58 protein-coding genes and 2 pseudogenes (1 of these 60 only partly in view) are annotated in these 54486 nt (G+C 69.9%); 31 read left to right on the forward strand and 29 right to left on the reverse strand.

Annotated features, from left to right (window positions below; translation table 11 throughout):
• Positions 1 to 147 precede the first annotated feature (147 nt).
• The 5 genes from JHY01_RS15925 to JHY01_RS15945 all read left to right on the forward strand — a co-directional run bounded on the left by JHY01_RS15925 (position 148) and on the right by JHY01_RS15945 (position 8046).
• The gene (locus tag JHY01_RS15925) at positions 148 to 993 is read left to right on the forward strand and encodes a hypothetical protein (protein ID WP_205326647.1); all 846 of its coding nucleotides are present in this window, start codon (positions 148 to 150) and stop codon (positions 991 to 993) included.
• A gap of 1339 nt (positions 994 to 2332) precedes the next feature.
• The gene (locus JHY01_RS15930; RefSeq protein WP_205326648.1) at positions 2333 to 2770 is read left to right on the forward strand and encodes a hypothetical protein; all 438 of its coding nucleotides are present in this window, start codon (positions 2333 to 2335) and stop codon (positions 2768 to 2770) included.
• A 33-nt stretch (positions 2771 to 2803) separates the two neighbouring features.
• On the forward strand, positions 2804 to 3394 hold the full coding sequence (locus JHY01_RS15935; RefSeq protein ID WP_205326649.1) for a DUF1707 domain-containing protein: 591 nt from the start codon (positions 2804 to 2806) through the stop codon (positions 3392 to 3394).
• A gap of 323 nt (positions 3395 to 3717) precedes the next feature.
• A complete protein-coding gene (locus tag JHY01_RS15940) occupies positions 3718 to 6669 on the forward strand; it encodes a S8 family serine peptidase (RefSeq protein WP_205326650.1) in 2952 nt (983 codons plus the stop codon).
• A 306-nt stretch (positions 6670 to 6975) separates the two neighbouring features.
• Positions 6976 to 8046: an arabinan endo-1,5-alpha-L-arabinosidase gene (locus JHY01_RS15945; RefSeq protein WP_205326651.1), complete on the forward strand. Its 1071-nt coding sequence runs from the start codon at positions 6976 to 6978 to the stop codon at positions 8044 to 8046.
• A 182-nt stretch (positions 8047 to 8228) separates the two neighbouring features.
• Here JHY01_RS15945 and JHY01_RS15950 read toward each other — a convergent pair whose 3' ends face one another.
• The 4 genes from JHY01_RS15950 to JHY01_RS15965 all read right to left on the reverse strand — a co-directional run bounded on the left by JHY01_RS15950 (position 8229) and on the right by JHY01_RS15965 (position 11834).
• The gene (locus JHY01_RS15950) at positions 8229 to 8570 is read right to left on the reverse strand and encodes a hypothetical protein (RefSeq protein WP_205326652.1); all 342 of its coding nucleotides are present in this window, start codon (positions 8568 to 8570) and stop codon (positions 8229 to 8231) included.
• Between the two features lie 135 nt (positions 8571 to 8705).
• Positions 8706 to 10490 carry a hypothetical protein gene (locus tag JHY01_RS15955; RefSeq protein WP_205326653.1) on the reverse strand — a complete coding sequence of 595 codons (1785 nt, stop codon included), beginning with the start codon at positions 10488 to 10490 and terminating at the stop codon, positions 8706 to 8708.
• 5 nt (positions 10491 to 10495) lie between these two features.
• Positions 10496 to 10813: a hypothetical protein gene (locus JHY01_RS15960; RefSeq protein WP_205326654.1), complete on the reverse strand. Its 318-nt coding sequence runs from the start codon at positions 10811 to 10813 to the stop codon at positions 10496 to 10498.
• Between the two features lie 298 nt (positions 10814 to 11111).
• Positions 11112 to 11834, reverse strand: coding sequence for a response regulator transcription factor (locus tag JHY01_RS15965; protein ID WP_205326655.1), 723 nt, complete (start codon positions 11832 to 11834; stop codon positions 11112 to 11114).
• Positions 11835 to 12293: 459 nt separating this feature from the next.
• Here JHY01_RS15965 and JHY01_RS15970 point away from each other — a divergent pair, with 459 nt between their 5' ends.
• The 4 genes from JHY01_RS15970 (at position 12294) to JHY01_RS15985 (ending at position 15865) form a co-directional block, all read left to right on the forward strand.
• Positions 12294 to 13367, forward strand: coding sequence for a hypothetical protein (locus JHY01_RS15970; protein WP_205326656.1), 1074 nt, complete (start codon positions 12294 to 12296; stop codon positions 13365 to 13367).
• A 67-nt stretch (positions 13368 to 13434) separates the two neighbouring features.
• On the forward strand, positions 13435 to 14157 hold the full coding sequence (locus tag JHY01_RS15975; RefSeq protein WP_205326657.1) for a DUF2993 domain-containing protein: 723 nt from the start codon (positions 13435 to 13437) through the stop codon (positions 14155 to 14157).
• Positions 14158 to 14670: 513 nt separating this feature from the next.
• Complete coding sequence (locus JHY01_RS15980; protein ID WP_205326658.1) at positions 14671 to 15522, forward strand: sulfurtransferase; 852 nt, start codon at positions 14671 to 14673, stop codon at positions 15520 to 15522.
• Positions 15523 to 15553: 31 nt separating this feature from the next.
• Complete coding sequence (locus JHY01_RS15985; RefSeq protein ID WP_205326659.1) at positions 15554 to 15865, forward strand: DUF1416 domain-containing protein; 312 nt, start codon at positions 15554 to 15556, stop codon at positions 15863 to 15865.
• A 153-nt stretch (positions 15866 to 16018) separates the two neighbouring features.
• Here JHY01_RS15985 and JHY01_RS15990 read toward each other — a convergent pair whose 3' ends face one another.
• Together JHY01_RS15990 and JHY01_RS15995 are read right to left on the reverse strand one after the other, a co-directional pair.
• Entirely contained in the window at positions 16019 to 16546 is a 528-nt protein-coding gene (locus JHY01_RS15990; RefSeq protein ID WP_205326660.1) for a hypothetical protein, read from the reverse strand.
• A gap of 109 nt (positions 16547 to 16655) precedes the next feature.
• Positions 16656 to 17195: a hypothetical protein gene (locus tag JHY01_RS15995; protein ID WP_205326661.1), complete on the reverse strand. Its 540-nt coding sequence runs from the start codon at positions 17193 to 17195 to the stop codon at positions 16656 to 16658.
• 133 nt (positions 17196 to 17328) lie between these two features.
• Between JHY01_RS15995 and JHY01_RS16000 the strand changes: the two genes are divergently transcribed.
• A complete protein-coding gene (locus tag JHY01_RS16000) occupies positions 17329 to 18066 on the forward strand; it encodes an AfsR/SARP family transcriptional regulator (RefSeq protein ID WP_205326662.1) in 738 nt (245 codons plus the stop codon).
• A gap of 61 nt (positions 18067 to 18127) precedes the next feature.
• Here JHY01_RS16000 and JHY01_RS16005 read toward each other — a convergent pair whose 3' ends face one another.
• Both JHY01_RS16005 and sigJ read right to left on the reverse strand, forming a co-directional pair.
• Entirely contained in the window at positions 18128 to 18568 is a 441-nt protein-coding gene (locus JHY01_RS16005) for a carboxymuconolactone decarboxylase family protein (protein ID WP_374199539.1), read from the reverse strand.
• A gap of 69 nt (positions 18569 to 18637) precedes the next feature.
• Positions 18638 to 19594 (reverse strand): RNA polymerase sigma factor SigJ, encoded by a 957-nt coding sequence (gene sigJ, locus JHY01_RS16010; protein WP_205326664.1) that lies wholly within the window; start codon positions 19592 to 19594, stop codon positions 18638 to 18640.
• Between the two features lie 91 nt (positions 19595 to 19685).
• Between sigJ and JHY01_RS16015 the strand changes: the two genes are divergently transcribed.
• The gene (locus tag JHY01_RS16015; protein WP_205326665.1) at positions 19686 to 20333 is read left to right on the forward strand and encodes a hypothetical protein; all 648 of its coding nucleotides are present in this window, start codon (positions 19686 to 19688) and stop codon (positions 20331 to 20333) included.
• A 245-nt stretch (positions 20334 to 20578) separates the two neighbouring features.
• On the opposite strand, the gene JHY01_RS16020 is transcribed toward JHY01_RS16015, so the two are convergent.
• On the reverse strand, positions 20579 to 21664 hold the full coding sequence (locus tag JHY01_RS16020) for an NADH-quinone oxidoreductase subunit D (RefSeq protein WP_240192871.1): 1086 nt from the start codon (positions 21662 to 21664) through the stop codon (positions 20579 to 20581).
• Positions 21665 to 21848: 184 nt separating this feature from the next.
• Between JHY01_RS16020 and JHY01_RS16025 the strand changes: the two genes are divergently transcribed.
• Together JHY01_RS16025 and JHY01_RS27795 are read left to right on the forward strand one after the other, a co-directional pair.
• Positions 21849 to 22289: a DUF1707 domain-containing protein gene (locus tag JHY01_RS16025; protein WP_205326667.1), complete on the forward strand. Its 441-nt coding sequence runs from the start codon at positions 21849 to 21851 to the stop codon at positions 22287 to 22289.
• 28 nt (positions 22290 to 22317) lie between these two features.
• Complete coding sequence (locus JHY01_RS27795) at positions 22318 to 22854, forward strand: SUKH-4 family immunity protein (RefSeq protein ID WP_205326668.1); 537 nt, start codon at positions 22318 to 22320, stop codon at positions 22852 to 22854.
• 127 nt (positions 22855 to 22981) lie between these two features.
• Here the strand turns inward: JHY01_RS27795 and JHY01_RS16035 are convergent, their stop codons facing one another.
• Positions 22982 to 23305 (reverse strand): hypothetical protein, encoded by a 324-nt coding sequence (locus JHY01_RS16035; protein WP_205326669.1) that lies wholly within the window; start codon positions 23303 to 23305, stop codon positions 22982 to 22984.
• Positions 23298 to 23501 (reverse strand): hypothetical protein, encoded by a 204-nt coding sequence (locus tag JHY01_RS16040; RefSeq protein WP_205326670.1) that lies wholly within the window; start codon positions 23499 to 23501, stop codon positions 23298 to 23300. Before JHY01_RS16040 ends, JHY01_RS16035 begins: the two co-directional genes overlap by 8 nt.
• A gap of 62 nt (positions 23502 to 23563) precedes the next feature.
• Between JHY01_RS16040 and JHY01_RS26765 the strand changes: the two genes are divergently transcribed.
• The 3 genes from JHY01_RS26765 to JHY01_RS16055 all read left to right on the forward strand — a co-directional run bounded on the left by JHY01_RS26765 (position 23564) and on the right by JHY01_RS16055 (position 25956).
• Positions 23564 to 24280, forward strand: coding sequence for a Scr1 family TA system antitoxin-like transcriptional regulator (locus JHY01_RS26765; protein WP_307814474.1), 717 nt, complete (start codon positions 23564 to 23566; stop codon positions 24278 to 24280).
• A gap of 213 nt (positions 24281 to 24493) precedes the next feature.
• The gene (locus JHY01_RS16050; RefSeq protein WP_205326671.1) at positions 24494 to 24895 is read left to right on the forward strand and encodes a hypothetical protein; all 402 of its coding nucleotides are present in this window, start codon (positions 24494 to 24496) and stop codon (positions 24893 to 24895) included.
• Between the two features lie 200 nt (positions 24896 to 25095).
• The gene (locus JHY01_RS16055) at positions 25096 to 25956 is read left to right on the forward strand and encodes a hypothetical protein (RefSeq protein ID WP_205326672.1); all 861 of its coding nucleotides are present in this window, start codon (positions 25096 to 25098) and stop codon (positions 25954 to 25956) included.
• Between the two features lie 159 nt (positions 25957 to 26115).
• Here JHY01_RS16055 and JHY01_RS16060 read toward each other — a convergent pair whose 3' ends face one another.
• The 7 genes from JHY01_RS16060 to JHY01_RS16090 form a co-directional block, all read right to left on the reverse strand.
• A complete protein-coding gene (locus JHY01_RS16060; RefSeq protein WP_205326673.1) occupies positions 26116 to 26637 on the reverse strand; it encodes an SUKH-4 family immunity protein in 522 nt (173 codons plus the stop codon).
• Positions 26638 to 26685: 48 nt separating this feature from the next.
• The gene (locus tag JHY01_RS16065; RefSeq protein ID WP_205326674.1) at positions 26686 to 27213 is read right to left on the reverse strand and encodes a hypothetical protein; all 528 of its coding nucleotides are present in this window, start codon (positions 27211 to 27213) and stop codon (positions 26686 to 26688) included.
• A 14-nt stretch (positions 27214 to 27227) separates the two neighbouring features.
• A complete protein-coding gene (locus JHY01_RS16070) occupies positions 27228 to 27770 on the reverse strand; it encodes a hypothetical protein (RefSeq protein WP_205326675.1) in 543 nt (180 codons plus the stop codon).
• Positions 27763 to 28257 (reverse strand): hypothetical protein, encoded by a 495-nt coding sequence (locus JHY01_RS16075; protein WP_374199538.1) that lies wholly within the window; start codon positions 28255 to 28257, stop codon positions 27763 to 27765. Before JHY01_RS16075 ends, JHY01_RS16070 begins: the two co-directional genes overlap by 8 nt.
• 80 nt (positions 28258 to 28337) lie before the next feature.
• Positions 28338 to 28661, reverse strand: coding sequence for a WXG100 family type VII secretion target (locus tag JHY01_RS16080; protein WP_205326677.1), 324 nt, complete (start codon positions 28659 to 28661; stop codon positions 28338 to 28340).
• Between the two features lies 1 nt (position 28662).
• Positions 28663 to 29067 carry a YbaB/EbfC family nucleoid-associated protein gene (locus tag JHY01_RS16085; RefSeq protein WP_205326678.1) on the reverse strand — a complete coding sequence of 135 codons (405 nt, stop codon included), beginning with the start codon at positions 29065 to 29067 and terminating at the stop codon, positions 28663 to 28665.
• A gap of 246 nt (positions 29068 to 29313) precedes the next feature.
• Positions 29314 to 30288: a hypothetical protein gene (locus JHY01_RS16090; RefSeq protein ID WP_205326679.1), complete on the reverse strand. Its 975-nt coding sequence runs from the start codon at positions 30286 to 30288 to the stop codon at positions 29314 to 29316.
• 334 nt (positions 30289 to 30622) lie between these two features.
• Here JHY01_RS16090 and JHY01_RS16095 point away from each other — a divergent pair, with 334 nt between their 5' ends.
• The 3 genes from JHY01_RS16095 to JHY01_RS16105 are packed head-to-tail and all read left to right on the forward strand — an operon-like array spanning position 30623 to position 32894.
• The gene (locus JHY01_RS16095; protein ID WP_205326680.1) at positions 30623 to 31366 is read left to right on the forward strand and encodes a LamB/YcsF family protein; all 744 of its coding nucleotides are present in this window, start codon (positions 30623 to 30625) and stop codon (positions 31364 to 31366) included.
• Positions 31363 to 32010, forward strand: coding sequence for an allophanate hydrolase subunit 1 (locus tag JHY01_RS16100; protein ID WP_205326681.1), 648 nt, complete (start codon positions 31363 to 31365; stop codon positions 32008 to 32010). Before JHY01_RS16095 ends, JHY01_RS16100 begins: the two co-directional genes overlap by 4 nt.
• The gene (locus JHY01_RS16105; RefSeq protein ID WP_205326682.1) at positions 32007 to 32894 is read left to right on the forward strand and encodes a biotin-dependent carboxyltransferase family protein; all 888 of its coding nucleotides are present in this window, start codon (positions 32007 to 32009) and stop codon (positions 32892 to 32894) included. Before JHY01_RS16100 ends, JHY01_RS16105 begins: the two co-directional genes overlap by 4 nt.
• A 168-nt stretch (positions 32895 to 33062) precedes the next feature.
• Here the strand turns inward: JHY01_RS16105 and JHY01_RS16110 are convergent, their stop codons facing one another.
• Together JHY01_RS16110 and JHY01_RS16115 are read right to left on the reverse strand one after the other, a co-directional pair.
• Positions 33063 to 34211: a PLP-dependent aspartate aminotransferase family protein gene (locus tag JHY01_RS16110; protein WP_205326683.1), complete on the reverse strand. Its 1149-nt coding sequence runs from the start codon at positions 34209 to 34211 to the stop codon at positions 33063 to 33065.
• A gap of 78 nt (positions 34212 to 34289) precedes the next feature.
• Positions 34290 to 36239, reverse strand: coding sequence for a cytochrome c oxidase assembly protein (locus JHY01_RS16115; RefSeq protein ID WP_205326684.1), 1950 nt, complete (start codon positions 36237 to 36239; stop codon positions 34290 to 34292).
• Between the two features lie 315 nt (positions 36240 to 36554).
• On the opposite strand from JHY01_RS16115, the gene JHY01_RS16120 reads away from it, so the two are divergent.
• Positions 36555 to 37712 (forward strand): DUF5925 domain-containing protein, encoded by a 1158-nt coding sequence (locus JHY01_RS16120; RefSeq protein WP_205326685.1) that lies wholly within the window; start codon positions 36555 to 36557, stop codon positions 37710 to 37712.
• A 193-nt stretch (positions 37713 to 37905) separates the two neighbouring features.
• Here the strand turns inward: JHY01_RS16120 and JHY01_RS16125 are convergent, their stop codons facing one another.
• The gene (locus tag JHY01_RS16125; protein WP_205326686.1) at positions 37906 to 38295 is read right to left on the reverse strand and encodes a carboxymuconolactone decarboxylase family protein; all 390 of its coding nucleotides are present in this window, start codon (positions 38293 to 38295) and stop codon (positions 37906 to 37908) included.
• A gap of 223 nt (positions 38296 to 38518) precedes the next feature.
• On the opposite strand from JHY01_RS16125, the pseudogene JHY01_RS28155 reads away from it, so the two are divergent.
• From JHY01_RS28155 to JHY01_RS16145, 4 genes and pseudogenes are all read left to right on the forward strand, one after another.
• Positions 38519 to 39496 (forward strand): annotated as a pseudogene (locus JHY01_RS28155) (collagen-binding domain-containing protein); the annotation flags it as partial.
• Positions 39489 to 40520, forward strand: coding sequence for an ABC transporter substrate-binding protein (locus tag JHY01_RS16135; RefSeq protein WP_205326687.1), 1032 nt, complete (start codon positions 39489 to 39491; stop codon positions 40518 to 40520). The pseudogene JHY01_RS28155 and the gene JHY01_RS16135, both read left to right, overlap by 8 nt.
• On the forward strand, positions 40517 to 41572 hold the full coding sequence (locus JHY01_RS16140; protein WP_205326786.1) for an iron ABC transporter permease: 1056 nt from the start codon (positions 40517 to 40519) through the stop codon (positions 41570 to 41572). The genes JHY01_RS16135 and JHY01_RS16140 overlap by 4 nt, the downstream gene beginning before the upstream one ends.
• On the forward strand, positions 41569 to 42330 hold the full coding sequence (locus JHY01_RS16145; protein WP_205326688.1) for an ABC transporter ATP-binding protein: 762 nt from the start codon (positions 41569 to 41571) through the stop codon (positions 42328 to 42330). The genes JHY01_RS16140 and JHY01_RS16145 overlap by 4 nt, the downstream gene beginning before the upstream one ends.
• Before the next feature lie 91 nt (positions 42331 to 42421).
• On the opposite strand, the gene JHY01_RS16150 is transcribed toward JHY01_RS16145, so the two are convergent.
• From JHY01_RS16150 to JHY01_RS16170, 5 genes are all read right to left on the reverse strand, one after another.
• Positions 42422 to 43681 carry an ABC transporter ATP-binding protein gene (locus JHY01_RS16150; RefSeq protein ID WP_205326689.1) on the reverse strand — a complete coding sequence of 420 codons (1260 nt, stop codon included), beginning with the start codon at positions 43679 to 43681 and terminating at the stop codon, positions 42422 to 42424.
• Positions 43678 to 44496, reverse strand: coding sequence for an ABC transporter permease (locus JHY01_RS16155; RefSeq protein ID WP_307814469.1), 819 nt, complete (start codon positions 44494 to 44496; stop codon positions 43678 to 43680). Before JHY01_RS16155 ends, JHY01_RS16150 begins: the two co-directional genes overlap by 4 nt.
• Positions 44493 to 45221, reverse strand: coding sequence for a molybdate ABC transporter substrate-binding protein (modA, locus tag JHY01_RS16160; RefSeq protein WP_374199540.1), 729 nt, complete (start codon positions 45219 to 45221; stop codon positions 44493 to 44495). Before modA ends, JHY01_RS16155 begins: the two co-directional genes overlap by 4 nt.
• Before the next feature lie 168 nt (positions 45222 to 45389).
• Positions 45390 to 45791, reverse strand: coding sequence for a molybdopterin-binding protein (locus JHY01_RS16165; protein ID WP_205326691.1), 402 nt, complete (start codon positions 45789 to 45791; stop codon positions 45390 to 45392).
• 95 nt (positions 45792 to 45886) lie between these two features.
• The gene (locus tag JHY01_RS16170) at positions 45887 to 46228 is read right to left on the reverse strand and encodes a metallopeptidase family protein (RefSeq protein WP_205326788.1); all 342 of its coding nucleotides are present in this window, start codon (positions 46226 to 46228) and stop codon (positions 45887 to 45889) included.
• A 65-nt stretch (positions 46229 to 46293) separates the two neighbouring features.
• On the opposite strand from JHY01_RS16170, the gene serS reads away from it, so the two are divergent.
• The gene (gene serS, locus JHY01_RS16175; RefSeq protein WP_205326692.1) at positions 46294 to 47553 is read left to right on the forward strand and encodes a serine--tRNA ligase; all 1260 of its coding nucleotides are present in this window, start codon (positions 46294 to 46296) and stop codon (positions 47551 to 47553) included.
• A gap of 219 nt (positions 47554 to 47772) precedes the next feature.
• On the opposite strand, the gene JHY01_RS16180 is transcribed toward serS, so the two are convergent.
• Positions 47773 to 48138 carry a DUF488 domain-containing protein gene (locus JHY01_RS16180; RefSeq protein ID WP_205326693.1) on the reverse strand — a complete coding sequence of 122 codons (366 nt, stop codon included), beginning with the start codon at positions 48136 to 48138 and terminating at the stop codon, positions 47773 to 47775.
• A gap of 130 nt (positions 48139 to 48268) precedes the next feature.
• Between JHY01_RS16180 and JHY01_RS16185 the strand changes: the two genes are divergently transcribed.
• From JHY01_RS16185 to JHY01_RS16195, 3 genes are all read left to right on the forward strand, one after another.
• The gene (locus tag JHY01_RS16185; protein ID WP_205326694.1) at positions 48269 to 49141 is read left to right on the forward strand and encodes an HAD family hydrolase; all 873 of its coding nucleotides are present in this window, start codon (positions 48269 to 48271) and stop codon (positions 49139 to 49141) included.
• A 130-nt stretch (positions 49142 to 49271) separates the two neighbouring features.
• The gene (locus JHY01_RS16190; RefSeq protein WP_205326695.1) at positions 49272 to 50099 is read left to right on the forward strand and encodes an HAD family hydrolase; all 828 of its coding nucleotides are present in this window, start codon (positions 49272 to 49274) and stop codon (positions 50097 to 50099) included.
• Between the two features lie 202 nt (positions 50100 to 50301).
• The gene (locus JHY01_RS16195) at positions 50302 to 50559 is read left to right on the forward strand and encodes a hypothetical protein (RefSeq protein WP_205326696.1); all 258 of its coding nucleotides are present in this window, start codon (positions 50302 to 50304) and stop codon (positions 50557 to 50559) included.
• 237 nt (positions 50560 to 50796) lie between these two features.
• Here the strand turns inward: JHY01_RS16195 and JHY01_RS16200 are convergent.
• Positions 50797 to 52446 (reverse strand): annotated as a pseudogene (locus JHY01_RS16200) (ATP-binding cassette domain-containing protein).
• 85 nt (positions 52447 to 52531) lie between these two features.
• Between JHY01_RS16200 and JHY01_RS16205 the strand changes: the two are divergent.
• Positions 52532 to 52687: a hypothetical protein gene (locus JHY01_RS16205; protein ID WP_205326697.1), complete on the forward strand. Its 156-nt coding sequence runs from the start codon at positions 52532 to 52534 to the stop codon at positions 52685 to 52687.
• Positions 52688 to 52699: 12 nt separating this feature from the next.
• On the opposite strand, the gene JHY01_RS16210 is transcribed toward JHY01_RS16205, so the two are convergent.
• The gene (locus JHY01_RS16210; protein WP_205326698.1) at positions 52700 to 53614 is read right to left on the reverse strand and encodes an AraC family transcriptional regulator; all 915 of its coding nucleotides are present in this window, start codon (positions 53612 to 53614) and stop codon (positions 52700 to 52702) included.
• Between the two features lie 119 nt (positions 53615 to 53733).
• Here JHY01_RS16210 and JHY01_RS16215 point away from each other — a divergent pair, with 119 nt between their 5' ends.
• Positions 53734 to 54345 carry an NAD(P)H oxidoreductase gene (locus tag JHY01_RS16215; RefSeq protein ID WP_205326699.1) on the forward strand — a complete coding sequence of 204 codons (612 nt, stop codon included), beginning with the start codon at positions 53734 to 53736 and terminating at the stop codon, positions 54343 to 54345.
• An 87-nt stretch (positions 54346 to 54432) separates the two neighbouring features.
• Positions 54433 to 54486 carry the beginning of a cytochrome P450 gene (locus JHY01_RS16220; protein WP_205326700.1) on the forward strand. It continues 1179 nt past the right edge of the window, so 54 of the gene's 1233 nt are visible here — the first part of the coding sequence; its start codon is at positions 54433 to 54435; the stop codon falls past the right edge of the window.

Here is a 54486-nt window from a genome sequence, read left to right on the forward strand (position 1 = left end):
GGCCCCCCGCGCCCGTTGCCTGTGGGACAACACCCCCGAACGTCGCCCACAGGCCACCGACCAGCGGAGTCGCACTCCCCGCCCGAGTTATCCACAGGCGCAGAAGTATTTGTTGACGCTCCGGAGCGAGTCGGCGACAGTTGGTACATGACGCAGATACCGATGTACCGCACAGCAACCACCACGATGAACCGGCCGCTCGACATGACGCCGGGCGCTGCGGGCGACGTCCCCGGCGACCTCCTCATGCGCTTCGAGGCCGCCTTCGAGGCCGACTTCAGCCTGGTGGCCACGGGCCGCACCGCGGCCTGGATCCACGGCTTCGACGTCCTGCCGCCGGGAGTCGACCAGCGCGATTGGCCGGTCGAGAGTTCGCCCGATCCGCCGCTGGCGGACATCACGGTGGTCGACGGTCTGCCGGTGACCCGGCTGGCCCGCACCTTGGTCGATTGCGCGGCCGATCTGCCGCGGCTGGAGGCCGTGGCCGCCGCGGATCAGATCCTGCGGCGCGGCATCGACGCGGGGAGTCTGTCGGCCGCGCTCGAACCGGTGCACGGTGAGCGGCTCAGGCGCGCGAACGCGACGCTGCTGGCGGCCGATCCGCGGTCGGAGTCGCCGATGGAGTCCTGGACCCGCTGCCTCGTCGCTGACGCGGGCCTCCCGGCGCCGGTGCCGCAGCTGCGGGTGCGCACGCCGAACGGGCGCTCCAGGTTCCTCGACCTCGGTTGGGAGGCCTGGCAGGTCGGGGTCGAGTACGACGGTCTGGGCACGGGTCTCGGCCTGCCCGCCGACCGGCGGCGGCACCAGGCGCTGCGGAACCTCGGCTGGGAGATCCTGGTCCTCACCGCCTCCGATGTGATGGAGCATCCGCGCCCCTGGCTGGTCCGGCTCCGTGAAATGCTCCTCGAGCGCGGCTGGGACCCGGACCCGAATCAACTGCGCGACGTCAACGAGCGCATCGAGGCGGTGAACACGGCAGTGGGCCGAAGCTGACCGCACGACCGGTGGGAGGGAAGACGCCTTCCGCCCACCGGTCCAGCAAGCCCAGCCTCACCGGGCCGGCCGGCGACGCGGGCGCAACCAGCGGTCCGCATCGGCCCGGCCAGGCTGGCGCTCGTGTACATGGTCGTGGTCCTCATGCGCCTGCCGCCTCCTTCCCGCTGCTCGACTTGCCTCCCTCACCGGCCCCACTCACCCTGCTCACCGTGCTACGGCTTCTGCTTCCGGCCCTTCGGCTTCCGCCTGCACACACCGTCCCGCGAGGGCGGATGCCGGCGCTCGCCGTCCCTACCGGAATGGTGCGACCGCCCGGCAGCTCCCCGAGCGGATCGCCCGGTGAGTGGTGCGGCCTCCCGGTCCTTGCGGTTCGTGGCTGTTGCCTGGGGTCCGCCCTGGAATGCTGGGGTCCTTACGGGGGCATGCCGGCGCCTGGGCGGAGGTGGTGCTCGCCATGGACGTGCTTGCGGTGTCGCCGTACCGAGTCCTCTATTCGCTCGGTGTGGCCTCACCGCTGACGCTGGCGGGTCGTGCTCGGTTCGCGTATGCCGTCGTGTACGGCATCGCCTGCTGGTTGGGGTGATCCCAACTAGGATCGTCCACCCAGTCACGGCCCATCGGGGGCGCGGACAGCTGCGGGCGATGGCACGGGGGTGAGATCGGACGCCTCCAAGAAGGAGGAGCACCCTGGCTTGCGGGGTCGTCGCCTCGGAATAAGTCGGTTTGTCGGATCGGCCAGAGGCTTGTCGTAGTCTGCTTGCACCTACCCCGACACCTGTACAAATTCCCTGTCCCTGTACGTACCTCAATTGTCCCTCATGCAGCCCCCGACTGTCATCACCCACAGGTGGAGAACCTCCTCACGTTCCCCCACCAAACCGATTGGGCCGCAACCGAACCGCGCCTTCGCACCCCGCGCCCGGGAGTGTCACCCGCCCACCCCGCGCCCCGCGCCCCGCGCCCCGGAGTGTCACCGCCACAACAATGCCCGCCGCAACGGCCCAGCCTCCGCGGCCCTCAGTCCGGGCACGAGCCCCGACCGCCCACACCGTCCTCCGTCGCTGCCCGGTTTGAGCGCAACCCACTCCACACCGGAAGCCGCCCGGACAAAACCCAGGGGAAGCCTCGTCCGCCGCGCGAACGGCACGGTGCAGCCGGACGGGGGGGGAGGCTCCGAAGCGAATCGAAGGCGTCTTCATCTCCGTCGGGCCGGGCGGCTCGGCCCGGATCGAGGCGTCCCTCCCCACCGGTCCCACGAATTGCAGTCGCGAACCGGCTTCGGGGCGGCGCCGGGCTAGGATCGGTGCGAGCATCGTTCGATTCGGCAGGAGCGGCAGTGGCGGAAGGGTCCTTCACCGGGTTCGCGCGCCCCGCCGTACCCACCCCGCAGGAGATCCGCGATTGGGCGCTCGACCCCTACTCGACCGCGCCCGAAGGCCGCCAGTGGGACCTCACCCTCGCCACCGACGAGCTCGTCGACACCTGGCTCGAGCTCGCCGCCGACCCGACCTGCCCGAAGCGCTCCTTCGCGCTCCATGTGCTCTACATCTACGCCGGCGACGCCGTGCGCACCAACTTCCGGGTCCACACGCGTAAACGCGTCGACCGCCTCCTCGAGAAGGCGGCCGCTTCGCGCGACCAGTACGTTGAACTCTGGGCCGCCAACACCAAGGCGCTCATCCGCCAGCCGGACCTGTTCGACTACCACGAATGGTGCAACGGCGGGCTGGTGCGCGGGCCCCGGCGGCTGGGCCCCGGTCCTACGAGAAAGTAAGCGCCCGATGACGATGAGACCTGCGAGCCACCGATGACGCACGACCCGAACATGCGCGTCTCCAATGCCGAGCGCGAGGCGATCATCGCCAAGCTTCACTCCGCCACGGAGGAGGGCCGTCTCGATCTGGACGAGTTCGCCGACCGCTCCCGCCAGGCGTATGAGGCCCGCACCTACGGCGAGATCGAGCGCCTCCTCGCCGACCTCCCCGACACCGGCGGCACCCTCGCCGTCCCCGCCGCCAAGCAGCCGCTCCCCCAGGGCCCCGCCGAACTGCGGCTCAAGCCCACCGGATCCTCCGTGGTCCGCGACGGCGACTGGGTCGTCCCGCCGAAGATCATCGTGAACGCCACCGGCTCCTCGGTGAAGCTCGACTGCCGCCACGCGGTGATCCGCACCGACACGGTCGACCTCGATGTGAAGCTCCTCGGCTCCTCGCTCACCGTCGTCCTGCCCGAAGGCGCGTACGCCGTGGACGACAACACCGAAGTCTTCGGCAGTTCCATGCGAAACCGCGCCACCTACAAGGGAGGCACGGCAATCCGCTTCTCAGTCGCGGGCAAGGCGACGGGCAGTTCCGTGACGCTCCGCCATGAACGCCGATTCCTCTGGTGGCGCTGGTGATCGAGGGTTCCGCCGACCACGGAGTTCATTGAATATTCCGTTGCCGGAACGGTAGAGATCACGGGCTCATAACAGTCATGCCGGATTCCGGCATTCTCCTCATATGAGGGTTTACAGCGAACCAACCTCGCAATAGGCTCGCTTTCGTGCGCCGCGGCGCGGCACGGTTCGCTGTCCGCGCCGGAGCACTCACCCACGGCGCACGTCCCCCCTTGAGAGGAGCTCATCGCATGGGATCTCCGTCCCTCCATAGGCAAGGGAGCGCATCGAAGCGCGCCCGGGCCAGAACCAGAGCCGTACTGGCGGCAGCGGCCGTTCCCCTAGTGGCCGTAGCGCTCACCACCGCCGCCGCACCGGTCTCGGCCGAGCCCCCCACGCTCCCTGAGGTCACACCCGAATACCTCAAAGAGGCTGCGGCGCTGCCGATCGACTACCAGGACGGCAACTACATCGTCCAACTCGCCTCCGACCCCATCGCCACCCACGAGGCCACCGCGCCCGCCGAGGGCGAGACGATCGACTTCGAGGCCGCCGCCGTCGAGGAGTACCGCGAGACCCTCGCCGAGGAGCGCGAGTCGGTCATCGCCGAGTACGACGTGGACGCGATCGCCGAGTACGACACCGTCCTCAACGGCTTCGCCGCGAACCTGACCGCCGCCGAAGCCGAGGAACTGGCCGCCAGCGACGACGTCGCCGCGGTCATCCCCGAGACGATCTACCAGCCGACCGGCGCCGTCGACACCACGAAGTTCCTCGGCCTCTCCGGGGGCAAGGGCTCCTGGAAAGAGGAGTTCGGCGGCCCGAAGGACGCCGGTGAAGGCGTCATCGTCGGTGTCCTCGACACCGGCGTCTGGCCCGAGAACCCGGCCCTCGCCCCGCTCCCCGAGCCGCGCCCCGACCAGGCGGTCATCGACGCGAAGTGGAACGGCGAGTGCGTCACCGGCGTCGACGAGGACCCGGCCAACAACGTCGAGTGCAACAACAAGCTCATCGGCGCCCGCTACTTCGACACCTGGGGCTACGCCGAGGACGGCTTCGCCTCGCCCCGCGACCAGGACGGCCACGGCACCCACACCGCCACCACCGCCGCGGGCAACTACAAGACCAAGGTCGTGATCGACGGCGAGAAGATCGGCACGGTCTCGGGCATGGCCCCGGCCGCCCGCGTCGCCGCCTACAAGGTCTGCTGGGAAGGCTGCCCCGGCGCCGACCTGGTCGCCGGTATCGAAGCGGCCGTGAACGACGGCGTCGACGTCATCAACTTCTCGATCGGCTCGACCGGCACTCCGCAGTTCGTCGACTCGGTGTCGATCGCGTTCTTCAACGCGGCCGCCGCCGGCGTCTTCGTGGCCGCCAGCGCCGGCAACGACGGCCCGACCTCTACTGTGGACCACCAGGAGCCGTGGGTGACCACGGTCGGCGCGTCCACGCACGACCGGACGTTCCGCACCGAGGTCGAGTTCGGCCGCGAGGAGATCGACGCGGCCGCGCTCGTCGGCGAGGCGAAGTGGTACGTGAAGAACGCGGTCGACGCGGCGTACGACGGGACCAACCCGGAGGCCGCCGCGCGTTGCGACGCGGGCACCCTGGACCCGGCGAAGACCGAGGACTTCGCGATCATCTGCGTGCGCGGGAACCTGTTCACCGACAACGCGAACCAGGTGGCCGCCGCGGGCGGCGTCGCGCTGATCGTGCGCGACCAGTCCGACCGCGGGCCGGCCAGTGTGGTCACCTCGCAGGCGGTCCCCGTGGTGCACGTGAGCTACGAGGACGGTCTGGCGCTCTCGGAGTGGGTCGACTCGAAGTCGAACCCGCGCATCGAGGTCGAGACCTCGGAGCTGGACTACGTGAACGCGCCGGGCATGGCGGCGTTCTCGTCGAACGGTCCGGCGCTGGCGGCGGAGCAGAACCTGCTGAAGCCGGACATCACGGCTCCGGGCGTGGAGGTCCTGGCGGGCATCACGCCGTTCAATCACGGGGGCAACGATTTCGCGAACGCGCAGGGTACGTCGATGTCGAGCCCGCACATCGCGGGTCTGGCGGCGCTGCTGAAGTCGGCGAACCCGGATTGGTCGCCGATGGCGGTCAAGTCGGCGATCATGACGACGGCGTACCAGACGGACCAGAACGGCGACCCGATCCAGCGCGGTGGCGCGGATGCGACGCCGTTCGACTACGGCGCCGGGCATGTCGACGCTCGGGGGATGTTCGACCCGGGTCTGGTGTACGAGTCGAACCCGACCGAGTGGATTCAGTACATCTGCGGGACGCCTGAGGCGTCGAAGGTGCAGTCGTACTGCGATTCGCTGGGTGCGATCGATCCGTCGCAGCTGAACTACCCGTCGATCACGGTGGCGGAGCTGACCGGTTCGTACCAGGTGACGCGCACGGTGACGAACGTGTCGGAGAAGAAGGGCACGTACAAGGCCAAGATCACGGCTCCGGCGGGCTTCGAGGTGTCTTCGGACGTCACGAAGTTCACGTTGAAGCCGGGCGAGTCGGCGACGTACACGCTCACGATCACGCGCACGGACGCGGCGTTCGGCGAGTGGTCGTTCGGCGATGTCACGTGGGTGGAGAAGAAGGGCACCAGGACGGTGCACGAGGTGCGTTCGCCGATCGTGGTGAAGCCGGTGCAGTTGGCGGCTTCCGATGAGGTGTCGTACACGGGCGCTTCGGGTTCGGCGACGCTGACGGGCACGGCGGGCTTCGAGGGGACGCTGGGCGCTTCGGTGTCGGGTCTGGTCGCCTCCGAGGTGAAGACAGCGACGCTGACGAACCCGGATTCGTCCTCGTTCCCGGCTGACGCGCCGGTGGAGAACTCGCACGCGGTGTCGTACGAGTTCACGACGCCGGAGGATGCGGCGCTGGTGCGTTTCTCGACGTTCGACGAGGACCACCCGGCCGGCACCGACCTGGACCTGTTCGTGTACATGAAGGACGCTGAAGGCGCGCTGACCCTGGTGGGCAGTTCGGCTTCGGGCGGTACGAACGAGACGGTGTCGCTGCCTGGCGGCTACACGTTCGTGGTGTTCGTGGACGAGTGGGCCGGGCCTTCGCCGCTGGAGGCGAAGCTGCACGCGTGGGTCGTTCCGTCTGCCGACGAGGGCAACCTCGCGGTGGATCCGGCCGAGCAGTCGGTCGCGATGGGCGACGAGTACTCGGTGGGTCTGACGTGGTCGGGTCTGGCCGAGGGGCAGCGGTTCCTCGGTTCGGTGGACTACGCGGCGGACGGTTCGAAGATCGATGCGACGATCGTCGGTATCACGACCTGATCGCTTTGAGCCGCAAGGTTTGATGTAGCAGGAGCGCCCGTCGTGGCGACCGGGGCCGCCAGGCCCGCGGTCCGCCGCGGCGGGCGCTGTCGTTGCGGGGCAGCGGGTGCGGTCGTCAACGGCCGTCCACAGCCGCGGCTCATCCGAGGGGGCCGAGGTCCGGGGTCGAGCGTTTCGTGTTGGCCCGAAAGGAGATCGCGGTGATCGCCGCCTGGCCGGGTCGCTCTCGAACGGTTGACCCGATCGAGTGTTCTCGTTAACATCTACCTGTCTCAATTCATCGATTCACGGACAAGGCGGTCTTCTATGCAACGGAAGCGCACCACCCTCATAGCCGCGACCGGCGCGATCGGCCTCGCCGCCACCGCGCTCGCGATCATCGCGCCGACCGCGCTCGCCGGGCCCGGAAACGGCAACGGCAACGGCAACGCCCACGGCCATGACCGGCAGCACTGCGACGTCGAGACGCCCGGCACGCTCGGCGGCGACCTGGGGGCGCACGACCCGGGCCTGTTCGCGCCCTGCACCGAGGGCGACCCCTGGTACGTCTTCGCCACCGGCTACGGCCCCCTCGGCGACGGCAACGTCACCATCCGCTCCTCCACCGACGACGGCGCCACCTGGAACTACGTGGACACCGTGTGGGACGCGAAGCCCCAGTGGCTCAAGGACGCCGTCCCCGGCGTCGACAACATCTGGGCGCCCGAGATCTACTTCGACGAAGCGCAGGACCGGTACTACCTGTACTACTCGGCCTCGACCTTCGGCAAGCAGCGCTCGGTCATCGGCCTCGCCACCAACGCCACCCTCGACCCGGCCGACGACGACTACGAGTGGGTCGACGAGGGCCAGGTCTGGGAGTCCAACCCCGGCGACCCGTACAACGCGATCGACCCGACCGTCCTCGAGGCCGAAGGCAGGCACTACATGGCCTACGGCTCCTGGTGGCAGGGCATCTACATGCTCGAACTCGACTGGCCCTCAGGCAAGGTGAAGGAGGGTTCGACCCCGGCCCACATCAGCGGCCGCGGCGGCGCCGGCATCGAGGCGCCCGTGCTCACCGAGCACGACGGCTACTACTACCTCTTCACCTCATGGGACGTCTGCTGCGCGGGCGCCGACTCGACCTACAACATCCGCGTCGGCCGCTCGACCTCGCCGACCGGCCCGTTCGTCGACGCGAACGGGACCGCCCTCACCGAAGGCGGCGGCACTCTCGTCCTCGGCGCCCACGGCGACTACGTGGCCACCGGCGGACAGTCGATCTCGAACGGACTCATGGCGTACCACTCGTACCACGAGGACGGGCACTTCGACCTCGGCGTCGAGAAGATCGAATGGAACGCGGACGGCTGGCCGGTCCTGGACGGAGTCTAGGACCGGAGGCACGGTTCGGACGGCGTCCAGGACCAGCAAAGCGGCTGGACGGCAAGCTGACGCGCTGACCGCACCTCGGGCCGCCCGGATCGGGCCGAGGCCGACGCGCACGCACCACTGAAGCACCGGTGGGCCCGCCTTGCGGCGGGCCCACCGGTCGTTCACACCGCCGAGGGGCCGCTTCAGCGCCGCCGGGTGTCGCGCTTGAACCGGTGCGCCTTGCCGAGCGTCGCGGCACCAGCGATGAGCAGGGCCGACAGGACCGGGGCCGTGAACTTCGGGTCGATCGGGGCGTCCACGGCCGACAGGATGATCGCGAGCAGGATCGGAACGACCAGCAGCCCGGTGCCGCCGAGGACCATCTGCCGGTGCTGGGCCTCCTCTGCCGCGGTCAGACCTGACGGGCCGACCGGGTCGGGCGCATGCTGGCTCGTATTCGGTCGCGGCCCTTGGGAGTCCGGCTGTGGGACACCGGGTTGCGCGGCGCCGGGTCCTGGCCGGAGGGAATCGGGCTGGTACGACATCGCTGGTGCTCCATTCGCGTCGGGGTTCGTTCAGCACACACTCGCCACTCCCGTCACGGCTCGGTCATGAGTCCGTCCCCGAACCGGCACGGGCCGCGACCCCGAAGGATCGCGGCCCGCCGCTTCGCCACGCGCTCAGGCGTAAGGGTCGTCGTCGATGGCGCGGATGCCCCAGATCTCCTCGTCCTCTTCCAGCCAGTCGCGGAGCTCGCCCTCCGCCTGCTGGTCGCCGCCCATGCCGCGTCCGGCACCGCCGCCCATGCCGCCCATCATCCCGCCCATGCCGCGGCCCCCGCCCGCGCCGGCACCGGAGCCGCCACCGCTCTCCATCGTGGAGGACGCCGGGCCGACCGGGAACGAGCCGCCGCTGCCGAGCGTCGCACCGCCGCTGGCGAGGCCACCGCTCACTTCGCCCGGAGGCACCAGGCCGCCACCGCCGCCGCCGCTGCCTCCCGCGTCCGGCGAAGGCGGCTCGCCGCCCGGTTGGAAACCGCCCGAGCCCGCGTCGAGACCCCCGTACGAGTCCCCGAGCATGTCGGAGGCCTCCCGGAAATTCGACGGGTTCGACGGCTTCGCCTCGGGCGTGAACGTCCCCGCCGACTCCTCGGCGTTCTCCCACCGGTTGATGACGTCCTCGTTCGCGATCCGCGACCGCGACTCGTAATCCTCCATGCCGTCGACCACGTCGTCGCTGATCGCGTTGTTCGCGTCGGCCTGCGCCCACGTCCGCGCCTGGTCCTCCGTGACCGGCGGGTCCTCGTTCTTGAACTTGTTCATGTAGTACTCGGTTTGCGCCTCGACGAAGTTCCTGGTCTCGCGCAGGTAGTCGCTGTCGAAACCGCCGAGCTCCAGCAGGGAGCCGAGGAGCCCGCCCGAGTGCCCGCACCCGTCCGTGACATCGCAGGACCCGCTGCGGAACGGCGGCCGCACATGCACGAACGGGTCGGTGTACATCACCTCAAGGTCCGAGATCCAGTACAGCGGAGCGGGATACGGCAGCTCGCCTGAGGAGCCGCCCTGGAGACCGTAGAACTCGTCGGCCTTCTGCTCGAGCAGGCCGACGGCACCGGAGGTGAGGTCGCCGATGTCGTCGCAGACCGACGCGCAGTTCGACATCACCACCTCGACCTGCTCGGCGAACGCGTCGAAGTCGTCGCCCTGCCAGTGCTCGGAGAGCGTCCGCAGGCCCGCCTTGAGGATCGGGGCGATGCCGGAGGTCGGGTCGGTGTCGAAGCCGTCCTTGAACGTCTGCCACCGCGAACTGATCTCCCTGATCGCGTAGTTGTCCGCGTTGGCCGGACGCACCTGGGTGACGAGCGACTGGATGGCGTCCTGGCTCGGCGCGGCCGTGCCGGCGGTGACGACGGTGAGGTTGGTGACCTGCCCGGCCTGCGGGATCGCGGAGACCAGTTTGATCCAGGCGGCCTCGGCGGGGTTCTCGCGGTTCTCGCAGGTCCCGTGCGGGCAGGGCGCACCGGAGAGGAACAGGGCCTCGGCGTCGCGGCGCTGGTACTCGACGACGGTGGAGTCGTCGGGTGCGGCGCCGCCGTCCCATTCCTCGCGTTCGTAGTGGGGCCTGCCGTGCAGGTCGTCCTCTGCTTCCTCGTGCTCGTCGTCTTCGTCGTCGGAGTCGTCGTCCTGGTCGGAGTCGTCGTCTTCGTCGTCGGAGTCGTCGTCCTGGTCCGGGTCGTCCTCCGAGTCCCCGTCGTTCTGGTCCTCGTCGTCCTCGGCGTCGGAGTCCTGCCCGTCGTCGTCCTCGTCGGGATCGGCCGGGGTGTCGGAGGGTTCGTCGTCCGGTGCTTCGGCGGCGTCCTCGTCGGGGTCGGGCCGGAGGGCGCGGTCGGGGTCGAGTTCGTCGTCGTAGTTGGGGCTCTCGCCGAGGTCGGGGTCCTGCGCCTGGTGCTGCTGCGTGTCGGACATGGCGGTCAGCTCCCGCCCCGGGACAGCTGGACGGCGGAGGTCTCGTCGTTCTCGACCGCGCGTTCGGCGACGCCGTCGAGGGTGGCGATGATGCCGTTCAGGTCTGCCCGCAGGTCCTGGAGGTTCGTCCAGGTCTGGCGGTGGAACTCGCGATAGGCCTCGCGCGCGGTCAACGCGCTGTCGAGGAGCCCGAACCCGGGTTCGACGCCCAGGTCGTTGCCGTTGCGCAGCTGATCGATGAGGGTTTCCAGGTAGTCCAAGCGGCCCTGGGCGATCTCGCGGAACACCGCGAGGGCTTCGGGGTCGACGGAGCGATCGGACACGGGGTCACACTCCAAGAGGGAAGGTTAAGTCCAAAGCGAACTCAATTCTAACCACCGAGTGCAATAGCTTGGGTACTCAGAGTTGCGTCATTTGTCCCGATAGGACCGATCTCGGGACTCATCATGAATGGTAAGCCTTCCTTATTCGATCGCATTTTCTTGATCGAATAGCGAGGAAGTCCATTCACTGTTACACCAGCTGGCGCAGAAGAAACTCTGCCAACTTAGGACACCAAAAAAGAGCGGGCCCGCATCGCGGACCCGCTCATAAGTTCACTCGCCAGTGGGAAGACCCGTATCAGGCGTCGACCCGCACCGGGGCCGGTTCCGACTCGCGCAGGTTTTCCGGCGGCGGGGCCACGAACTTGTAGCCGACCTGCCGCACGGTGCCGATCATCGACTCGTACTCGCTGCCGAGCTTCGCGCGCAGACGCCGCACGTGGACGTCGACCGTGCGGGTGCCGCCGAAGTAGTCGTAGCCCCACACCTCCCGCAGCAGCTGCTCGCGGGTGAAGACGCGGCCGGGGTGCTGGGCGAGGAAGCGCAGCAGCTCGAACTCCTTGTACGTGAGGTCGAGCGGCGTGCCCTTGAGTTTGGCGGCGTACGTGTCGGGGTCGACCGTGAGGTCCCCGGCTCGGATCACGGCCGGGCCGGCGGCCGTGGCCGCGTTCGGCTTGCCCGTGGCCAGGCGCAGCCGCGCCTCGACCTCGGCAGGGCCGGAGGAGGCGAGCAGGAAGTCGTCCACGCCCCAGTCGGCCTGCAGCGCGGCCAGGCCCGCTTCGGTGACGATGGCGTAGAGCGGCACGGTCAGACCGGTGGCCTGCAGGACGCGGCAGGTGGCGCGGGCGTCCGCGAGATCCGACCTGGCGTCGACCATCACCGCATCGGGGCTCGGGCCGCTCAGCAGCGCCCGTACGTCCCGGCCGGCGTAGCGCGCGCGGTGGGGCAGCAGTTCCAGCGAGGGCAGGATCGACTCAGGGGACTCCGGAACAGGGTTGGAAGTGAGGATAAGGATTTCCACAGCAGTCCTCCGCTGGTTGGTGAGCACACGCGACTATCGCTCTTCCCGGCTTCGACGGCGGGCGGGCTTACTTGCGGTAGGTGGAGTCCTGGACAAGTGTAAACGGTCACCACTCAAAAGACCAGCGTCACCACGGTGAAACCTCACCATGCGGGACGGCCCGGCGCTAGGACTCCGACAAGCCGCGTTCACCGTCGCGACACGGCCCGGTCACGACCCCGACCTGCGCCGTTGACCCGCAGCCCGATCCGATGCCTTCGCCCGCCGGACCGCCGACGCGACCGGATGCGGCCGCCCGACGAAGTCCACATGCCGGGACGACACGGCCGGTCACGACGATCCGGCACCGCCCCCGCCCTACCGGACCCGGCGGCACACGGCGTACCGCGCGACCGTCCGCAAGGGTGACTCACGGCGAAGGTCGCGAGCCCTGATTTCCTGCTGCCGTAGGCTGTGGACGTGTCGTACAACCGACCCGACGAGACCTGGGGCTACGAGCCGCCCGAGGCGCCCGGCGCCACCGAGGGCCCCGCCTGGGGCGACGCCTACGCCGGCGCCGCCGACGAGCGCGGCCCCGAAACGCACCCCGGACCGGACGCCCCGCCCAGTCGCACCGAGCGCCGCCGCGCGGCCGCCCGCTCCGGCGATACCGGCGCGCACGCCACCGGCGCCTACCGGACCACCGGCGCCGACGGCAACGAGGACCACACCCTCCCGCCGCCCAGCCCCGCGCTCCTGCACCGCCTCCCCGCCATCGCGGTCACCATCGTCATCACCGCCGGGCTCATCCTCGGCGCCCAGATGGAACGCCCCGTCTACGCCGCCGGCATCGCCGTCCTCCAACTCGCCACCGTGGGCCTCGTGACCTGGGTGCGCAAGATCGACGGCGCCTGGGTCCCCCTCGCCGTCGCCTCGGCACTGGCCATCGCCGCCGACACGGCCGCCGCCGCGTGGTCGCCCGTGTCGCTCGTGCCGATCACCGTGCTCCTCTCGCTCGGCTTCGGCGTCGCCGTCGCCGCGCAACTCGTGCGCCGCACCCACGTCGGCGTCACCGAGAACCTCGGATTCACGATGCTGCTGGGCGTCGCCGTCTGCGGCTACGCCTGCTACATCGCGCTCTCCCGGCTCGGCTCCGCCCCGCCCGCCATGTACTCGGCCGTCGTCGCCGCCGGGACCGCGATCCTCGCCGCGCGGGCCGTCGACCTCGTCATGCCCGACCCGCGCATCAACCGGCAGGTCACGCGCGGCGCGTTCGGGATCGTCATCGGCACCATGTGCGGCACCGCCTCCGCCGCGTACGCCGGACTCGTCATCGAAGGCCCCGATGCCTCGAACGCCGCGATCGGCGGGCTCCTCATCGCGCTCACCGCCGTCCTCGCGGACCTCGCCTGCGGGTACATGTCGGCCTCCCGCCGCATCGACGGAGCGGGCACGGCACCGAATCCGGTGGTCAGCGCCGCCGGGCCGCTCCTCGCGTTCGCCGTCACCGGCCCCGTCGTGTACCTGTTGTCCGCCTATTACATGATCGACTGACACGTACCGTCCGTCGACCGTCCTCCGGCGAACCCGCCGACCCACTGCTGCACAGGAGTCCCCCCAGGTGAAGATCCTCCGCCGCCTCCTCATCACCCTCGTCATCCTCGTCGCGGTCGTCGCCCTCGGCGACCGGGTCGCGAACGCGCTGGTCGAACGCCGCATCGCGGACGAGGTGGCGGCCACCGCCGCCGACCACGGCGCCTACTCCGACCAGGAACCGGACGTGAAGGTCCACGGCTGGCCGTTCCTCACCCAGGCATGGACCGGCGACTTCGAGCAGATCGACATCACGCTCAAGGACGTCGGCTCGAACGGGCTCACGTTCCCGACGCTGGAACTCGTGGCGCACGACGTCGACGCCGACTGGCGCGAACTCACCGACGGCGGCGACGCCGTCGCCGCCACCCTCGACGTCAGCGGCTCCGTCTCCGTCGACTCGATCGAGGCGATCATGGCCGAGCAGACCGGATACGACCTCCAGATCAACGAGGACGGCACGGCCTCGCTGATCGGCTCCCAGGAGTTCATGGGCGTCGAGGTCGAACTCGAGGCCACCGGTCAGTTCGCGTTCGGCGAGAACGCGCTCACGTTCACGCCCGACGCGGTCGAATCCCTCACCGAGGGACTGCCCCCGCAGGTCCAGCCGATGGTCGACGGGGCCGCCGCCGAGTTCGACACGGTCGTGGCGCTGCCCGAACTGCCCTACGGGATCCAGCTGACCGAACTCGCCTTCGACGGGGACCTCGTGACCGTCTCCGGCACCGCACAGGACGTCGTCCTCACCTGATCCGCCTGCGCTCACGGGTCCCGTCCGCCGACCGCGCGGACGGGCACCCGGCGCCACCGCGAAGTAGCTCAGGGTCTGCATCACAGTCCGCATCGCGAGAACGGGTATGGATTCGGCCCGGGAAGTCTGCTAGCGTTCCAGCCATGCGCAAGCCGATGCTCACCAAGCGGCGCGCGATCGACTACTGCATGATCGCGACCACGCTCTGTCGAATGCCCTAGGCGACTCGCCCGGCCCCCAGAGGCCCGACGGCGGTCGCCGCATTGCGGCCCAGCGTGCGCGAACTTCAGAGCAAGGCTTGCGACTCACTCAAACCCAACTCCCGCTTGCGAACAGCGGAACCTCTCGGGTGTGACGTCACATCGGCTTGAATCCCGGACCATCCGTCCAGGACGAACCCTGCTCAGCTGCGAATCGCAGCGTTCCGCCCCCGCTTCGCGAACAGCCTGGGCACGCTCTCGAACTCGGAAACTCGAAACTCAAGTCTCATTTACGTTCAGGAGAGAACAAGCCATGGCTCGTGAAGACGTGCTGGTCACCGCCGATTGGGCGGAAGAGAACCTCGACACCCCCGGAGTCGTGTTCGTCGAAGTCGACGAAGACGCCTCCGCCTACGACTACGGCCACATCAAAGGCGCGGTGAAGATCGACTGGAAGGACGACCTCCAGGACCCGATCCGCCGCGACTTCGTCAACCAGGAGCAGTTCTCGCAGCTCCTGTCCCAGCGCGGGATCTCGAACGACGACACCGTCGTCCTCTACGGCGGCAACAACAACTGGTTCGCCGCCTACGCCTACTGGTACTTCAAGCTGTACGGCCACGAGGACGTCAAGCTCCTCGACGGCGGCCGCAAGAAGTGGGAGCTCGACGCCCGCGACGTGACCGCCGAGGTCGTCAAGCGCGAGCCCACCAACTACGTCGCCAAGCCCCTCAACTGGGACCTGCGCGCCAAGCGCGACGAGGTCGAGGCCGCCATCGGCGTCAAGAACCTCATCGACGTGCGCTCCCCCGACGAGTACGCCGGCCGCCTCCTGGCCCCGGCCCACCTCCCGCAGGAGCAGTCCCAGCGCGCCGGCCACATCCCGACCGCGCTCAGCGTGCCGTGGAGCAAGGCCGCCAACGAGGACGGGACCTTCAAGTCCGAGGCCGAACTGCGCGAGCTCTACGTCGGCGAAGCCGGCCTGGACGAGGGCAAGTCGACGATCGCCTACTGCCGCATCGGCGAGCGCTCCAGCCACACCTGGTTCGCGCTCCGCGAGCTCCTCGGCTACGAGGACGTGAAGAACTACGACGGCTCCTGGACCGAGTACGGCTCGCTGGTCGGCGTGCCGATCGCCCTCGGCGACGAGCCCGGCACCAAGTAACGCACCGGCGACGGTACTGAGAGGAACAACCATGTCTGACAGCTGCGCTGCACCCGACCAGGACGCGGCCCTGCCGGCGTCGGTCGACATCGAGAAGGAGACCGTGCTCACGGGCACCGTCGTGAACGACGAGGGCGAACTCGTGCAAGGCGCGTACGTGCGCCTGCTCGACGGCTCCGGCGAGTTCACGGCCGAGGTCGTCACCGGTGAGGGCGGGCAGTTCCGCTTCTTCGCCGCTCCCGGCAAGTGGACGCTCCGCGCGCTTTCGCGCTATGGCGACGCCACCGGCGAGGTCGAGGCCGACCGCGGTCTCAACGAGACCAAGCTCGCCGTGAGCCGCTAGTCGATCACGAACACCGAGACCGACCGGGGCGATTCAGCTCGTAACCCAGTCTGAAGGGCGGGGCCGCGAAAGCGGCCCCGCCTTTTTCCTTGCCGCCGAACGGCAACGGCCCCGGCCGCATTCGCGGCCGGGGCCGTTCGGCGCTCGGGTGTTCTAGCTGACCTGGTAGGAGCTGGCCCGGTTGGACCAACCGCCGGCGGCGGTGTTGAGGTTGGCGAGGTTGTCGATCCAGGTGGAGGAGGTCCCGGTGGCGTCGGCGCTGTCGAAGAGCTTGACGTCGCACGAGTTGTAGGTGCGCGCGGAACTGGCCTTGTTGACGAAACTCCCCATCCTGGTGACGGTGAACTCGATCGGCGAGTACGCGGCCGAGCAGGTGTAGGAGCCCGGCGCGCTCAGTGTGTGGGTGCCGCCCGCGGTCCCGTAGTTGGTGTCGTTGTACAGCCGCACCAGGACGCTGTCAGCCTGGATGCCGTGCGAGTTCGCGGCGAGGGCCGCCTCCGGGGAGTCGGCGCAGGTGAGCTCCTCGCTGACGATGTCGTAGACGCAGTGGTCGCCGGTGGTGTCGGCCTGCGCGGTGGCGGGTGCGAGTACCAGCGCGCCCGTTGCGAAGGCGAGGGCGAGCGCCGCGGCGGCCTTGGCGCGCCAGCGGAGCGGGGAGTCTTGCCATTTGCGATCAGCCATGCCGGAACCGTAGGCGCCGAAGCGGATACGGAAGCCGGTGCAGGTCGCATACACGGCGTATATGCGGCAGGGTCCGACCGCGCTCGCGGCCGGACCCTGCCGGTTCCGATCAGCTGACCTGGAAGGAGCCGGCCCGGTTGGCCCAGCCGCCGGCGGCGGTGTTGAGGTTGGCGAGGTTGTCGATCCAGGTGGACGACGTGCCGGTGGTGGTGGAGCCGTCGAAGAGCTTCACGTCGCACGAGTTGTAGGTGCGCGCGGAACTGGCGCGGTTGCTCCAGCCCGCGGCGGCGAGGTTGGTGACGTTGAATTCGACCGGCGTGTACGCGGCGCTGCACGTGTAGCCGCCGTCGACGGTCAGGGTGAAGGTGCCGCCCGCGGTCCCGTAGTTGGCGTCGTCGTACAGCCGCACCAGGGTGCTGGTCGCCTGGATGCCGACGGCGTCCGCCGTGAGGGCCGCTTCAGCGGTGTCAGAGCAGGTGAGTTCGTCGCGCGTCACGTTGTAGACGCAGTGGTCGCCGGTGGTGTCGGCCTGCGCGGAGCCGGGTGCCAGTGTCAGCGCGCCTGCGACGGCCGCGAACGAGGCCGCCGCGGCGAACCAGGCACGTTTGCGGTCGGAGGTGCCGAGGTGTTTCCAGTTGCGTTTGCCCATATCTGAACCGTATGCGGCACAGTGGATATGGAAGCAACTTCAGACCGCACACGAGGCGTATACGGTGGGGCGACACCTCGTCGCAAATGGTTGCAGACCGCTCGTCGGCCGAAGGAGACTCATGGAGTTCCGGATGCTCGGACCACTCGAAGTGCGCATTGACGGGGTTCCCGTGAACCTGGGCGGCAGTCGCCAGCAGTCCGTGCTCGCGGCACTGCTGGCCAACGCCGGTCGGCCGCTGCCGCGCCGCCGGCTCGGCAGCATGGTCTGGAACGATCCCCCGCCTTCGGCCGGGCCGAACCTCCGCACCTATCTGCGCCGCTTGCGTTCGGTGCTCACCGATCCCCTGTCCCTCGAGTCGCGGGTGATCGCCGACCGCCGCCAGGTCACGCTTCGGACCGAACCGGGAGAGCTCGACCTCGAGGTCTTCGACGGCTTGTGCCGCGACGCCGCTGGAGCGCGCGAGGAGGGCGACGCCAAGCAGGCGATCGGGTTGTACGACCGGGCGCTGCGGCTGTGGCGCGGCAGTCCGCTGGAGGGCGTCGACACTGACAATCCGTTGTACGCGACCGCGGTCGAGCTGACCGAGCGTCGCTACGCGGTCGAGTCGCGGCGGTGGGGGATGCTCGTGGAGATCGGTGACTTCGGTGCGGCCATCGGCGAACTGCGCGCCGCGGTGCTCGCGAACCCCTTCCGCGAACGACTCGCGGAACTGCTGATGCTCGCGCTGTACAAGGATCACCGACGCTGGGAGGCGCTGCAGATCTACGTGGAGACCCGCGACCTGATGATCGGTGAACTCGGTCTGGAACCGGGACCCGAGCTCCAGCGCACCCACCGCCGCATCCTGGAGGACGACCTGTCGCAGTAGCGGGCCCGTGCGGTGCGGGCGGTGGGCTCGCCGCCGTCGCGGCGGCCCACCGGTGCGCCTGCTACTGGTTCAGGGTTCGATTGCGGGCGGTCTTGGTGACCGGGTCGTAGAAGCCCGCCGGGGTGCGGAGGGCGACGTTGATGCGGTTCCAGGCGTTGATCTGCGCGCACATCGCCACCAGGGCCGCGATCTGCTCGTCGTCGTAGTGCTTGCGCACCAGCTGCCAGGTCTCGTCGCTGACGCCGTGCGGGTTGTCCGCGATGCGGGCCGACTCCTCGGCCAGCGCGAGTGCGGCGCGCTCGGGCTCGGTGAAGGCCGGGGCCTCGCGCCAGACCGTGACCAGGTTGAGGCGCTCGGGGTCCTCGCCGGCGTGGACGGCGTCCTTGTAGTGCATGTCGACGCAGTAGCCGCAACCGTTGATCTGGCTCACGCGCAGCTTGAGCAGTTCCATGGTGGCGTGCGGGACCGGGCCGGTGTGGAAGAGCTTCTCGTTGGCGAGCATGTTCTTGTAGTAGTGCTTGGCGAATTCGGTCTCGGTGAAGGCGAGTCGGGGTTCCATGGCGTTTCCTTCCTACTGTTCGGCCTGTGCGGTGCGCAGGCCGGCGAACTTCTGCGGGTTGCGGAGGTAGTCGACGGTGGTGATGCGGCCGTCTTCGATGCCGAGGGCGATGACGCCGTCGACGATGCCGCCGCCCACGGTGACGAGGGCGGGGCTGCCGTTGATGACGATCGGGCGGTGCTCGCGGTCGGTGTACTTGTGGGTGAGGCCGACCAGGAAGCGGGCGACCTTGTCCGCGCCGTGGATCGGGTTGCGGGCGGCCCGCACGAGGCCGCCGCCGTCGGAGGTGAGGACCGCTTCGGGGTCGAGGAGTTCGATCAGGCCGTCGAGGTCGCCGGAGCGGGTGGCCTGGGAGAAGGCGTCGACGACGGCGCGGTGCGACTGGGGGTCGACGTCGAAGCGGGGCTTGCGTTCCTCGACGTGTTCGCGGGCGCGGCTGGCGAGTTTGCGGCAGGCCGCGGCGCTGCGGCCCAGGGCGGAGGCGACCTCGTCGAAGGTGAGGCCGAAGACGTCGTGGAGGACGAACGCGGCGCGTTCGGCCGGACTGAGGGTCTCCAGGACCACGAGCATCGCCCAGGACATGGAGTCGGCGAGGCTCACGGAGTCGGCCGGGTCGGGGGCGGTCTCGACGGGTTCGGGGAGCCAGGGGCCGACGTAGGCCTCGCGGCGGGTGCGGGCCGCGCGGAGGACGTCGAGGGCGAGGCGGGAGGTGGTGGTGATGAGCCAGCCGGTGAGGTCCTCGATCTGCTCGGGTTCGGTGCCGTCGTTCGGCCGCTCGTGGGGCGTGAGTTGTCGCTGCAGGCGGATCCAGGCCTCTTGGAGGACGTCTTCGGCTTCGGCGACCGAGCCGAGGAGTCCGTAGGCGACGCCGAAGAGGCGCGGGCGGAGTTCCTCGAAGTGCGCGAGCGCGCGGCTCGCGGGAGGCGCCTCGGCGGGTGCCTCGGTGGTGTGCGCTTCCGGTCGGTTCATGCGAGGAGGACGGGACATGGTTCAGAAGTGTGACATCGCTGCGCAGATTGTGACCGTCATCTCGCGGAGTGCGTAGGGCAGACTTGTCGTCGTGTTCTCGAACGTCTCGGCGCTGTGGCGCCGTCGCCTGCGTGTCGCCGTCGTCGTGTGGGCGGTGCTGCTGGTCGCGGTCGCTTTCGGAGCATCGCGCGCGACCGTGCGCGAGCAGGTCGACTCGGCCGGCGCCCGGGAGCTGCTGGACGCGGCGATCGGTGAAGCGGCGGGCGTGTTCACCGGCGCCGCGGTGCTCGCGGTGGGGCCGCTGAGCTGGGAGGAGTGCGACGTGACCCCGGTGCGGGCGGGCCTGTCGCTCGAACGGACCCTGCAGGTCTCGGGTGCGACCGTGGCGAACGTCGAGGCGCTGTCGGAGCGGTTCGCGCTGCGGGCCTTGACGAGCGAGCCGGACGGGGCCTCATGGTCGGGCACGACCGGGGACTTCATCGGCGTGCGCGTCACCGCCCCGGCCGGCGACCCGCCGGGCGGGCGCTGGTCGGAGCCCGTCGAGGTGCAGGCGGTCACCGGATGCAGGCCGCTGGAGGCGCCGGTCGGGTCGTTCGCGCCCGCCCCTCCGGCCGAGGCCACCGCCGAGTGGACGTACGGGTCGGTCGGCTGCCCCGGCGGTGAGACGCTGTCGAGCTGGACCGAGCCGGTCGAAGCCCAGCCGCTGCGCGTCCACGAGACCACCGGCGGCTGCGCCTGATCGCCGCTCCCTCACCGCCGGTCGGGCACGCGATCGAGGGCGCCGGTCCACCACCGGGTACGTCGCCGTGACCGCCGAGGCGGACCGGCACGGCCGAGGGCGCCGTGTTGCCGTGAGCAGGCCGGTCTACACCGGACCGATCCCCAACGCCAGATCGCAGACCGTCGAGCAGCATCGCGTTCGTCCTCGGCACGATCTTCGCCGTCGGGATCGTCGACAACCTGTTCGCGGTCTGAGCCGCCCGCTCACTTGTCGATGTCGCCGACCACGAAGAACATCGAGCCGAGGATCGCGATCATGTCCGGGATGAGGCAGCCCGTCATGAGCGTCGCCAGCGCCTGCACGTTCGCGTAGGACGCGGTGCGCAGCTTCAGCCGCCACGGCGTCTTCTCGCCCCGGCTCACCAGGTAGTACCCGTTGGCGCCCAACGGGTTCTCGGTCCACACGTAGGTCTCGCCCACGGGCGGCTTGAAGATCTTCGGCTGCTTGACGTTCACCGGTCCACTGAGGAGCGATGCCTGCTCCAGGCACTGCCGTCCGAGGTCGATCGAGACCTGCACCTGGTCGAGCAGGCAGATGAACCGCGCATAGCAGTCGCCTTCGGTGCGCAGCACCACCGGCACGTCCAGCTGGTCGTACGCGAGGTACGGCTCGTCCCGGCGCAGGTCGAAATCGAGACCGCTCGCGCGCGCCACCGGACCGGTCACGCCGTACGCGGCGGCCGTGGCGGCGTCCAGCACCCCGACGCCCTTCGTGCGGGCCGCGAAGATCTCGTTGTGCCGCAGCAGCTTGTCGAGCCGGACCATGCCCGTCTCGACCTCGTCGAGCGCCCGGTGCGCCCGCCCCTCCCAACCCGAGGGGACGTCCGCCTTGAGCCCGCCCACGCAGTTGTACATGTAGTGGATGCGCCCGCCGCTGGCCTCCTCCATGACCTGCTGCAGCCGTTCGCGTTCGGTGAACGCGTAGAACATCGGGGTGATCGCCCCGATCTCCAGCGGATACGAGCCGAGGAACATGAGGTGGTTGAGCACCCGGTTCATCTCGGCCAGCGCCATGCGCAGCCACACCGCCCGTTCGGGCACCTCGATCCCGGCGAGGCGTTCGGCGGCGAGGGCCACGCCGAGCTCGGAGGAGAACGCGGAGAGCCAGTCATGCCGGTTGGCGAGCAGCATGATCTGGCGGAAGTCGCGCACCTCGTACAGCTTCTCGGCACCCCTGTGCATGTAGCCGATGATCGGCTCGCATTCGGTGACGCGTTCGCCGTCGACGCGCAGCCGCAGACGCAGCACCCCGTGCGTGGACGGGTGCTGCGGGCCGATGTTGAGCACCATGTCGGTGGGCTCGGTGCCCGCCCCGACACCGACGATCACTTGCTCCCGCTCGCTCACGGTCCCATCGTCGCAGCTTCGCGCCGTCCGGGGAAGGGTCCGCGGCGCGCGGCCCGCAGGTTTCTCTGGCGCCTGTTGCGGCGTGCTGGCATCCTTGAGGAGCATCCGACTATGGAGGTGTCTCGGAATGGACCGCGATCAGATGCGTGCGTCGGAGTCCGACCGGCAGGTGGTGATCGAGCGGCTGCGGCAGGCGGTCGAGGAGGGCCGCCTCGACGTGCCCGAGTTCCAGGAACGCATCGACGCCGCCATGCAGGCGAAGGTCTACTCCGAGCTCGACATCCTTCTCTCGGATCTGCAGCCGCTGCCGCCCCCGGGTTTCGCGGACGCCGAGATGGAACCGACCACGGTCATGCCCGCTTCGCTGTCGAAGGCGAACCAGCAGTTGCGCGACGGCGCGAACGAGGGCTCTCGCAAGTGGAAGATCACCGGTGTCGCGGTCGCGATCGCGGCGGTGCTGGCGCTGATCCTGTTCGCGATCTCTCCGCAGGTGTTCCTGTACTTCGCGATCGGCGTGCTCGTGATCCTGGTCCTGTTCGTGGTCGCGGCCGTGACCGGACTCTTCTGATCCCCCACTCCCCCTGTAAGGAAGCACTGTGACCGACAGCGACGCGTATCTGAAGGCCTGGGAGAGCGACAACGTCGTCCCGTATCCGCGCGACGCGTGGATCGGCGAGTTCAAGGCTCCCGCGACGACCTATCCCGCGGTCGACTTCCTGCCGCTCGACATGTCCGTGGTGTACACCGCCTACCTCGAGGACGCCCGGTTCGACCTGTACAGCCGGATCGACCTCGACATGGGCCGGGACGGGAAGCTCGCGCTGGCGGTGGTCGGCGCGGTCCCGGACGACAAGGACGACATGCTGTTCTGCCTCGACACCGGCAGCGGCCAGATCCTGCTGCTGGGGGTGAGCGACGGGACGCTGGAGTTGGTGAACTCGACGTTCAAGGCGCTCGCCGAGTTCCTGTACCACTTCGCGCTGTTCATCGACGCCGACACCGGCGCGGCGGGCCGCGCCAAGCGGGCCAAGGCGTTGCGCGCCGAGCTGACCGCGATCGACCCGGAGGCGTTCGCCGACCGCGAGTCCTGGTGGTCGATCGCCCTCATGCAGTTGGAGGGCACGAAGGGCTAGCGGCCGCTGTTCCCCCATCTGCGCCGATTCGGCCTTCGTCGAATTCCTCATGACGCAGCTGCAGCGCTGATCGGCGCCCGCCATGCCTCCACCGAAGGCGTGGAGGCGCTGACCCGACACCGCCCGCTCATCCTGAGCGGGGGAACTGGGCCTTGGCGTGCTTCAGGATCCAGGGACACCAGGGGTCGTTGTTCCAGGCGCCGCGCCAGGCCGGTTCGTCTTCTGGGTCGTCGGTGAACCGGCAGCACTCCCGGGCGCCGACGCCGTCCTCGACGTCGATGAGGTAGCGGTTCGGGCCGTTCGGGTAGCCCGACTGATCGGCCCCAAGGTCGTAGACGCTGAACAGGGCGGGGCCCCTGGTGAAGTCGCCGAGGAAGCCCTCGGCGGGCGACAGGCCGTCGGAGCGGAGCCTGCGCGGGCCGTCCTCTGCGGCGCCGGCGGTCCTAACCATTGCACCACTTCACCGTGGTCGGAGCGGATTCGATGGGCTGGCGCCCGCGATTGAAGACGCGCAGCGACGACTCCTCGACCCAGATCTTCCACGCGGGCTTGAAGGACCGCCAGAACGGACCCCAGGTCGTCTTGTAGTTGACCGAGTTCAGACCGGACACGACGAGCACGATGTCCTCATGCTCCCCCGTGATCACCTGGAACGAATCCGGCGCGTGGGCGCTCGAAGCGCGGACCGTGTAGTCCCGCAGATCTGTTCATCCCGGGAATCGCCCAGACCCGCGCTTACCATTTCCACCTCGTGGGGCGGTCCGGAGATTACACCGTCGAACAGCTCAATCGCAGCTGGGCGTTCAAGAAAGAACGCATCGAACCCCTGCTCGCTCGGACCGACAAGCCTCGCGTCACGCTCCTTACCAGCGAGACCGCACTCTTGAACTTGCGGTTCCTCGGCGAAGCTGACCGCCAGGCTCAACTCGACCGCCTGCAACAGCTCGATGCACTCCCCAACTGGGAGACCAGAATCGTCTCCGCACTCCACCCCGAGCGGGGTGGAGCATTCGAGATCTATCGTCCAGCCAAGTCCGCGTTCGGCGGACCGGCCTTCGCGTACACGGACGTGTGGGACACCAGTGGTGCATCGAGGACCCCGACCGAATCGGGCGATACGATGAGCTCTGGCAGATCCTCCTGGGGAAATCGATCAGGTTGCAGGAGTACCTCGATGACCGACGTGACGGCTTGGCGCAAGAGCACTCGTAGCGGTGGCGACAATGACTCCAGCTGTGTCGAACTTCGCCGGGCATGGCGGAAGAGCTCTCTCAGCGGCAGTGACAACAACTCCGACTGTGTCGAGCTTTCCAGCTGCGGTGACTCGGACGGATTCCATGTCAGGGACTCGAAACTCGGGGACTCGTCGCCCGTGTTCGACCTTGCCGCAACGGATCTCGTCAGCCTACTCCGCGCCGCGCGCTGAATGTGACGAAGCGCCCACTTCAGGTTTCATGACACGCCGGTACGAAGGTTGACACCAGAACGACGATCACTCACCATGGTGATCATGTGTCCCCTTTGTAGCGAGGCACCCTCGAACCCAACCGAATAGGCATTCGTTAATCGCCGCTCGGTGGCTCTCAGCTACCAACTTAGTTCCACCGAGCGGCACCTAAAACAGGAAGGCGCTGCCTCCATGTCGTACACGACCCTACCTGAATTCAGGCTGCCCGAAAACAGTCGCGTCGGCGTTTCACACGACCGATCCGGTTATCTGCGAAGCGCCAGGCCAGCGCACCCGTACCACCGCCCTCGGCCGTATCCGATCACGTCGGACACCCTCCAGCTCCCACTCCCGACCGGCCGTCACCGCCGAGGCGAGCGCCCAGACCCCATCCCCGCCCCGGCCACTCGCGAGGCGTACGAGGCCAGGCTCCGCGAGATCGCGTTCCAGCGCTTCCTGCGGAAGTCGGCCGACCTCGCCGCCGTCCATGTGTCCCATCGCAAGCCGTCGCTCGCCGCCCGAATCGGCACGGCGTTCAAACGCGCCGTCCACGCCATCACCCGCACCCCGCGCCTCACCTCCGCGGCCCGCTGAACCCACCTCCGCCAAGACCCGGTCGCATCTTGGCGGCCGCGAGAAGAAAGGAGGATTCGTGGACGTATTCGAACCAGGCGGTTCCCCATCGGCTCGGACGAATGGCACCGCGGTCCGATCCGAGAGCTGGTCGCAGAAGCGGCCGTTCATCCGTCATTCGGGCTCAAGGAGCTCGTGGCCCCCGAACGAAAGGACCGCCGATGGCCGCGGGTAAACGTCACGAAGCCATCATCAAGCTGACAAAGGAGGTCCCCGACCTCCTTGCGAACCTCCTCGCCAGGGCAACAGGGGAGACGCTGCCGATCCACGACAGCATCCTGCCCTCCGGCGAGGCCGCGAACCTCATCGTCCCGATCGAGAGGATCTCCGACGGGGTCCAGGTGCTCTACAGCGACGGGAAGGCGCAGCTCGCTGTGGTGTTCGAGATGCAGCACGGCAAGGAACGGCGGAAGGAGTTTGACTGGCCGTACTTCACCGCTGCGCTGCGACTGGAACACCAGTGCCCAACCGTCTTGGTCGTGGTGACGGTAGACCCCACGGCCGCCAAATGGGCGCGACAACCGATCGACTTGGGGTTCGGACTGCATGTCATGAGACCTGCGGTGGTCTGCCTCAACGAGTTCGATCCGGGCGACGACATGGGGTTCATGCTCCTGTTCGCCCTCAAAGACAACCCGACCAAAGCCGAGCTGGAAGAGCTCTGGCGCGCAATCAACACCCTGGCCCCTGAACTGGCCAGCCAGTATGCTGACATCGTCGGCGTCGGCTTGGACGGGACCGAGGCCTACGAGATCTGGAGAGAACTCATGAAGATCGAAGACTTCCGCTATCAGCACCCATACGCGCAGGAGCTCCTGGCGAGGGGTCGTGAAGAAGGCCGTGCGGAGGGCGAGGCCAAGGGCGAGGCCAAGGCGATCCTTCGAGTGCTCACCGCTCGCGGTGTTGCGGTCCCCGATCGGGTGGCGAAGAAGATCCTCGCCTGCCAGGATCAGGCACAGTTGGAGCACTGGCTCGACCAAGCCGCTGTAACCAATGACATCGAACGGCTCTTCAGCGAGTAGACGATACGAGGCGGGGGGGGGGGGGGGGGGGGGGGGGCGGCCCCCCCCCCGGGGGGGGGGCCGGCCCCCCCCCCCCCCCCCCCCCCGCCTCGTTTCTCCTGGCCTCGGCCGACGGTGTGCTGGTGCCGTTCAGTGGGAAGCACGGCAGCTCACCGGCCACTATGAGGTGAGCTGGTCGAAGACCAGGGGCCACCAGGTTCCGGCCGCGAAGGCGTTGGGGTCCAGGCGGATCAGGATCTCTCGGAGGGAGGCGGCCCGTTCGGCGCGGCCCGGTTTGCCCTCATCGGCGTTGACGAACTGCTGGAAGTGGTAGAGGAACTCGATGAAGCAGCGGTAGTTGGAGTTCACGGCTTGGACGTCGCGGGGGTCGGTCTGGTCGAGCTGGAGGATGTCGCCGCTGGCGGGGTCGAGCACGTACAGGAGGTTCTTGTCGTCCTCGACCGCGCCGACCACGATGAGCCGCAGGTCGACCTTGCCGTCCTCGGTGCCGAGGCTGATCGTGTCGTAGAGGCCGGGGCTGCCGGTGAGGTAGGCGGTGTAGACGACCTCGACGTCGAGGGGCACCTCGTCGCCTTCGGGGAGGGCCGCGGCCGGGAAGCCGTCCTCGAGCCAGGCCTCTCTCGGGTACGGGATCAGTTCGTCTTCAGTCCACAGTGTTTGGTACTTCGCTGCCGCGGGCATGCGGGCCTCCTCAGGTCGGGGATGCTTTCGGGTTGCGGGACAAGGTGGTCAGGCGAAGCCGAGCGATTCGATGAGGAGGCGCCATTCGTCCTCCTCCTCGTCTTCGGGGGTCGGGTAGCCACCGACGAGGTCGATGAGCTCCCGGTAGCGCGGCCCGAAGAGGAACTCGTCGGCGAAGGCGACCGGACTGGGGGCGAGCACCCTGGTCTCCAACGACTCGCCCGTCTTGACGGCGTCGATGTACAAGTCGCCGTTGAACAGGTGCACCGCACCGGAATCGATGGCGGTGCACAGCGCGTCGCTGTAGCCGATGTTGCCGAACTGCAGCAGGTTCGGGACGGGGTCGTGCAGGTCCCCCGCCCCTTTCTTCGCGAGTTCGGCAAGGGCGCCTTCGGCATCGAGGATGTCGATGAACCCCAGGCGGGTGCTCAGGCCGTCGAAGACCCGGTACAGGTCCGCGAGCGCGGGCGGCAGGCCCGCGGGCTCGGCCGGTTCGCCGAGCTCGTAGTCCCATCCGTACCGGACGAGCTCTCCCATGCGGGGTCGCACGAGCGCCACTTTCGCCGCGAGTTCCATCCTGGACGGTCCTTTCAGTATCCGAGGACTCTGATGATGACGGGCGTGCCGTCGGGGACGCCTCTGAGCTGCCCGGCGATCTGGGAGCCGATGGTGCGGTTGGTGTAGGCGTCCATCCAGCGGAGGTTATCAGCGTGGTCGCGCCCGCCCAGCTGCAATTCGTGCACGTGGTCGGGGTCGAGTCCGTCCCCGGCCCGGTTCGCGGAGGTGCGGCCGCTGAACTTCTGGGCGATGCGCCGCTGCTCGGCCCGGTCGCCGCGGTGGCGCCCGGCGAGTCTGCGGATGGTCGCGCCCCGGTAGTCGCGGGTGATCTGCGGGTCGCGTTTGACGGGGGTCTTGCGGAGCTTGCCCTCGCGGCTGAGGCGCAGGAGCGAGTCGGCCTTCGTCCGGAAGTCCTTCTTGCTCATCTTGGAGTCGAACTTGATCGTCACGACCTTGGGTTTGACGCCGCGGCCCTTGCCCGCGCGGAAGAAGCGCGGATTGTCGATGATGCCCGCGATGATCTTGGCGCCCTTGGACACGGACTTCCGGGCGGCCCGCGTGCGCACCCTAGCCATTGAGCACCGCCTCGATCGCCATGTTGAGGAGCTGGTCGATGAGCATCGAGGTGATCATCTTGAAGATGGGGATCTCCAGGAGCGAGGCCCCGAAGGTGACCACGGCGGTGGCGATGGCCTGCGCGATCTGGATGGCGAGGGTGACGAGCTGAACGATCATCTGCAGTTTCAGGGCGAGCACGACGCCGGCGGCGATCATGAGGCCGATGCTGATGATGTTCGAGGGCTCGCCGATGTCGGCGATGTTCCGCACCGCGGACTCGCCGTCCTCCCATTCGGAGCGGAACGCGTCGATGTCCTTGCTGACGTTGTTGTCGATGACGCCTCGGGCGGCGTTCTCGAGCTGGTCGATCGCTCCGGTGAGCTGGTCTGAGAGCCTCGTCCAGTTGTCGCCGAGGTCGAAGAGCTTCGTCTCGTCCGATTCGGGCCAGTCGTAGCCGAGCATGGAGAGCAGGCTCGTGAGTTCTGAGGGCAGTTGCATACCCACTGGGGTCTCCTTCGTAAGGGGAGGAACGCAAAGGGTGATGAAGGAAGGCGCGGGGCCGGTGCCGGCGGCCGGGGCGGGGTCTAGAAGCCGAGTTCGGCGAGGAGTTCGCGGAAGATGCGGGCGGCCTCGCTGTCGGCGGCCTCGTGGTTGTCGGCCATCTCGCGAAGGTTGACGGCGTAGTCGAGGAGGTCTTCGACGTTCGACTCGATGCACTCCATGAGGGCCTCCATGCACACCTGGTGCGCGAGGTCGAGGAGCGAGCCGATCATGTCGCCGCCGAAGGAGTCGGCGAGGCCTTCGACGGCGGATCTGAATTCGTCGAAGAGGCCTTGGACCACCTCGGTCGCGGCGTCGAGCGCGTCGGCGCCCTCCCGGATCGAGTCGAGGTCGAGCTGCACCGCCATGTCAGGCCCCTCCCTGGAGTTTCTTCATGACCGCGCTGATCTGGGTGCTCATGGCGCGCATTTGGGCGAGGCCCTGGTCCTGGATCTTGGCGACGGCCTCGCCGATGGCCTCCAGGTCGGGCGCGGCCATGTCGGCCGAGAGGGACTCGGCGCGGGCGTCGAGGGCCGCGTTGACGACGTTGCGGAGCTCCTCTTCGAGGAATTCGGTGCCCTCCTTGAGGACTCGCACCTCCGTGAATTCGAGGCGCTCGACGCGGCCGTTCGCGCCGAGGATGATCCGGATACGCCCGTCGGCCGCCTCGGCGGTGACGGGAGGGACCTGATGGTCCTGCTGGGTCTGCCTGACGACGTCCAGTTGCGAGCGGGCTTCCGCCAGCTGCTGGGCGACGTCGTCCTCACCGAACATGCCGCCTCCGGGGGGCTCAATGGACTCAATGTGAGTCCCAGCATAGACCCGGAACGCAAACTTCGCGTCCCCCGAAAATGGCTGTCTACCAGGGGTTTCGGCAAGCCTGTTCACCGAGCGTCATCATGTCGACTCTGTCCATATTGGTGCGGATTCGAGCGTGCACTCCGGTCACACTGCTCGCTCCAGACACAGGGCGGCCGCCCCCGGAGGACCGGGGGCGGCCGGTTCGCGCGCGGAGGTGCTTCAGGCGCGGCCTCCGCGGAGGGCCGGCGCCTTGGCGGGATCGGGACGGTACGCGAACGGCTCGTCGCGGTCGCAGCGCAGCCAGCCCTCGCGCACATGGAGACGCGCTACCTGGACGGTGGAGCGGCGCCCGCCGCCGGGATGGGTGAAGTAGTAGAGGAAGCCCTCGTCAGGGCCCTGCGTGAGGGCCATGGCGTGGTGGCCGAGCGCCTCATCGAAAGCGCGCCTGCCGGGCCCGGCGAGGAGCGGCACGGGCTGGCGGTGCCAGTGCTCGAGGTCGGTGGAGCGGTGGACGAGGAGGCCGGACCAGCCGTCGGTGACCATCCAGTAGACGCCGCCGAGCGGGAAGACGGTGGGGCCCTCCTGGGCCTGGTCGACGACGGCGGGACCGGTCGGGGTCCAGGTGAAGAGGTCATCGGAGTCGGCGGTGTGGATGCGGCTCTCGCGGGATTCGTCTTTGAACCACATGCGCCACTTGCCGTTCGGGAGCCGGTGGACGGTGGCGTCGATGGCGCGCGCCGAATCCAGGTCGAGAGTGGAGCGGTATACCCAGTCCTCGAGGTCCGCGGAGGTGTAGTGGCGGATCTCAGCGGGGCCGGACCAGTCCTCGCGGACGCCTTCGAGGTAGGTGACGTACATGTGCCACTGACCGTCGTGGCGCAGGAGCTCGGGGGCCCACCAGGTGTCGCCGGCGGCGGTGCCGGGGAGGGCGACAGTGCCCTTGTAGGTCCATTCTCGACCGTCAGGGCTGGTGGCGCGGCCGATCTCGGTGCCGTGCACCCAGGCGACGCCCGCGTCGGCGGTGTTGGCGCGGCGCTGGGTGTAGAAGAGGTGCCAGAGGGCGCTCTCGGGGTCGAAGACGACGGTGGGGTCGGTGGGGCCGTCGAAGACGGGGTCGGCGAAGAGCGGCGCGGGGGCGCGGTGGTCCTCGGCGGGAGCGGCCTGCGGGGTCGGTGTGGTCGGACCTGTCGTCATGGATCCTCCAAGAAGTCGGCGGCCGGGAGGCGGCACCGGTGGGGTGCTTGAAACTTAGCGAAAGAAAACGCTTGCCGCAAGTCGCCCGGCGGTGCGCCGTGAGCAAGCCGCGGCCCGGCGAATCCCCGTCCACAAACCCCCACCCACCACGAGAGGGGACAATACCGCCCAGCCTTGCGCGCGGGTCCGACAAGAACCGGGCTCGGCGGCGACCGTGTCACCCGAACGTGTCGGGAAGTGGCTGCCGCCTCATCCGAACGGGTGGCTCGGGGGTGGGGTTTCTCCCCCCGTTCCCGAAGCGCCCGAATCCCTCGCGCTCCGGTACCGTTTAGGCATGGACCTCAACGCGGACCTGGGGGAGGGTTTCGGTCGCTGGGTGCTCACCGACGATGACGCGCTGCTGCGCATCGTCACGAGCGCGAATGTCGCGTGCGGTTTCCACGCCGGAGACCCGGCCACGCTGCAGCGCGTCACCGCCCTCGCCGTCTCCCGCGGCGTGCGCATCGGCGCCCAGGTCTCCTACCGGGACCTCGCCGGGTTCGGCCGGCGCGAGATCGACGTCCCCCCAGACGAACTGGCCGCCGAAGTGGCCTACCAGATCGGCGCGCTCCGGGTCTTCGCCGAGGCCGCGGGGGCGACGGTCGCGTACGTGAAACCGCATGGGGCGCTTTACCATCGGGCCGGGCGCGACCCGGGCCAGGCCGCGGCCGTGGTCGAGGGCGCGAAACTCGCGGGCGTGAGCGCGATGCTCACCCAGCGCGGGAGCGCGCTCGACCTCCTCGCGACCGAGGCCGGACTCACCGTCGTCGGCGAGGCCTTCGCCGACCGCGGGTACCTGCCCGACGGGCGCCTGGTGCCGCGCAGTCAGCCCGGGGCGCTGCTGACGCCCGCCGAGGCGGTCGCACAGGCCGTGTCACTCGCTGAAGAAGGGGTCGTGACCGCCATTGACGGCACCCGCACTCGCGTTGCGGCCGAAACGATCTGCGTACACGGCGATGGTCCAGACACAGTGGAGGTCGCTGCCTCCATCAAAGCCGCATTGACAGAGCGAGGCATCGACGTGGAGGCTTTCTCGTGAGCACCAGACCCACCGCCCACCCTCTCAGGCCGCTTCCGGCCGGGTCGCGCGGCATCCTGATCGACTGCGGCACCACCGCGGTCGCGCGCGCCTGCTACCGCTCGCTCCAGGCCCGGCGCATGTCCGGCCTCTTGGAGGCCGCCGACCTCATCCCGGGTGCGACGACCGTACTCGTCGACGGCATCGACGAGCCCGAACTGCTCGCCGCCGAACTCCCGGGCTGGCCGCTCACGGTCGAACCCGAGACGGCGGGCGAGGCCGTCGAGATCCCCGTCTGCTATGACGGACCCGACCTCGAAGCCGTAGCGCAGGCATGGGGTGTGAGCGTCGAGGAAGTGGCCGACATTCACTCCAGTGTGGAGTACGAGGCGGCGTTCTGCGGGTTCACTCCCGGGTTCGCCTACCTCGAGGGCCTGCCCGAGGAGTTCCACGTGCCGCGCCGCGACGAGCCGCGCACCGCGGTTCCGGCCGGTTCCGTGGCCATCGCCGGGCCCTACACCGGCGTCTATCCGCGCTCGAGCCCCGGAGGTTGGCAGCTCATCGCGACGATGACGAACCCGGGCCGGCTGTGGAACGAACACCGCGAGCCGGCGGCGCTCCTCGTCCCCGGCACCAAGGTGCGGTTCGCGGCGGTGCGGGTATGAGCCACATCGAGATCCTGCGCGCGGGCGTCCTCACGACCTGCCAGGACGCCGGGCGTCCAGGCTGGAAGCACCTCGCGGTGCCGCCCTCGGGGGCGGCCGACCAGCCGTCGTGGCGGCTCGCGAACCAGTTGGCGGGCAACCCGACCGGGGCATGCGCGCTCGAGACGACCCTGAACGGCTGCACCGTGAGGGCCCACCGGAACGTCACCGTGGTCGTGGGCGGCGCCCCGTGTCCGGTCACCGTGGACGGACGTCCGGAGGCCTGGGGGCAGCCGGTGAAGCTCAAGGCCGGTTCGGTGCTCGACGCCGGACCCGCCGAGGTCGGGGTGCGCTCCTACCTCGCGTTCTCCGGCGGACTGCACCCGAAGTCGAGCCTCGGATCGCACTCGACCTGCCTCCTCTCCGGCCTCGGCCCGGCGCCACTGCACGACGGCGACACCATCCCGCTCGGCCCCAGCCCCGCGCACCCCCCGCTGCCGACGCAGTGGCCCGCGCCGTGGGCGGGGATCAGCGAGGAGATCGTCATGAAGCTCCACCTGGGGCCGCGGCTGGAGTGGTTCCGGCCCGAGGCGGTCGCCGAACTCACGCGCGGCGTGTGGACGGTCTCCGAGCACTCCAACCGGATCGGGCTGCGCCTCGACGGGCACATGCTGCGTCGCAACGACACCGCGGAGCTGCCGAGCGAGGGCCTCGTGGCGGGCGCGCTCCAGGTGCCGCCGAACGGGCAGCTGATCCTCTTCGGCGCCGACCACCCGACCACCGGCGGCTATCCCGTCGTCGGCGTCGTCGGCGCCGAAGCCCAGGCCGCGGCGGCCCAGGCGAGGCCCGGCACGAGGATCAGGTTCGCCCCGGTCCCCATGCCGCACTGGAGCAAACGGCCCTGACACGACGAGCGCTCACGGTGGTTCACTCGATCGCGTGCATTCCGCGGGGGCGGCGGCGTTCTGCGGCGATTCCTGTCGGACCCGCCTGCGACGCTCGGCGTACCGTACCTCCCCCTCCAGTGGCGGGTGGGGGCTGCGGACGGCCGTTCGCGAACGACGCCGCCGACCTCAGTCCTCGAGCGCCCGATCGAAGTCCGCGATGAGGTCCTCGGCCGCTTCGATGCCGGTCGAGAACCGGATGAGGTCGTCGCCGATGCCGGCCGCCTCCCGCTCCTCGGCGGTCAGCTTCGCGTGGCTGCTGATCGCCGGGCGCGTCACCAGCGACTCGACGCCCCCGAGACTCGCCGCCGAGTAAGGGATCCGCAGCGATTTCAGCAACCGCTCGGCCGCCTCCAGTCCCCCGGCCGGCCGGAACGCCAGCATCGACCCGAACCCGCCGAACAACGCCGCGGCCCGCGCATGGTCGGGATGCGACTCCAACCCCGGATGGTGCACCTCGGCGACCGCCCTGTGCCCCTCCAGGAACCGCGCCAGCGCAAGCGCGTTCTCGCCCTGCACCCGGACTCGGATCGCGAGGGTCTTGAGACCGCGCGAGAGCAGGAACGCGGCGTGCGGGTCGAGGCTGCCGCCGTACAGCATCAGGAAGTGGCGCACCCGCTCGATCCGCTCGGCCGAGCCGGTGACGACCCCCGCGACGAGGTCCGAATGCCCGTTGAGCGCCTTCGTGGCCGAGTGGCACACCAGGTCGTAGCCGATGGTGTGCGGCCGGAACAGCATCGGGGTGGTGAACGTGTTGTCGATGATCGAGGTCAGACCGTGCTCGCGGCTGAAGCGTGCGAGCCCGGCGAGATCGCCGACCCTGACGAGCGGGTTGGTGATCGACTCGACGTAGACCGCCTTGGTCGCGGGAGTGAGTGCGGCCGCCCAGGCGGCGGGGTCGTCGGCGTCCACGAAGTCGACGCCCCAGCCGATGCGGCGGGATTCCTCCGCGAGGAGCGCGTGGGTCCCGCCGTAGATGTTCCCGGCGACGATGACGCGGTCGCCGGAGGCGAGGACGCTGGCGAGCGCGGTGCTGATCGCGGCCATGCCGGAGGCGGTGGCGACGGCGGCCTCGGCGCCCTCGAGCGCGGCGAGCTTCTCCTGGACGTAGCCCTGGGTGGGCGTGTTGGAGTAGCGCAGGTAGTCGACGCCGCCACCGGGTTCGATCTCGTAGACCGTGCCCTGGTAGATGGGGAAGACGACGGAGCGGCCGTGTGCGGGCCGGGGTTCGGCGGCGTGGACGGCGAGCGTTTCGAAGCGGATGTTGTCTGCGGTCATCGGCCCACCCTACGGTCGTTCCAGGTGCGCACGCATCTGTCTAACGACCGGTTCGCACCCTGGTGAAAGCCAGGTCGTTCAGCGTCGCTCCTGGTCGAGGCTCGCGAGATAGGCGTTGTAGACCTCGTGCGGGTCGTCCTCGGGGCGGCCCGAGGCGGCGGCGCGCTCGGCCATCCGGTCGAGGCGGCGGCCTTCGCGCTCTTCGGAGCGGGTCCACTGCGCGATGAGGACGACGATGATGATGAGGCTGGGGATCTCACCGAACGCCCAGGCGATGCCGCCCCCGGCGCGCTGGTCGGCGAGGAGGTCGCCCGCCCACGGGAAGGCGAGCTGGGTGTACCAGTCGGCGGCGATCAGGTTGGTGCCCATCATGAGGGTGAGGCCGAAGATCGCGTGGAAGACGATCGACACGAAGTACAGCAGGACCTTCGCCGGGTAGGAGAGCGGGCGCGGTTTCGGGTCGGGGCCGATGATGACCCAGAAGAAGAGGCATCCGGCGGCGAGGAAGTGCATCGTCATGAACAGGTGCCCGAAGTGCGAGCGCATCGCCCACTCGAACATGCCCGTGAAGTACATGAGGTACAGGCTGGTCAGGTAGATGAACAGGGCCACGAGCGGGCGCGAGACGAGGCGCGACCAGCGGCTGTGGATCGCGGCGAGCAGCCATTCGCGCGCTCCGCCGGCGCGGTCGGGTCTGAGGGCGCGCAGCGCGAGCGTGACCGGGGCGGCGAGCACGAGGAGGATCGGCGCGAGCATGTTCAACGCCATGTGCTGCACCATGTGCGCGCTGAACAGGACCATCCCGTACTTGCTCAGCCCGGAGGAGGTGGTGATGACGACGACCGCCCATCCGGCGATCCACAGGGCCGTGCGGTACCAGGGCCAGGAGTCGCCGCGGCGGCGCAGACGCACCACGCCCGCGACGTACGCGCCTACGAGCGCCAGCGCGGCCGTGCAGAACAGCACGGACGGGTACCAGTCGAAGGCGATGGCGGAGGCGGACAACGGGCCGGGCGTGGGGAAGCCGAGCAGCGCCGTGTTCGGGTCGGCCAGCTCCTCCGACGGCGGCGGCGTCACCGACAGGGACGAGGCCAGACCGAACGCGATCGCCATGAGCCCCAGTTCGACCGCGGCGAGCCGTGTGAAGGCGCCCCGGTCTCCGGCGGCGACGCGCGGCAGCGTGCGGCGCCGGTGCGCCCAGCCGAAGACGCCGCCGATCGCGAGCACCGCGAACTTGGCGAGCGCGATGCGCCCGTAGTCCGACTCCCACAGGTCGGTGAAGTTCACGTTGGCGCAGAACACGATCAGGCCCGAGAAGCCGATCGCGGCGTACGCGAACACGGCCGCATCGGAGTAACGGCGGGCCGCGACCAGCGGGTCGCGGCGGGCGATGAACAGCGCGAACAGGCCGCCCGCCCAGAACGCGGCGGCGACGACGTGGATGAGGAGCCCGTCGACGGCGATCTGGTGGTTCCCGTTCGACGCCGAGTGCCCGGTGAACACCGGCGGGAGTGCCGCCGCGACCGCGAGCGCGGCCGCGCACACCGCGCCGGGGATCGTGAACGCCCGCGCCGCGACCACGGCGGCGGCGGTCGCGAGCAGCATCGCGAACACGAGCGCTCGGCCTTGCTCGAATTCGTTGACATAGAACCAGACGTCCCGGGCGTGGATCTGGTCGAACGCGACCGCGTTGAGATTCGCGGCTTCGACCGGGAGGCTCGCGAAGCCGATGAGCGCCCAGATGCCGGAGGCGGCGGCGCCGACGCGCAGCCACCGCCACGACTGGCCGGTGAGCCGGGCGCGGTCGCCCTGGCGCCCGGGCAGGAAGCACGCGGCCGCGATCATGCAGCCGACCGCGGCGAGCATCGCCAGGTCGTACCCGTACTTGAGGAGGCCCGCGGCCCACGTGACGGCGGGGTCGGCGGCCGACAGGCCCGGCAGCGACGCCACGTCCACGGCCCCGCCGAGGTCGAGCGCGATCACGGCGACGGCGAGCCCCGCGAGCACCGCCGCGCAAAGGGCGAGCACACGCATTCCGGGCCGCGCCGCCCGCTGCTGCCCGCCTCGGGACGCCGTGCCTCCGCCAGGTATGGTGGCGGCGGTGTTTTGGCTGGTCTCGGTCGATGCGGTCACGTAACCCAGCATGGCTGATTGTTCCAGCTCACGCCCCACCGGGTGGGGTCAAGTCGTCTCCGGCAACCCCACGGCGAGCCCTGCGGGCGCATGTCAGCCGTCTGGGGGGTTGCAGGACACACAGTCATAAGGCACGGAGCGCGGCAGGCTTTGCCGTGCGGGCAGTCACGGCGGCGGAGACGTCGCCGTAGTTTTCTATGGTGGATCGCGATGGGAATCATCGAAAGACGCGGTGAGATCATGAACCTGCTTCAGGGGAGCGGCGGCGTGCTCGGCAACATGCACTTCACGCTCGACGGCTCGGACGATCCGTCGAACGTGCTGAACCTCATGGCTCTGGACGCGTACGTCTCCGGCGCCCAACCTCACGCGGTGGTGCGGGCCCTCGACTTGGTCGCCGACGACGTGGATCTCATACCTGAGGGCGGTTCACTCGTCCGGTCGATTTCCGGGGCCTCCTTTCTGCAACTGGTGACCGGTGACGGCTGGACGCTGCGGACGCAGCGGTGGCGGGACGGCTCGGGCCAGGCGGTCGTGACCGCGGTGACGCGCGAGCGCGCCGAGGAGATCGCCGCGTACCTCACCGACCGCACCGGTTCGGTCGAGGAGGTCGGCGACGACAAGGTCGACATGGGCTTCTGGTACCGGTCGGCGCGGGGCCCGTTCCGGTCCACCCGGTCGATCAGCGCGCCGCGCTGGCCGGAGATCGAGCGGAACTACTCCTCGAACGCCGGGTCGGCGCTGGGCAAGCTCATGGCGACGCAGGCTTCGGACGTGGCCGGGCGGCTCGTGCTGTTCCACGGCCCGCCCGGGACGGGCAAGACCACGGCGCTGCGGGCGCTCGCGCGCGAATGGGCGCCGTGGTGCCAGGTCGACACGGTGCTCGACCCGGAGGCGTTCTTCGCGGACCCGTCCTACCTCATGGAGGTCATCATCGGGTCGGAGATGGACCTGGTGATGGACGCGGACCTGAACCCGGACGAGCCGCGGCGCGGCCACTGGCGGCTCATGGTCCTGGAGGACTGCGACGAGCTGATCCGCGGCGAGGCGAAGGAGGCGTCGGGGCAGTCCCTCGCGCGGCTGCTGAACCTGACGGACGGCCTGCTCGGGCAGGGCCGCGAGATCATGGTCGCGATCACCACGAACGAGCGGCTCGACCGTCTGCACCCGGCGGTGGTCCGGCCGGGCCGGTGCCTCGCGCAGATCGAGGTCGGGGCGCTCTCGGCCCTCGAGTCGAGCGACTGGCTCGGCGGGGACACGGTGCGCGACCCGATGACCCTCGCCGAGCTGTACGCGCGGCGCAGCGGTGCCGACCCGACGACGACCGAGCCGCCGATCCCGCAGCAGCACGTCGGCCAGTACTTGTAGGTCGTACCGGTCCCATGGGGCCGCAGCCCGCTGATCGAACCCGGCCCATGTACGGCTCGCGAGCGTCGCCGAGACTGGGAACCCCCGAATCCAATCCTGCCCGCTGGGTATGGCAACCGCTGGGGCGCATCGCGATCGCGATGCGCCCCAGCGGTGTCCTCATGAGTCGGATTCGATGGTTTCGGGTCGCGGATCAGCGCTCGGCGTCGCGCGCGGCGAAGACCTCCCGTGCGGCCTCGACCGCGTTGATCGCGGCGGGGAAGCCCGCGTAGACGGCGATCTGGATGAGCGCCTCGATCACCTCGGTGCGGGTGCAGCCGGCGTTGAGGGCGCCGTTGATGTGGAAGCGCAGCTGCGGGGCGGCGTTGCCCAGCGACGCCAGCGCGCCGATCGTGACGAGCTCGCGATCGCGCAGGTCGAGTTCGGGTCGGGTCAGGACGTCCCCGTAGGCGAATTCGGCGATGAACCGGCCCAGGTCGGGAGCGATATCGGCCAGTGAGGCGACGACCGTCGGTTCGGCCTCGCCCGAGAGGTGCCGCAGGGTCTTGAGCCCGCGCTCGCGGCGTTCCCCGGGTTGATCCATATGGAATCCTCCTTGGTCATGTGGGGCCGGATTCACTTGCCCCACAACGCCAATCCTCCAGTAACCGGTCTACTGCCGCAAGCCTCACGGCAAGGAGCGGAAGGTGGCGCACGAGATCGGATATCCGGGCGTTTCGCACCATGCGACCGGTGTCGGCATTGCCAGGCTCGTCGACGACTCCTCCCACCGGCAGTCGACCACCGTCCACTTCAGGGGGAGTGCTATGCCGAAGTCGCCGTCGAATCGCAGGTCCCGCCTCCGAGCGGGTCGTCTCGCCGTCCTCGGAGCGGCCGGAGTCGTTATTGCGGCGGCTCTCGCGACTGCGGGCACCGTCCCAGTCGCGCAAGCCGTGCCAGTCACAGTGGACCCGCTCGCACCGGCGCTCGGGTTCAACGCATTCGTCGAACACGAGACGGTTCTCGTCTCGACCGAGTCCGAAGGCGGGATCGCGACGGGCGGGAACCTGGTCGTCGCCGGTTCGTACAACGTCAACATCCACGACGCGAGCACGTTCATCGCGCCGGGGGACGCGGTGCCGAGCGCGCTCGTCGTGGGCGGCCGGATCGACTTCACCCAGGACCCAGCGGCATCGGTGGTGCAGGTGCACGACTATGTGAAGGTCGGCGATCTGACCGGCGCCGAGGCGTTGAACACGGACGCCAACAACGCCTCGGTCAACACCCGCCTGGTGGTGGACGGCGCGGGCTACGACTCGACGCCGAGGATCGAGCTGAACCTGCAGCAGCCGATCGGCTCGATCGGCCCGACCTCCCCGATCGACTTCGACGCGGCCTTCGCCGAGCTCCGCTCGAACGCGGCCGACCTGTGGTCGTGCGAGGCGCACGAGGTCGAGATGCGGGACGATCAGGGCGCGACCGTGCCGAAGGGCCAGGTCCAGCAGAACCAGCAGGTCCGGATCACACTGGACGAGGGCGTCACCAACATCCTCAACGTCACCGGTGAGGACCTGAACAACATGGCGGGCATCGTCTTCGAGAACGAACCGAACGGCACCGCCCCGCTGCTGATCAATGTGGATACGTCCGGTTCGGGCGGCGAGCTCGACTGGCAGGTCGCGCCACAGGCCGGTATCAGCGGACTTCAGGCGCCGTACATGCTGTGGAACTTCAACGACACCACACGGCTGCGCATCACCAGCGGCGATACGGTCGAAGGTTCGATCCTCGCGCCCGATGCCGACTACTCCGACATCGATCCCTCCAACGTCGAGGGCCAGATCGTCGCGAAGAACGCGAGCCTCGGCGAGGTCGGCGACGTCCGCCGCAGCGGGCGAAGGCGCGACGACCTACCCGCTCACCGTCGACAACTGCGGCCGGGAGACCACCTTCGACGCCGCCCCGCAGCGCGTCGTCTCCCTCGACCAGGGCTCGACCGAGATCCTCCTCTCCCTCGGCCTCGAAGACCGCATGGTCGGCACCGCCTCCTGGACCGACCCGGTCCGCGACGACCTCGCCGACGCCAACGCCGCCGTCCCCCGACTCGCCGACGAGGCCCCCACCTACGAAGTCGTCCTCGGCGCCGACCCCGACTTCGTCACCGCCTCCTTCGGCCGCCACTTCGCCCAAGGCGGCGTCGCCGAACGCGACCGCTTCGCCGAGACCGGCATCGAGTCCTACCTCTCGCCCACCGACTGCGACGGCGACATCAGCATCAACGGCGGCGGCACCCGCACCCGGCCGCTCACCTTCGACGCGCTCTACCAGGAGATCCGCGAACTCGCCCAGATCTTCGACGTCCCCGGCCGCGGCGAAGCCCTCGTCGCCGACCTCGAAGCCCGCCGCCAGGCCGCGCTCGACGGCGTCACCGACACCGGCCTGACCGTCGCGTTCTGGTTCTCCGACCTCAAGACCCCCTACGTCGCGGGCGGCCTCGGCTCCGCCGGGATCCTCGCCGACGAGGTCGGCGCCGTCAACGTCTTCGACGACCTCGCCGACGACTGGCCCGCCACCACCTGGGAGACCTTCGTCGACCGCGACCCCGACGTCATCGTCATGGGCGACCTCAGCCGCGAGCGCTGGCCCGGCGACCAGGCCGCCGAGAAGATCGAATTCCTCCAGACCGACCCGGTCACCAAGGGCCTCACCGCGGTCGCCGAAGAGCGGTTCATCGCGCTGCACGGCGCCGAGATGAACCCGTCCATCCGGCTGGTCGACGGCCTCGAAGCCCTCGCCGAGGAGCTGCGGTCCCTCCAGGCCGCCGCGTGACGACCGCGACGGCGACGGCCGCGCCGACCCGCGGCGGGTCGCGCCCGCGCTTCGTCGGCGTCGGCCTCGCCGCCCTGGCGCTGCTGCTCGTCTCGGTCGGCGCCGCCATCACGCTCGGGCCCGCGGACGTGTCCCTCGTGAACGTGCGCGACATCCTCCTCAACCACCTCGGCGGCGCCGACATCCCGGTGCGGGTCTCGAAAGAGGCGATCGTGTGGGAGGACCGCCTGCCGCGCGCCCTCGTCGCCGCCGCGTGCGGCGCCGGGCTCGGGCTCTGCGGCCTCATCCTCCAGTCGCTGCTGCGCAACCCGCTCGCCGACCCGTACGTCCTGGGCATCTCCTCCGGCGCCTCCTCAGGGGCGGTCGTCGTCGCGATCCTCGGCGTCGGCGCCTCCGGGCTCGGCGTCCCCGGCGGGGCGTTCATCGGCTCGCTCGTGTCCTTCGCCGCGGTCCTGGGCATCGCGCGCCTCGCGGGCGGCGGCGACGACAAGCTCATCCTCGCCGGCATCGCGGTCACCCAGCTGTTCTCCGCGATCACCTCGTTCGTGATCTTCGCTTTCGCGGACTCCGACGCGACCCGCGGCGTGATGTTCTGGCTCCTCGGCTCGCTCGAAGGGGTCCGCTGGAACGGCGCCGCCCTGTGCGGCATCGCGGCGATCGCCGGGACGCTGCTCTGCCTCTCGCGCGCGCACGTCCTGGACGCCTTCGCGTTCGGCGACGACGTGGCCGCCTCGCTCGGCGTCCACGTCAAACGCGAGCGCGCCGTGCTCATCGCCGCCGCCGCGCTCCTCACCGCGACGATGGTCAGCGTCGCGGGGGCGATCGGGTTCGTCGGCCTCGTCCTGCCGCACGCCGCCCGGTTCCTCGCCGGACCGCTCCATCTGCGGCTCGTCCCCGTCACCGCGCTCATCGGGGCGATCTTCATGGTGTGGGTCGACGCCCTCTCGCGGATCGCGTTCTCGCCCTCGCCGCTGCCGATCGGCGTCAGCACCGCGCTCGTCGGCGTGCCCGTGTTCATCGCGATCATGTACCGCCGCAGGAGGACCCTGTGACCCTCCAGACCCGTGACGTCGCCTGGAACCGGGGCGGCCGCCTCGTCGTCGACGGCGTCACGCTCGACCCGCGCCCCGGGGAGACGGTCGGATTGCTCGGCCCCAACGGCTCCGGCAAGTCCTCCCTCATCCGGCTGCTCTCCGGCGTGGCCAGGCCCACCGCCGGGGTCGTCACACTCGACGAGCGGCCGCTGGCCGAGGTCCCGCGGCGCGAGGCCGCCCGAACGATCGCCACCGTCACGCAACACGCGGACACCACTGTGGACGTCACGGTGCGCGACATCGTGTGCCTGGGCCGCATCCCGCATCGCGGCGTGTTCGGCGGCGACCGGCGGGCCGACGCCGACGCGGTGTCGGAGGCGTTGGAGCGCACCGGGCTCACCGCGAAGGCGGGGGAGTCCTGGCATCGGCTCTCCGGCGGCGAGCGCCAGCGCGTCCACATCGCCAGGGCGCTCGCGCAGCGGCCGCGTGAGCTGCTGCTCGACGAGCCGACGAACCACTTGGACATCCGGCACCAGCTCGACCTGCTGCGGCTCATCACCGAACTGCCGGTCACGACGGTGGTGGCGCTGCACGATCTCAATCTCGCGGCGATGTTCTGCGATGCGCTCCTGGTGCTGAAGGACGGCCGCGCGGTGGCGGCCGGGGCCCCGGCCCAGGTGCTCACGCCCGAGCTCATCGCCGAGGTCTACGAGGTCGACGCGGCGGTCACCGTGGACGCGGTTTCCGGTCGGCCGCAGATCGCGTTCACGATCTAGGGGTCAGTGGGCCGCCGTGCCCGTCGGCGCGTCCCCGACCGGCGTGAAAGCCGAAGGCGCGCAAGCGTCTGGTGCCCGCGCGCTCGTCGGCTCAAGCCGGGTAGGTGCGTATCTCGGAGGCTTTGACGGTGGCCCAGACCCGTCGGCCCGGCTCGAGACGGAGCTGGGCCGCGGCCGCGGGCGTGACGTCGGCGGCGGCTTTGAGCGGCCCGTCGAGTTGGACACGGAGGTTGTCGCCGTGGCGGTGGACGCCCGAAACGGTTGACCGCCAGGTGTTCCGAGGGCTGCCCTCCGGGCGCTCGGGGTACAGGGCGACCGCGCTCGGCGGGAACGCGGCGAACGCGGGGCCTTCGAGCGGATCGGAGGCGACGAGCACGACCGGCCCGTCCGGTGCGCCGACGTCCTGGTGTTCGGCCGCCGGAGCAGCGCCGGCGGAGGCGTCCCCATCGGTTGCAGTGCCTGCCGGGGTTGCTCCGTGGGTACCGCGGTCGAGGACGACCTGGTGGCCTTCCGCCTTGCCCCGGTACAGGTTCAGACCGACGAGGCGTGCGATGTAGTCGGTGCGGGGCCGGGCGGTGACCGACTCGGCGTCGCCTTCTTGGACCGCGCGGCCGTCTTCGATCACGACGAGCCGGTCGGCGAGCATGAGCGCGTCCACCGGGTCGTGGGTGACCACGATTGCCGGGCCTGTGTGGCCCGTCAGGTGACGGTGGAGCTCCGCCCGGGTGTCGAGTCGGGTGCGGGCGTCGAGGGCCGCGAGGGGCTCGTCGAGCAGCAGCAGCGCCGGTTCGGTCGCGAGCGCACGGGCGAGGGCCACGCGCTGGGCCTGTCCGCCGGAGAGCTGCTTCGGTCGGCGTTTCCCGAAGTCCCCCAGGCCGACCCGGTCCAGCCATGCGGCCGCGAGCACACGGGCCTCAGCGCGACCGAGCCCTCGCCGCCGCGGCCCGAACGCGACGTTGTCGATCGCCGTCAGGTGCGGGAACAGCAGGTAGTCCTGAAAGACCACCCCGATCCGGCGCTCCTCCGGCGGCGTCCACCGGACGCCCCGCCGATCGGCGGCGCCATCGATCTGCGACCCGCCTCGCGCTGCCCTCATCCGGCCCGTCCGCGACCTCGGCCGGTCCAGAGCCTCCCCGTTCAGGACGAGATGCCCGCCCGACAACGCCTCCAGTCCGGCCAGCGCCCGCAGCGCTGTGGTCTTTCCCGCACCATTGGGCCCCAACAGGGCCACGGTCTCGCCCGGCTCGACCCGCAGCCTCAGGTCGAGCCGGAACCCGCCGCGGTCCACGACCAGGTGCGCGTCCAGGCCCGCTGTCGACCCGCCCGCCTCGGGCCTCGTCGCGGCGCTCACGGAGCGGCCGTCCAGCGCTCGCGCAGCGACGCCAGCACGATCACCGACACCGCCAGCAGGATCAGGCTGAGCACGATCGCGGCTTCCAGATCCGATTGCAGCGCGAGGTAGACCGCGAGCGGCATCGTCTGCGTGCGGCCCGGGAAGTTCCCCGCGAACGTGATCGTCGCACCGAACTCACCGAGCGCCCGCGCCCAGCACAGCACCGCCCCGGCGAGCACACCCGGCGCGACCATCGGCAGCGTCACGTGCGTGAACACCGTCCACCGGCCCGCCCCGAGCGTCGCCGCGGCCTCCTCGAAACGGAGGTCGGCCCCGCGCAACGCGCCCTCGACCGACACGACCAGGAACGGCATCGACACGAACGTCATCGCCAGCACGACCGCCGTGGTGCTGAACGGGATCGTGATGTCGAACCGCTCGTAGAGCCACGACCCGACGATCCCGTTCCGGCCGAACACGAGCAGCAGCGCCACACCGCCGACGACGGGCGGGAGCACGAGCGGGACGGTCACCAGGGCGCGCAGCACGCTCCGTCCCGGGAACTCGCCGCGAGCGAGCAGCCACGCGATGGGCACCCCGAAGAGCAGCGAGAGCGCGGTCGCGGCGGTCGCGGTGAGCAGCGAGAGCCGCAGCGCCGCGAGCATTTCCGGTTCGGCCAGCCGCGCGGGCAGTTCGGTCCACGGAGCGCGGGCGAGCAGCCCCGCGAGCGGCAGGATGAGGAACGCCAGTCCGATCACGGCCGGGGCCAGCAGCGCGGCCGGGACCCGGCGGCGTCGGACCCGCTTGGCGGACAAGGCGTTCCCCGTGCTCACGGCCGCTGGAACCCTTCGGCTTCGAGCACGGCCTGGCCGGCGTCCGACTGGACATGGGCGATGAACTCGGCCGCGAGATTCGGGCTGGTGGCCTCGTCGAGGAGCGCGATCGGGTAGGCGTTGACGGCCGAGTCGGATTCGGGGAACTCGACCGCGTCGACGGCGCCGTGCGCCGCCATGGCATCGGTGCGGTAGACCAGTGCGGCGTCGACCTGGTTGATCGCGAGCTTGGCCAGTGTCGCCTTGACGTCGGGCTCGTAGGTGGACGGGGTGATCGACGCGCCGGACGCCTCGATCGCGGTCCGCGCGGCCGCGCCGCAGGGCACCTCCTCGGCGCAGACGGCGACCAAGAGGCCGACGAGGTCATGGAGGCCGGTGATGCCCTCGGGGTTGCCTTCGGGGACGGCGATGACGAGCTGGTTGCGTGCGAAGGTCTCGGGGTCGGCGGCGGCGCCCGCGTCCACCACGCCGGCCATCGTGGTCTCGTCGGCCGCGGCGAAGACGTCGCCGGGCGCGCCCTCGGTGATCTGTGTGGCGAGGGTGGAGCTGCCGCCGAAGTTGAGCACGATGCCGGCGCGGGGATGCTCCTCCTCGAACTGGTCGGCGATCAAGGTGAAGGCCTTCGTGAGGGAGGCCGCGGCGAAGACGGTGACGGTGTTGTCGGCGTCCTCCTCGGCATCCGGGGCGCACGCGGTGAGGGCGAGCAGCGCGGTGGCGAGCGCCACCGCGGCGGCGAGCGGGCGGGTGGCGGCACAGCGGCGGGCCCGGGTCGACGCCGCCCCGCGGGACCGGCGGGGGGTGATCAGCGCGGCGGCGAGCGGAAGGCGGGAGGCGGTGCGCGCCAGGGCGGCGGTGATCCGGGCGGCAGCGGTGCTCAAGTGGACTCCTGTCTCTCAGTGATCGGCGCGTTCGACGACCACGTTCGTGGACTTCACCACCGCGGTTCCCAGCGACCCGACCTCGAGCCCGAGCTCGTCCACCGCCTCGCGGCTCATGAGGGAGACGACCCGGAACGGCCCGACCTGCAGGTCCACCTGGGCCATGACCTGATCTTTGGTGATGGCGGTGACGATGCCGCGCAAGCGGTTCCGCGCCGAGGACGACCCTGCTCCCGCGTCCGGCGCGCCGGCCCGCTCCCGCGCGAACGCGGCGAGGTCGGCACCCGAGATCGACCGCTGCCCCTGGCCCTGGTCGTCGCGGGAGGCGGCGAGGCGCCCGGAATCGATCCAGCGCCTGACCGTGTCGGCGGAGACCCCGAGCAGCTCGGCGGCCTCCCCGATGCGAAACGTCGTCACACCCTCAGCTTAACCTCGCGAATGCGAGCCTCGAAAGCCGAAGCGGATCGAATTCACGAGACCGTTTCGGCGATTCGCGGCGCAGATGCGGCAGGTCAGCCCCAGCCCAGCTCGTGGAGACGGGCCTCCTCGATCCCGAAGTGGTGGGCGATCTCGTGCACCACCGTCACCGCGACCTCGTCGACCACTTCCTCCGCCGTCGCGCACATCCGCAGCGTCGGCCCCCGGTAGATCGTGATCGTGTCCGGCAGGACCCCGCCGTACTCCCAGCCCCGATCCGTCAGCGCCGTCCCCTGATAGAGACCCAGCAGCTCCTTCTCGGGCCCCTCGGGCTCCGCCTCGACCAGGATCACGACGTTGTCGAGCATCGCCATCAGCTCCTGCGGCACCGCGTCCAGCGCGTCCGACACCGCAGCCTCGAATTCCGCCTCGCCCATATCGACCGCCACACGCCCACAATATGCGCTCGGGGCCGAAGTGAGCTGGCCGGTAATCTGGTCACGTGATTGATCTGCGTGCACTGCGAGACAACCCGGACGCCTACCGCGACAGCCAGCGCAAGAGGGGCGCCTCCGTCGAGGCCGTCGACGCCCTCCTCTCCGCCGACGCCGACCACCGCAGTGCCCTCCAGTCCTTCGAGACGCTCCGTGCCGAGCAGAAGAGCCTGGGCAAGCAGATCGCCGGCGCGGGCCCCGACGAGAAGAAGACGCTCCTGGAGCGCACCAAGACCCTCGCCGAGGAGGTCAAGGCCGCCGAACTCAAGGTGACCGCGACCGCGTCCGCGTTCGACGCCGCCGGGAAGGCCCTCCCCAACCTCGTCGCCGAGGGCGCCCCCGCCGGAGGCGAGGACGACTACATCGTGCTCCGCGAGGTCGGCGAGAAGCCCGCCATCGAGGAGCCGAAAGACCACCTCGAGCTCGGCACGGCCCTCGGCCTGCTCGACACCGAGCGCGGCGCGAAGACCTCCGGCGCCCGCTTCTACTACCTCACGGGCGACGGCGCGCTGCTGCAGCTCGCCATGCTCAACCTCGCCATCCAGCAGGCCGTCGAGACCGGCTTCACGCCGATGATCCCGCCGGTGCTGGTGCGCCCGGAGGCCATGGAGGGCACCGGTTTCCTCGGTGAGCACGCCGACGAGATCTACTACCTCGAACGCGACGAGATGTACCTCGTGGGCACCTCCGAGGTGCCGCTCGCGGCGTACCACTCGGGGGAGAACCTCGGCGAGCTCACCGCGCCGCGCCGCTACGCGGGCTGGTCGTCGTGCTTCCGTCGCGAGGCCGGGTCGTACGGGAAGGACACGCGGGGCATCATCCGCGTCCACCAGTTCGACAAGGTCGAGATGTTCTCGTTCTGCAAGCCCGAGGACGCCGAGGCCGAGCACGAGAAGCTCTTGTCGTACGAGGAGCAGATGCTCCAGAAGATGGAGCTGCCCTACCGGGTCATCGACGTCGCCGCGGGCGACCTCGGCACTTCGGCTTCGCGGAAGTTCGACTGCGAGGCGTGGGTGCCGACCCAGGGGCGGTACCGGGAGCTGACCTCGACGTCGAACTGCACGACCTTCCAGGCGCGGCGGCTCAATGTGAAGTACCGCGACGAGCAGGGCAAGAACGCGGTGGCGGCGACCCTGAACGGGACGCTCGCGACCACGCGCTGGCTGGTGGCGATCCTCGAGAACCACCAGCGGGCGGACGGCTCGGTGGCGGTGCCGAAGGCGCTGCAGCCGTTCCTGGGCAAGGACGTGCTCGAGCCGAAGCAGTAGGCCGGAGACGTGAGCGGCCCGCCGATCCCAGGATCGGCGGGCCGTGTGCTTTCGGGCGTTTCCGGTTGTCTCGGCGACCCGACCGATCTTCGGGCCCCCGGTCGATAACCCTGACATGCGGGTACGACAGCCTCGGCGTGTCGCTTTTCGCCGGGAGGATCGACCGACCAGAGGACCCCCGGTCAACGAAGCTGACACGGGGGTCCGACGGATTGAGGACTATTCGGACAGTTGCTCCTCGAGCCAGGCCTTCAGCACCAGAGCATGGTTCACTTCCGGGTCTTTGGCGGCGTAGAGGAGGGTCACCGGGCCCGATCTCGCCGCTTCCAGGAGCGGTTCGGCCCGTTCGGGATGGTTGTCGAGTTCGCTGCGGTAGCGGCCGGTGAACTCCGTGAAGCGGTCGGCCATGTGGCCGAACCAGATCCGCAGGTTCGGCGACGGCGCGGCGTCCTGCGCCCAGGTGACCCCTTCGAGGTCCTCCTTGCTGACGCCGCGCGGCCAGAGCCGGTCGACCAGGAAGACCTTCCCGGCCCGCTGCGGGTCCGCGCGGTAATCGTAGACGCGTTCGATCATGATCTCGCCCATAGACGAACCGTATGCCGCAAGCCGCCACGATGGGTGGGTTTGGTGTGATTGCAACCTGTCATGCGCGCGGCGGCATGAGTTCAAACGCACGGTACCCCTGCGTTCACGCGACCGGGGATACGGTTGACGAGTGTCAGACTCCGCCCCGTCCTCGCCCCGACAAGCGCCCCCGAAACTCATCGCCGTCGACCTCGACGGCACTGTCGTGGACTACCACGAGACCAAGGGCGCCAAGGCCGGCGGCGTGCCGGACTCCAAGCCCAGCCGCGCGGTCGTGGACGCGCTGCAGACCGTCCGCGACGCCGGGGTCCCCGTAGCCGTCGTCACCGGCCGCGCCATCTGGGGCGCCGTGCGCACCGCCGACGACCTGGGGCTCGACGAGGGCTTCGCCTCCGCCTCGCACGGCGCGGGCGAATACGACCTCGGCGCCCGCGCGATCTCGCACCAGTCCACCGTCGACGCCGCCACCGCGGTCGAAGCGCTCGTCGCCGCGAACCCGGACGTCGAGTTCGCGGTCGAATGGGACCTCGAAGGCTGGTGGCACACCAAGGGCTTCCGCCGCGACTTCCCCGCCCGCTGGGCCGGTGAGATCACGATCGAGGAGCTGGTCTCGCGGCCGGCCCCGCGCCTGGTCGCCCGCGTCGACTCGACCAACCGCTACGGCGGGCCCGAGCGCTGCCCGCAGGCCATGCGCCTCGCCGCGGGCGCGGCCCTGGACGCCGCCGACTATCACGTCGAGGTCGGGTACAACGGCTGGGTCGACATCGGACCGCCCGGGATCAGCAAGGCCACCGGCATCGCCCGTATCGCGGCCCACTACGGCGTATCATCGTCCGACACCGTCGTCTTCGGCGACGCCCACAACGACCTCACCATGTTCGCGTGGGCGGGATGGGCCGTGGCGATGGGCCAGGCGCCGCCCGACGTGCGGGCCGCAGCGGACGAGGTCGCCCCCTCGGTGTGGGAGGACGGGGTGGCGAAAGTGCTGTCCCGGTGGTTCTGACGACACCGGCGCAGCTGGAGCTCCAGCGGGCCGACGGCTCCGCGCCGAGCGATGTGGCAGTGTCAGCCCGACACGCGGGGTTCGTCGGCACGGCGACGGCGGATCGCAGCGAGACCACCAAGGAGGACTCATGATCCAAATGGACCGGGCACCCCGGCTCGTGGCGACGGACCTGGACGGCACCGTCGTCCGCTCCGACGAGACCGTCTCCCCGCGCACCATGTCCGCGCTCAAACGCCTGGCGGCGGCGGGGGTCATCCTCGTCGGCGCGACCGGGCGCGGGCCGCGCCTGCTCGAACTGTGCCGCAACGACGTTCCCTCCGCCGACTTCCTCGTGCTCGGCCAGGGCGCGTTCGTCTACGAATGCCGGTACGACGACACCGTCGTCCAGCTCGCCGACCGATCGGTCGAAGGCGAGGTGCTCCACCAGGCGCTGCGCCTGATCGAAGCCGAGGTCGGCCCCGTGCGCGCGCTCGCCGAACCGGCCGACCCCGCGCGGCACATCACCGGCGACCCCATGCCCGACTGGCCATGGACGGCCGTCACCCTCGAGACCGCGCCGCGCGACCTCGCCTTCACCGGGCCGATGGTCAAGGGCTACTTCGTGTCCGACGAGTACACCGGCCCCGAACTGCTGGTCGCCGCGAAGGACGTGATCGACCCGAAGCTCGTCACCGTCACCGAGTCCGGCGTCGGCATGCTCGAGGTCTGCCCGGTCGGCGTCACGAAGGCCGCCGGGATCCAGGTCGTGCTCGACAAGTTCGGCATCGACTGGTCGGACGTGCTCGTCTTCGGCGACGCCACCAACGACCTCAGCATGATGGAGGCCGCCGGGCACTCCGTCGCGATGCCCAACGGCCACCCGTGGGTCCAGGCCGCCGCCACCGAGATCGCCCCTGCGGGCAACAACGACGACGGCGTCGCACAGTACCTCGAGGCACTCCTCGAACTCCTGTAGGCAACAGCCGCAGCGGTAGGCACGATCCGTGTCGGGTTCCTGACAGGAATGCGCGGAGTCGTTGCGCGGCAGTGCGTTCCCCCATAAGCTCCGACGTGGTGGGGACCACGAAGCAGTGATCGAGTGCGGCGCGTCCGAAAAGTGTTGCGCCGCAGACGCATCTTGCAGCTGTGACCGTGCTGCCGCGCCTCCAGGAGCCCTGATGTCTACTGAAGACACCGCCACCGAAGCCGCCGCGGAAGAGGCACTGCCCTACGGCCTGCCGTACCGGCGGGAGACCCGCTGCGACCCGCCCGCCGGTCTCATGGCGATGCAGGAGCGACCGCTGCGCCCCATGCGGTACTGCCCCGACGGCGTCGAAGGCCGGCTCGTCGCGAACATGCTCGCCCTGGGCACGTTCGCGCTGCTCGAACACCCCGACCGGCTGGCCCGGCTGAGATCCCGATGCGCAGCGAGATGAACGTGTACGGGGTCCACACGCTGCCCGTCACCTGGTGAACGCCCCCCACTGTTCCGCCCTGGCGCACAGGGCGCATCGACGCGGGGGCGGGGCGCCCGCCCCCCCCCGGGTGCCCGGCGCCCCCCCCCGGGCATCCCAACCCCCCGCCCCGCCGGGCCGCGCGCGCGGCGCGCGCCGCGCCGCCGCGCCCCCCCCCGCCCCCGGCCCCCCCCCCCCCCCCCCCCCCCCAGGTCCTTCCTACCGCACGTCCCAGACGGGCTCGTCCGATTCGACGACCTCGCCGTCGTTCTGGAAGACCACGAAGCGGTCGAAGCCGCGGGTGAACCAGCGGTCGTGGGTGACGGCGAGGACGGTGCCGTCGAAGGCCTTCAGGCCCTGCTCGAGCGCTTCGGCCGAGGCGAGGTCGAGGTTGTCCGTCGGCTCGTCCAGAAGCAGGCAGGTCGCGCCGGAGAGCTCCAACAGCAGCACCATGAACCGCGCCTGCTGGCCGCCCGAGAGCGTTTTGAAGTCCTGTTCGGACTGTCCAGTGAGCTCGTACCGGTTGAGGGCGCTCATCGCCTTCGAACGGTCGAGCGAGGGCCGGTCCTAGTCGCCCTCCCACAGGATCTCGCGGAGCGTGCGACCGTCGAACTCCGGATGCTCGTGCGTCTGCGAGAAGTGCCCGGGGTAGACGCGGGCGCCGAGCCGCGCGACACCGCTGTGCCGCACCGGGTCGAGCCGCCGCTTCCCCGAGAGCCCGGACTCCGGGTCGGAGCCGCCCTGCGCGAGCAGGCGCAGGAAGTGGCTCTTGCCGGTGCCGTTGGCGCCCAGGACCGCCACGCGGTCGCCGTACCAGACCTCCAGGTCGAACGGGAACGTCAGGTCCTCCAGCTCCAGCTGCTCGCAGATCACGGCGCGCTTGCCGGTCCGCCCGCCTTCGAGCTTCACGCGGATGTCCTGCTCACGCGGCGGCGCGGGCGGCGGCCCGGCCTCCTCGAACTTCTGCAGCCGCGTCTGCGCCGCCCGGTACCGGGAGGCCATGTCGGAGTTGTACGCGGCCTTGTTCTTGTACATGAGCATGAGCTCACGCAGCTTCTGGTGCTCCTCGTCCCAGCGGCGGCGCAGCTCCTCGAAGCGCTCGTGGCGGCCCGCGCGCGCGTCGTGCCAGGTCGCGAAGCCGCCGCCGTGCGTCCAGGTGGTGCCGGCCTCGAGCGTGACGATCGAGCTCGCGGCGTTCGCGAGCACCTCGCGGTCGTGCGAGACGAACAGGATCGACTTGTCCGAGTCCCGGATCGCCTGCTCCAGTTCGCGTTTCGCCGGCACGTCGAGGAAGTTGTCCGGCTCGTCGAGCACCAGCACCTCGTCGCGGCCCTGCAGGAGCAGCTGGAGCGCGAACCGCTTCTGCTCCCCGCCCGAGAGCGTCCTGAGTGGACGATCTTTGACCGTTTCCCAAGGCCGCCCGAGGATCGCGACCGCGACCGTGTCGCACAGGACGTCGAACTCGTAACCGCCCGCCTCGCCCCAGTCGGCGAGCGCCTGCGCGTACGCCAGCTGCTCCTTCTCGGTGCCGTCCCCGGTTCCCATGCGGCCCTCGGCGAGCGCCAGCCGCGCCGCGACGGCCCGCACCGGCGGCGGCGCGAGGTCGACGGCGAGATGACGCAGCGGCCGCTCGCCTTCGCGCATGCCCACGAGCTGGCGCATGACGCCCAGCCCGCCCGAGTGCGAGACGGTGCCCGCGTCCGGCGCGAGAGCACCGGTGACGATGTCGAGCAGGGTGGTCTTCCCGGCCCCGTTCGCTCCGATGAGCGCGACCTTCGCGCCTTCGCCGACACGGAACGACACCTCGTCGAACAATGTGGTGCCGTCGCTGAGGCCGTACCGCACGCCGGAGAGGTCCACGAATCCCATGCGTCGATTCTGTGCGGCCAACGGCACTGCGTCAAAGTCATTTGCCGTGTTGGATTCGGTGGGAACCACTGCCTACGCTGGACGCATGAACGACACCCCTGACCGGAACGGACCCGGGCGGCAGCGCAGGCGCTTCTGGCGCCCGAGCTCGGCGAGCGAATGGGTCGAGCTGGCGATCTACGTCTTCTTCGGGCTGATCGCCCTGCTGGCCGGGGTCGGCTGGCTCGTGGCGCGAACCTGACGGACATCGACGTCACACCCGTCGCGACCGGTAGGCGCGGGGGCTCATTCCGTGGTGGCGTTTGAACGCGGTGGAGAAGGCGAACGGATCCCGGTAGCCGGCCGCGGCGGCGGCCGCGGCGACCGGGACCTGGGGGTCGGCGAGGAGGTCGGCGGCGAGCTCCATGCGGCGCTCGGTGACGTACCGCAGCGGCGGCTGCGCCATGACCTCGGTGAAGCGCTTGGCGAAATGGGCGCGTGAGACCTTCGCCTGCGCGGCAAGCGCCTCCACCGTCCAGGCCCGGCCGGGGTGCCGGTGGACGGCCTCGAGCGCGGGGCCGGTGACGGGGTCGAGCGCGCCCCGGTACCAGCCGGGGGCCGCGGCCTCCTGGCGTTCGAACCAGCAGCCGAGGGTGCACACGAGGCCCCAGTCGAGGATGCGGTCGAGCATGGCCTGACCGCCGGGGGCGTGCGCGCGGTCGAGCGCGTCGCGCATGGAGTGCAGCCAGAGGACGTCGTCGACCTCCTCGTCGAGGACGAGCGCTTCGGGGAGCGCCCGCATGAGCCGCTGGTGCCGTGCGCTCGCGGGACGGTAGGTCCCGGCGATGAGGACCGTCGACGCGTCCCGGTCCGCTTGCGGGGCTGCCTCGATCGCGACCGCCTGGATCGGACGGTCGAGTGTGGCGCGGTCGTCGGCCAGCTCGAAGGGGACGCGGGCGATCGCGGTGGATCCGGCGGTGAGCCGGTGCTTCGTGCCGTCGTGCAGCACGAGTTCGGCGCTCCCGGCGACGGCGGTGACCATGGTCAGCGGCACGGCGGCGCTGTTGTACGTGGCGCTGTCGTGTGCGACGCAGTCGAAACGGAGCCGCCATGGAGGGGCGAGCGCGGCCCGGTGCACGGCGGCGCCTTCGGCGCGGATGTCGGCGAGCATGTCGCTGAGCGGGTCCATGCCGCAACCGTAGACGATCGCAAAGGTTTTCCCGTTTCTCGACCATGGGACGTCCACTGGATCGGGGCTGTACTCGAGGGGTGCCGCCGCAGCGGCGGCGCCACCGGAAGGAGACCCGCATGGACACGCAGCCCACGGCCCTCGTCGTCATGGCCCACCACCGCGCCGATTCCCTGACGGCGGCTCTCGCGCGCCGCGCGGCGGACCGCCTCGATGCCGCCGGGTACCGCGTCGACTTCCTCGACCTGCACCGGGAGGGCTTCGATCCCCGCAACCGGGTGGAGGACGAGCCCGACTACGGCAACCGCGAGAAGCGCTATTCGGACGAGGTGCACGGATACGCCGAGCCGCTGCTGGCCGCCGATCTCGTCGCGATCGTGTTCCCGGTGTGGTGGTTCGGCCTGCCCGCCTTGCTGAAAGGCTGGATCGACCGGGTCTGGAACTACGGGCTGACGTATGGGCGGCGTGAGAAGCCCATGGCGGGCAAGCGGATCCTATGGCTCGGGCTGGCCGGTCTCGCCGAGGACGACCCGGATTCGGCGCTCACCCGGGCGCTGCTCGACGGGGCGCTGCGGCGCGGGATCGCCGAGTTCTGCGACGTCACGGAGGTCCACACGCAGGCCCTGTTCGACACCGAAGCCAAGGGCCTCGAGGGAGCGGCGCGCGAGCGCCACTACGCGGCGCTGTTCGCGCGCGCGGACGACGCGGTCGGCAAGCTGCTCGCCGGTTGAGGGGTTTGCGCGCCGCGAGCATATACGTATAGTCTAGATATACGTAGATCGTGCGAGCCGCGATCGGACACCACCGAGGAGCCATCGATGTCTACACCCGACACCGCCGAAACCGAAGTGCCCTACGGCATCCCGCTTGAG

This window comes from Glycomyces sp. YM15 (assembly GCF_016918015.1).
In the GTDB taxonomy this organism is placed as follows: Bacteria; Actinomycetota; Actinomycetes; order Mycobacteriales; family Micromonosporaceae; genus Glycomyces.

What these genes read in the sequence shown, in the direction of transcription:
- JHY01_RS15925 (WP_205326647.1), top strand. Translation starts at nt 148, where the DNA reads ATGACGCAGATACCGATGTACCGCACAGCAACCACCACGATGAACCGG.
- JHY01_RS15935 (WP_205326649.1), top strand. Translation starts at nt 2,804, where the DNA reads ATGACGCACGACCCGAACATGCGCGTCTCCAATGCCGAGCGCGAGGCG.
- JHY01_RS15945 (WP_205326651.1), top strand. Translation starts at nt 6,976, where the DNA reads ATGCAACGGAAGCGCACCACCCTCATAGCCGCGACCGGCGCGATCGGC.
- JHY01_RS15950 (WP_205326652.1), bottom strand. Translation starts at nt 8,570, where the DNA reads ATGTCGTACCAGCCCGATTCCCTCCGGCCAGGACCCGGCGCCGCGCAA.
- JHY01_RS15955 (WP_205326653.1), bottom strand. Translation starts at nt 10,490, where the DNA reads ATGTCCGACACGCAGCAGCACCAGGCGCAGGACCCCGACCTCGGCGAG.
- JHY01_RS15980 (WP_205326658.1), top strand. Translation starts at nt 14,671, where the DNA reads ATGGCTCGTGAAGACGTGCTGGTCACCGCCGATTGGGCGGAAGAGAAC.
- JHY01_RS15985 (WP_205326659.1), top strand. Translation starts at nt 15,554, where the DNA reads ATGTCTGACAGCTGCGCTGCACCCGACCAGGACGCGGCCCTGCCGGCG.
- JHY01_RS15990 (WP_205326660.1), bottom strand. Translation starts at nt 16,546, where the DNA reads ATGGCTGATCGCAAATGGCAAGACTCCCCGCTCCGCTGGCGCGCCAAG.
- JHY01_RS15995 (WP_205326661.1), bottom strand. Translation starts at nt 17,195, where the DNA reads ATGGGCAAACGCAACTGGAAACACCTCGGCACCTCCGACCGCAAACGT.
- JHY01_RS16000 (WP_205326662.1), top strand. Translation starts at nt 17,329, where the DNA reads ATGCTCGGACCACTCGAAGTGCGCATTGACGGGGTTCCCGTGAACCTG.
- JHY01_RS16005 (WP_374199539.1), bottom strand. Translation starts at nt 18,568, where the DNA reads ATGCTCGCCAACGAGAAGCTCTTCCACACCGGCCCGGTCCCGCACGCC.
- sigJ (WP_205326664.1), bottom strand. Translation starts at nt 19,594, where the DNA reads ATGAACCGACCGGAAGCGCACACCACCGAGGCACCCGCCGAGGCGCCT.
- JHY01_RS16020 (WP_240192871.1), bottom strand. Translation starts at nt 21,664, where the DNA reads ATGGTGCTCAACATCGGCCCGCAGCACCCGTCCACGCACGGGGTGCTG.
- JHY01_RS16025 (WP_205326667.1), top strand. Translation starts at nt 21,849, where the DNA reads ATGGACCGCGATCAGATGCGTGCGTCGGAGTCCGACCGGCAGGTGGTG.
- JHY01_RS16035 (WP_205326669.1), bottom strand. Translation starts at nt 23,305, where the DNA reads ATGGTTAGGACCGCCGGCGCCGCAGAGGACGGCCCGCGCAGGCTCCGC.
- JHY01_RS16050 (WP_205326671.1), top strand. Translation starts at nt 24,494, where the DNA reads ATGTCGTACACGACCCTACCTGAATTCAGGCTGCCCGAAAACAGTCGC.
- JHY01_RS16055 (WP_205326672.1), top strand. Translation starts at nt 25,096, where the DNA reads ATGGCCGCGGGTAAACGTCACGAAGCCATCATCAAGCTGACAAAGGAG.
- JHY01_RS16060 (WP_205326673.1), bottom strand. Translation starts at nt 26,637, where the DNA reads ATGCCCGCGGCAGCGAAGTACCAAACACTGTGGACTGAAGACGAACTG.
- JHY01_RS16065 (WP_205326674.1), bottom strand. Translation starts at nt 27,213, where the DNA reads ATGGAACTCGCGGCGAAAGTGGCGCTCGTGCGACCCCGCATGGGAGAG.
- JHY01_RS16070 (WP_205326675.1), bottom strand. Translation starts at nt 27,770, where the DNA reads ATGGCTAGGGTGCGCACGCGGGCCGCCCGGAAGTCCGTGTCCAAGGGC.
- JHY01_RS16080 (WP_205326677.1), bottom strand. Translation starts at nt 28,661, where the DNA reads ATGGCGGTGCAGCTCGACCTCGACTCGATCCGGGAGGGCGCCGACGCG.
- JHY01_RS16085 (WP_205326678.1), bottom strand. Translation starts at nt 29,067, where the DNA reads ATGTTCGGTGAGGACGACGTCGCCCAGCAGCTGGCGGAAGCCCGCTCG.
- JHY01_RS16090 (WP_205326679.1), bottom strand. Translation starts at nt 30,288, where the DNA reads ATGACGACAGGTCCGACCACACCGACCCCGCAGGCCGCTCCCGCCGAG.
- JHY01_RS16095 (WP_205326680.1), top strand. Translation starts at nt 30,623, where the DNA reads ATGGACCTCAACGCGGACCTGGGGGAGGGTTTCGGTCGCTGGGTGCTC.
- JHY01_RS16105 (WP_205326682.1), top strand. Translation starts at nt 32,007, where the DNA reads ATGAGCCACATCGAGATCCTGCGCGCGGGCGTCCTCACGACCTGCCAG.
- JHY01_RS16110 (WP_205326683.1), bottom strand. Translation starts at nt 34,211, where the DNA reads ATGACCGCAGACAACATCCGCTTCGAAACGCTCGCCGTCCACGCCGCC.
- JHY01_RS16120 (WP_205326685.1), top strand. Translation starts at nt 36,555, where the DNA reads ATGGGAATCATCGAAAGACGCGGTGAGATCATGAACCTGCTTCAGGGG.
- JHY01_RS16125 (WP_205326686.1), bottom strand. Translation starts at nt 38,295, where the DNA reads ATGGATCAACCCGGGGAACGCCGCGAGCGCGGGCTCAAGACCCTGCGG.
- JHY01_RS16135 (WP_205326687.1), top strand. Translation starts at nt 39,489, where the DNA reads ATGCCGACTACTCCGACATCGATCCCTCCAACGTCGAGGGCCAGATCG.
- JHY01_RS16170 (WP_205326788.1), bottom strand. Translation starts at nt 46,228, where the DNA reads ATGGGCGAGGCGGAATTCGAGGCTGCGGTGTCGGACGCGCTGGACGCG.
- JHY01_RS16180 (WP_205326693.1), bottom strand. Translation starts at nt 48,138, where the DNA reads ATGGGCGAGATCATGATCGAACGCGTCTACGATTACCGCGCGGACCCG.
- JHY01_RS16190 (WP_205326695.1), top strand. Translation starts at nt 49,272, where the DNA reads ATGATCCAAATGGACCGGGCACCCCGGCTCGTGGCGACGGACCTGGAC.
- JHY01_RS16195 (WP_205326696.1), top strand. Translation starts at nt 50,302, where the DNA reads ATGTCTACTGAAGACACCGCCACCGAAGCCGCCGCGGAAGAGGCACTG.
- JHY01_RS16205 (WP_205326697.1), top strand. Translation starts at nt 52,532, where the DNA reads ATGAACGACACCCCTGACCGGAACGGACCCGGGCGGCAGCGCAGGCGC.
- JHY01_RS16210 (WP_205326698.1), bottom strand. Translation starts at nt 53,614, where the DNA reads ATGGACCCGCTCAGCGACATGCTCGCCGACATCCGCGCCGAAGGCGCC.
- JHY01_RS16215 (WP_205326699.1), top strand. Translation starts at nt 53,734, where the DNA reads ATGGACACGCAGCCCACGGCCCTCGTCGTCATGGCCCACCACCGCGCC.